This window comes from Paenibacillus sp. 22594, from assembly GCF_052044425.1.
Lineage (GTDB): Bacteria > Bacillota > Bacilli > Paenibacillales > Paenibacillaceae > Paenibacillus_AQ.
In genome coordinates this window covers 288,358-346,028 of record NZ_JBQENA010000001.1, presented here as the reverse complement: position 1 = coordinate 346,028, position 57,671 = coordinate 288,358, and the positions used below count along the sequence as shown (strand labels likewise).

Below are 57,671 nucleotides of genomic sequence, written 5' to 3'. Positions count from 1 at the left end.
GGGAATCGTGGAGGACGTGGGTCCGGAGGTCACCAAGGTGAAAAAGGGCGACCGTGTCATTGTTCCTTTTAACGTAGCCTGTGGTCATTGCTACTTCTGTCGTCATGAAATGGAGAGCCAATGTGATCATGCTAACGATGCCAAGGATACAGGGGGTTATCTGGGCTACTCAGATACGTATGGCGGGTTTGCCGGCGGTCAGGCTGAGCTGCTCCGTGTACCCTATGGCAATTTTGGCCCGTTTGTCGTACCTGAGGATGCAGAGATGGAAGATGAGAAGCTGATGTTTCTCTCAGATATCGTGCCGACAGCCTGGTGGGGTGTTGAGAACGCCGGCGTCAAACCAGGAGATACAGTCATTGTTCTGGGCTGCGGGCCGGTTGGGCTGCTGACTCAAAAGTTTGCATGGATCAAAGGGGCTTCCCGGGTGATTGCCGTGGATCATGTTCCGTATCGTCTCCACCATGCCAAGAAGACCAATAATGTGGAGATTTTCAATTTTGAGAAAGTGAAGGACATTGAGTCCCATTTAAAAGAAATTACGCGCGGTGGAGCAGATGTAGTCATTGATTGCGTCGGTCTCGATGCCAAAAAAACAGTGGTGGAAAAGGTGGAAACCACACTGATGCTGCAAGGGGGTTCGCTTGGAGCTTTCAGGATTGCAGCAGAGGTCGTGCGTAAGTTCGGAACGATCCAGTTGATCGGTGTGTATGGGCTTAACTATAATATGTTCCCGCTGGGACATCTGTTTGAGCGCAATATTACACTTAAGATGGGACAGGCTCCGGTTATTCACTACATGCCGGCTTTATATACAATGATTAAAGAAAATGTATTTGATCCAACGGATATAATTACGCACAGGCTGCCGATCAGCAGAGCAGAACATGCGTACAAGGTCTTCAATGAGAAGGAAGAGGATTGTATCAAGGTTGTGCTTAAACCTTAGGTATGGAGCATAAGCGTCACGATAAGGATCTTCTTAAATACAGGCATGGACTTCTTCCGGGTAGCGGAGTTCATGCTTTTTTATTTGCTTATTTATTGTGAAAAAGGCTGCAATTTTCTTCATTCTGCGATAAATTAACATAGTGAGTTTTATCTAACGTGAAAGGAAGCTATCCGTGAATTCAAAAAAGCCGCCCGTTCCTATCCCGCTTCTGATGCTGATTGGAATTGTGGCCATCTCGTTTTCTTCAATTTTCATCAAATGGTCGGATGCTCCAGCTTCAGTTCAAGGTATGTACCGGCTGTTTTTCACCTCGCTTTTGATGTTGCCTTTTGCCAGGCCATACAGCGGGGCGGCATTTGCGCTGCGCCGTAAGGACTGGCTCATGTTGGGAATCTCTGGCGTTATGCTGGCTTTGCATTTTTTACTCTGGATGGGTTCACTGAAGTATACCTCTGTGGCCAGTTCAACTATGATTATGGCGCTGGAGCCTGTATTTATTATGCTGGGAGCCTACATACTGTATAAGGAAAGAAGTACCTCTGCCGCTATATTGGGTCTGAGCATCGCCATAATCGGTGTGGTCTTTATCGGCTGGGGAGATATTGGTCTCTCTGCGGATAACCTCAAAGGTGACCTGCTATCCATCGGCGGTACTGTTGCGGTTGCCGGCCATTTACTGATTGGACAGAAGCTTGTGGCCCGTATGCCATCCTATCTTTACAGCCTGATCGTATTTATTTCAGCGGCAGCCGTATTTTGCGTATATAATTTGCTCTCTGGCATTCCATTCTTTGATTATCCCCCGCGGGAGTGGGGCATCTTTGTTCTGCTAGCTGTGATTCCCACCGTATTCGGGCATATTCTGTTCAACTGGCTGTTGCAGTATGCTTCAGCAACTACAGTATCGATGAATATTCTGGGTGAACCCGTGGGGGCGAGCATTCTGGCATTCTTACTCCTGGGTGAACAGTTGACAGGGCTGCAATGGACCGGTGGAGTATTGGTAATGAGTGGACTCGCTGTATACTTATATGCAGGACGCAAAAAAGCGGTGAGGGTAGAGGAATCCCTTCCCAGCGCATCCTAATAGATTATTAATAGAGATAAAGGGGTTTCTATCCATGAATGAACATGAACAATTTCCAAAACCAAAACCTAACGATCCGGAAGATAGACAAGGAGTAGTTCCTTCCAGTGAAGAGCTGTGGAACGAGGATACCTACTCCGCCTGGACCGCCCGTTTCGGCACTCCTGCTGAAGCTGCGGCGAAGCTCATGAAAGATCCTGCTGCCAAGCTCTACCCTCTTCTGGGCTACCTCGGCGAAATTCAGGATAAGAAAGTAATGAATCTCATGGGTTCTAACGGTATGAAGGCCGTAGCATTGGGACTACTGGGAGCAAACGTGAGCGTGGCCGATTTCTCGGAAGCTAACGCCCGTTATGCAAGCGAACTCGCTGAAGCAGCTGGAGTTCAACTTAAATACATCGTGTCGGATGTGCTGAAGCTGCCGGAAGAACTGCTGGATAGTTCGCATGATATTGTCTTTGCTGAAATGGGAATTGTACATTACTTTACGGATCTGGCCCCATTTATGGATACTGTGTGCAGACTGTTGTCACCCGGTGGCCGGTTCGTGCTGCGTGATTTCCATCCCATTACGACGAAACTGATTTCCTCCAAGGGATCGACAGCCAAGATCCGTAAGCACAAGGTGAGCGGCGATTATTTTGACACTACGTTGGAGGAAAAGAAGGTATCCTACTCCAAGTATCTGCCTTCATCCGGAGTATCTTCGGGAGAAGACAAACACAGTGTTGTATACTGGCGGCGCTGGACATTGGGTGAGATCGTGACAGCAGCGGCCAGAAGCGGACTGATCATCCGGGAATTAGCCGAAGAGCCCAATTTATCTTCTGAAGTTTTTGATGCAGGAATTCCCAAGACATTTGCCCTTGTGGCGGAGAAAATACAGTAGTCTCCATTAACCAACAGGTATAGCCCTAGACGCTGTAACAGTGTCTCAAGGGGCTGTACTTTTTTTTGAATTATTCTTCTTCTGGAAGTCCGGCGGCCAGCTCTGCAAACGCAAGTTGTAAAGGGGTAAGGGTATAATCTTTCCGCCATGCCAACGCGAATTCACCATGCTCGGGCTGTACACCTGGCAGCGGTATGAAGCATAATAACCCGGCAGCGAGTTCAGCCTCAATCCCGGTCCTAGAGCATAGCCCCACTCCTCCTCCGTTACGAATCATTCCTTTCAGCGCCTCGGGCGAATTCACTACAGCATGACCCCATACCTTCACACCGTTCCGCTCAGCCCATTCATCCGTAATTCCTTGTAGAAAAGAACCCGTCTCATGCTGAATCCATGGCTCCAGGACAAGCTGATCAGGCGAAATATTCTGGATGTCCGCAAAAGGATGTCCTGCTGAAAAAACAATAACAGCCTCATTGCGGGCAATCGTACGGGTTGTAAAGGAACTGTCCTGCCCGTCATAGGTATGCAGAACAGCAAGCTGGATTTCTCTGCCCCGCAATCGCTCACGAATAACAGTATCCGGCTGCACGGACAGCGTAATATCCAAGCCGGAGTACTGGCGGATGAATTGCGAGGCCAAATTAGGCAGAAGATAAGTACCTGGCACATAACTTGCTTCGAGTTCGAGATGACCGGAAGAGAGTGAGGAGTATTGTTTGATGCTTCGTTCAGCTTCAGCCGTAAGTGCGACAATCCGTGATGCGTATTGATACAGCGTGCGTCCCGCATCGGTAAGCAGCACCCGTCCGCTGCGGTATTGAAAAAGAGGGGTACCCAGCTCGCTTTCCAGGCTTTTCATATGAAAGGAAACGGTTGGCTGTTTTAAGCCCATTTCGGCTGCCACATCGGTTACTTTTTTATATTTCTCAATCAGGACTACGATTTGAAGCTTAACAATGTTCATCATGTACCTCCACAAAAATAGGGATTCATTAAAGGATTTTATTCTTAATATAGATTATATCTATAGCGTTATACAATTTCTATTACGTTTTTTATCCTCCGCTTTACATACTTAATACTTTTCTCTGACGAACGGGCTCTAGAATAGGAAGAGTCAGATGTGACACGGACACAGTCTGATGCTTCCAAAGGTGAGTTTTGTATGAAGCAGATAACCAGTAGCAGATACTCACAAAGCATAGCGGATGCTGATCCGGTGGACATGTCTATTGTACATTCACGGCAGCAGAGGCTATACAAAACACTCAGGAGGAGACAAAAAAATGCAATTTAGAAAAACGTGGGTCATGGCTTTGGCATTAACAAGTGTAGTAGCACTTTCGGCATGCGGCAACAACAACGGAGGAAACAATGCAGCAACCAATAATGGTGGAAAAAATGCAGCTGCTACGAATGCACCTACAGAAACGAGCAGCGGCGCAGACTTGAGCGGTTCTATTCTGGCTTCTGGCTCTACAGCATTGCAGCCGCTGGTTGAACAGGTAGCTGAGAAGTTCATGGAAACCAATAAAGGCGTTGATATTCAGGTACAAGGCGGAGGAAGCGGAACAGGTCTTACTCAAGTAGCTGAGAAGCAAGTGGATATCGGTAACTCCGATGTATTTGCAGAAGAAAAACTGAAGGATGCCGATGCTGAAAAAGCAAAAGCGCTTGTGGACCATCAGGTAGCGGTTGTAGCCATCGCAGCAGTTACTCATAAGGATGCAGGTGTAGATACGTTAACCAAGCAGCAGCTTGTAGATATTTTCACAGGTAAAGTAACGAACTGGAAAGAAGTTGGCGGTGCAGACCAAAAGATTCAGATCATCAACCGTCCAAGCAGTTCCGGAACACGGGCTACCTTCGAAAACTTTGCACTTGGAACCAAAACAGAAGATCTTCAAGGATCTATTCAGGAAGACTCCTCCGGTACGGTTAAGAAAATAATCGGAGAAACTCCGGGAGCGATTGGTTACCTGGCTCTGTCTTATCTTGATGATTCCGTGAAGACATTAAAATATGATGGTGTTGAGCCGTCTGTTGACAATGTAATCTCTGGTAAATATCCGGTATGGGCTTATGAGCACATGTACACTAACGGCGAACCAACTGAGGTAGTAAAAGCATTCCTCGATTACATGGTGTCTGACGAAGTGCAGAACGATAACGGTGATGTAGTGGAACTGGGTTATATTCCGGCTGTGAAAATGCAGGTTTCCCGTGATGTAGCAGGTAAAGTAACTACTAAGTAATTCATAACAAAACATTCAAGTGTATCATCCATTAGAACTTCAAGTGATTAGAGGCGGATTTCTTCTGCCTCTCTTTTCACTTTAGAAAGAGGGAGCATCTTGAGGGCAAAACCAAAGAAAACAAAGATTGAAAAACATCATATAGAAGATTTTATTGGACGGGCGTATATGTCCTTCTGTGTACTGCTATTGATTGTCATCATTATATCGATGGTATATTTTGTAGCATCCAAAGGAATATCCACATTCACCAGTGGAGATGTAAAAGTATCTGAATTTCTGTTTGGCACCAAATGGTCCCCTGAAGCGGACACGCCTTCGTATGGAGCTTTTCCTTTTATCGCCGGCTCCTTTCTGGTTACGCTGATTGCTGCACTGATTGCAAGTCCGCTAAGTATCTGCGCTGCACTGTTCATGACAGAAATTGTCCCTGGCTGGGGCAAAAAGCTGCTGCAGCCGGTAATCGAGCTGTTGTCCGGTATTCCATCTGTCGTGTACGGCTTCGTCGGTCTTAGTGTCATTGTTCCTTTTCTGCGTAATACGTTCCCTGGTCAGGGCATCGGGGTTGCTGCAGGCGCGCTTGTCCTGTCGGTCATGATCCTGCCGACCATTACAAGCGTGGCTGCAGACGCGCTGGCTTCATTGCCGCAAAATCTGAAAGAATCCTCTTTTGCGCTCGGTGCCACCCGGTGGCAGACCATAGCCCGTGTGATTCTCCCGACTACGTTCCCTGCGATTATGACAGGTGTGGTGCTGGGGATGGCTCGTGCATTCGGAGAAGCCCTGGCTGTGCAAATGGTTATCGGGAATGCGCCTTTCGTGCCGCGGTCGCTCTTTGAATCCGCATCGACTCTGACCAGTGTGATTACACTGAGTATGGGCAACACGACGATGGGCTCACCGCAAAATAACGCGCTGTGGAGTATGGCGCTGGTTCTTATGCTGATGACTTTTGTCTTTGTCCTCCTCGTAAGAATGCTCGAAAGGAGAAATAAAATTTGAAGCCGAGAACTGCAGACAAAATTGCCACAGCGCTTATCGTATTTTTCGCATTACTTATTGTAGCCATCCTGGTAGGACTATTGGGATACATTCTGATCCGGGGCCTTAACCATATCAGCTGGGATTTCCTGACCTCTGCACCGCAAAAGATCCGCGCAGGCGGAGGCGTCGGGCCACAGCTGTTCAATTCCATCTACCTGCTGGTCTTGACCCTAATCATTACTGTGCCGCTAGGCCTGGGAGCTGGGATCTTCATGGCGGAATATGCCCGCCCAGGCAAGCTGACCAACTTCATCCGTCTGATCGTAGAGGTATTGTCTTCGTTTCCTTCGATCGTTGTCGGGTTGTTCGGTCTCCTGCTAATCGTTAACACCTTTAACCTCGGGTTCTCCCTGGTCTCAGGTGCTTTGGCTCTTACCTTCTTCAACCTGCCGCTGATGGTGCGGATTACGGAACAGGCCTTCCGCACAGTGCCGAAGCAACAGAAGGAGGCAGGCTTTGCCCTTGGGTTGTCCAAGTGGAAGATTGTAACTACTGTACTGCTTCCAGTCGCGTTGCCAACCATTATCACCGGAACCATTCTGTCCGCGGGACGTGTCTTTGGGGAAGCGGCTGCGCTGATGTTCACAGCAGGCATGAGCAGCCCACGTCTGGATTTCACCAACTGGAATCCGGCTAGCGCGACTTCACCGCTGAATCCTTTCCGTCCGGCAGAAACGCTGGCAGTGCACATCTGGAAAGTTAACAGTGAAGGATTGGCCCCGGATGCCATACAGATCGCAGCGGGAGCTTCGGCAGTGCTTGTGATTACGGTACTTATTTTCAATCTAGCTGCCCGTTACTTCGGCCGTTTGATTTACCGCAAGCTTACTGCTTCTAAAAGAATGAGCTAATAGCAAGTATACGATGGATCAATAGGAGGAATATGAGATGGGTATAGCGGAACCAGTGGTGCGCGAATCATTCCAAACCGAGGATTTAAGCATATTTTACGGCACTTATGAGGCAGTAAAAGGGATTAGTCTTCCTTTTGCACAGAATACAGTTACAGCGTTGATCGGCCCTTCGGGCTGCGGCAAATCGACCTTTCTCCGTTCGCTTAACCGTATGAATGATGAAATCTCCGGTTCCACAACGAAGGGAAGCATCTGGATCGATGGTGTGGACATCAATGCTCCAGGTACAGATGTAATCAAGCTTCGCCAAAAAATCGGTATGGTCTGGCAAAAGCCTAACCCCTTCTACAAGTCGATTTACGAGAACATTGCATTTGGTCCAAAATATCACGGGATCAAGGGCAAAGCGGCTCTGGATGAAATTGTGGAGAGCAGCCTGCGCCGCGCGGCTCTTTGGGACGAAGTCAAGGACCGTCTGAAGGATTCAGCACTCGCATTATCCGGCGGACAACAGCAGCGTCTATGCATTGCCAGAGCATTATCGGTAAATCCGCAGATTCTCCTGCTGGATGAGCCTGCATCTGCCCTTGACCCGGTATCTACCGGTAAAGTCGAAGAGCTGATCAAGGAACTGAAAGAGGAGCTGCGGATTGTTATTGTTACACACAATATGCAGCAAGCTGCACGGATCTCAGATTATACAGCATATTTCTACCTTGGTTCACTGGTGGAGTACGACAAGACAGAGAAGGTTTTCAGCAACCCTGAGAATCAAATGACTCAAGAGTATATCATGGGCCGCTTCGGCTGATTCGCCAGGAATTCAGAAACAGGTATAACCCCTTCTGCAGAAGGAGTTGTATCTGTTTTTTTTATTGTTTATGATATTTTTTGGGAGGAAGAGGCTTGCTGATAAACCCCTGGACTGAATCCAATGCATAGTGCTAACTTGAAACGTATGAATCAGATGGAAGGATGTATGAATATGGATAAAAGAGCCAAGAAAGTTCTACAGACAACCTTTTGGTCTTCGGCTGGATGGAAGAATGTACCTGCTATATATGCTGGTGAAGATTTTGAATATGCCAAAAGCCATGGACTGATGTTTGATCCGGTTACGATTACACATGACGAATGTGTGCGGCGGATTCGAGAGCTTCATGATAGCGCCGTCACCAAAGAACGGGTAGCGACAGCTTTTGTACATAGCCTGTCTACGCGGAAAGTTCATTTACGGAGTGCTTTGTCCAGCTGGGCACTGACTTCCGGCTTGGAACTTCATACCTATGAACAGCACCCGTTGGAGAGAGCCAGTTATAGTTGCTGTGGAGATTGTAACGCGGTTAAAATCATGTCCGACAAGAACTATATAAATGCAGACGTGAATGTGCTTAACTTTGAAAGGGTTAAATGGGGCGGAGTCCGGCTTAACCAGCTTTTATATTGCTGGCTGGACCTTGAACTGTTAAATCGAGAAGAAGAACTCAGCATTAGCAGAGCAGATTTGGAAATCCTCAGACGCCTGATAGAAGCAGTGGAAGAGTGTGATCCTGGCGATACGGCACGTAAACTGGAGAAGCGCTGGAAAGACCTGTTCCCGTCAAGTAAGCAGGAACGCGATGTGCTTATGGAGATTTGGGGTTTTGCGGGAATATTGGTGCCGCAGGAAGAGCCCCGGCCGGGGCGCGGCGGAGATAGTGATTTTATCTCTGTTGCCAACTGGCGGGGAGAGGACAGAATCTCGCGGGAGAAGCTGGAATTTTATTTTGGCACAATGCTATAAATTCAAAGAGAGCAAGCTGCGTATCGTCTCGATGACTAGCTCCGGCTGATCATGAATAATCATATGGCCGCTTTGTTTAGCAATAGTGAGTTCACTGTCTGTGGAGAGGTTCAGCATGCTGCGCTGTCCGGCTTGCCAGATCGCTTCAAGCTGCTTGCCGCCTGCTTCGGAAAATCCGAATGAAGCATAGTCCTGCGGAAGCCCCCGGGTAATGATACGCACCGGAAGAGCGCCGAAGGTTTGCCCGCGGATAGCATCCTCGGTTGAACTTGCCATGGCGCCTTCTTGCTCTTTGGCGGCAAAATAGCTTGGTGTAGATATGACGTTAATGAACTCGCCCCGGTCTTCCTTCGCAACCATACCTGCCAACAGGCTGTTCTGGAACAACCGCATAACTCCAGAACGCTTCAATACGGTGAGCATGGCAGCTGATGGATTCCCGGCGAAGTTCTCTGATTTCAGAATAGATGCTGTCTTCCGTTCATCATTCTCCGGTCTCGCATCCACCAGTACGAGACCCAGGACGTCATCCCTGTAGGTCTCAGTGAAGAGACGAGCGTACATTCCGCCAAGGGAATGGCCAACCACCAGATAAGGGCCGGGTAAACCTTCGTTCATAAGCGCGTCATGCAGCTCTCGGACGATATTTGCGCCGGTTCGCTCATTGGGGGATGACTCGCTCCAAGCATAACCAGCCCGGTCATAACTGACCACTGTTGCAATCTTAGCCAGCTCTTCAGGGATATTCCTCCACGATAAGCTGGTCTCGCCGCTTCCTGCTTCGAGAATAATAGTAGGACCCCCGGAACCTTGTTTGTTTAGGTGCAGTTTGAAGCCACCTGCATCTACCAGTTTTCCTGGTGGCGGATATTGCTTTTTAGCAATATTAGAAGCTATAGCTTCGTACAAGAATCCTGAACCTATTAGGAGGATTATTGCAGATAAAACAAACAGCAGTAGCCTTTTCCCTGAGCTTTTTACTTTGTTTTTCCCAGATTTGAATCGGTTCATAATGGCTGCAAGCCTCCTTTTTTAATACGCTTGTATTATATAAAACGAATGATACCACATAAGGTTTTGAAAAAGTAGACTTTAAATAACAAATATGAAATAAAAAGTTATTCTCTATATTTGAGCATAAACACTTGAAAAACTAATTACATTAGTTTATATTATGACTAATAATATTAGTTTTGGAGGGGTTCGTATGAGATTAACTCAAGAAGGCCATTTGCTGCAGCTGACCTGGATGCCCAGATTCTTTCCTGTGAATTGTTACCTGGTAGAGGAAGAGGATGGATTGACGTTAATTGATGCTGCGATGCCGTTCAGTGTTCAGGGCATCATGGACACAGCTGTTAAGCTGAATAAACTGGTTAAGCGCATCATACTGACACATGCCCATGGTGATCATGTTGGAGCGTTGGATGAACTGAAGAAGCGGCTTCCGGCAGCGCTTGTGTATATTTCTGAAAGAGATTCCGCCTTGCTTAGGGGCGACCGATCTTTGAGGGCTGACGAACTGCAGACGCCAATTAAAGGCAGTGTTCCAGCTAAAATCACCACCGTGCCGGATATCCTGCTGCGGGAGGGCGATGCTATAGGGTCGTTAACAGCCATTGCGACACCGGGCCATACACCGGGTTCGATGTCTTTTCTGGATCAGCGTACCGGCGCTCTTGTGGTTGGAGATGCTTTTCAGACCTTTCGCAGAACAGCTGTATCGGGAACGGTTGTACCGTTGTTTCCTTTCCCTGCGATGGCTACCTGGAATAAAGCCAAAGCATTGGAAAGTGCGATGAAGCTCCTTAAGCTATCACCGAAGCTGCTAGCAGTAGGACACGGGAATCTGCTGAAGGCACCGGGCGAACAAATGAAGTTCGCGATTCACCAAGCCAGCATGCAGAAGAAAGGAGGGAACTAAATGTCACCCAGAGCTGGATTGGACACACATGCATTAGTACTGGCAGCTGCGGAAATTGCCGATGAGCAAGGAATAGAAGAAGTGACCTTGGCTGCGCTCGCAGCCAAGCTGGGCGTACGTTCACCGTCGTTGTATAATCACATTAACGGACTTCAGGGTCTGCGTTCATTGCTTGCTGTACACGGCCTTGAATTGCTCTGTGCGGCATTGTCTGCTGCCTCGGATGGACTGAAGGGGGATGCAGCTGTACACGCTATGGGACAGGCTTATATTGGCTTTGCCAGGCAGCACCCCGGACTGTATGAGACCACGCTGCGGGCGCCAGAGGAAGGAAATCCAGAGTTGAAGAAGGCGAGCGAACAGGTACTGTCATTAATTATTGAAGTGCTGTCCGGCTATGAGCTTGGCGCAGAGGGAGAATTACATGCGGTCCGGGGCTGGCGGAGCTTGCTGCACGGATTCGCTGCCTTGGAGAACAAGGGAGGATTTGGCATGCCTCTGGATACAAACGTGAGCTTAAACCGGCTGATTAGCACATTCATTGCTGGTATCCGCTGCATGAGCTTAAGCGAGTAGATCAGGAATCAAAGGGTAACAAGTTGAATCTAAGGAGGTAATATTCGTGGGCAGAGTGGAAGAGCAAGGAATAGTCACGACTTATGAGGAAATGAAAGAGGTTATTGGCAAGCTGGGCATCCTGCCGCTGGCCTCACTCATCCCGGAGCATCCCTCCGTGACCGGATTGACCTTGGCTGAGAATTGGCATACGGATACTGAGCTGGATCCATGGTCCTGGCGTGCCCGTTTCCCTGGCGAAGGTGTGGCTGCATACGGAAAGTTCATTCGGAAAAAGGCAATTCTGGTCTCCAGTGAATGGTTCCCGGCTTACGCGGCGGCTGCGGGCAGCCAGCATTCCTTAGAGGAACGTTATGATAGCGGACTGTGCAGCAGGGAAGCGTTGACCTTACTACAGATCATCCGCGACAATCAGGGGATTGAGACACGTGAACTCCGTACGCTGGCGGATATGAAGGCAAAGGAGAAAAAGACTGCATTTGACAATGCCGTTACGGAGCTGCAAGGCACACTGGACATTGTCATTTCAGGAGTTAAGGAGCGTCATAATGCGGCTGGAGAGAAAAATGGCTGGAACAGCACTTCGTTTGAAACGGTAAGCCACTGGATGGCTGATTATAAGATACCGGCATTTAAAGGCACGAGAGAAGAAGCGGTGACATGGCTGCGATCGCGTATGGAACAGGACTGGCATCCTGGTGCAGTGAAGTGGTTAGGAAAAGTATTGTCCTGGTAAATAGAAATAGAAACGGCTGAATCTTTCCCCTAAAGGAAGATATCAGCCGTAAGCGCTTTCCATGGAGCATATATAATTAATCAGCTTCTTACAGCATGGGGGCCAGGTAAGCAATCAGAAAATACAGGAATCCAAAAAACAGCATGACATAAGCCGTGTATTTGATGGCATTGGAAGCAACGATGCTTGAGTCGGTAGGAGCTTTGACTTCCGAGCGATCCGGTTTGACCGTTTCCATGTCGTGGGATAACGATTCTTTCATCGGGACAACCTCCTTGGAAATAGAATCCTTAACTGTATTGTGACATAATTGTGAATAAAATTCAACAATATTGTGAAAATATTTTGAACAATACTTCAAAAATGGACTATTTATATCATTAAATCTAGCTAGTTAAGCAAAAAAACACCCTGGAGCCCTCTTTTATAAGAGAAACTCCAGGGTGTTACGTGTTAGAAATGGAAATGTCAAGCTATCGATAAACTTGGATTAAGCCCAATTTCCGTTGCGGAAGATAGGTTCAGCAATACCTTCATCCGTGATTCCATCGATATTCATTTCTGCCGATCCCATCATGAAATCTACATGTGTCAGGCTCTGGTTCATCCCGTGCTCTGCCAGCTCTTCTTTGCTCATTGTAATACCTTGCTCCAGGGTGAAGGCATAAGCTGCACCTATAGCCAGGTGACAGGAAGCATTTTCATCATAGAGTGTAGTGTAATACAGAATTCCGCTTTCCGAGATAGGAGAGTGGTAGGGCACCAGGGCAACTTCGCCAAAATAAGCGGAGCCTTCATCCATCGCCAGCAGCGACGCCAGAGCTTCCTGGCCTTGCTCGGCTGTAAAGTCTGTAACTTTCCCGTTTTCAAGTGTGAGGGTGAACCGGTCGATGATCTTACCGCTGTAGCTCAGCGGTTTGGTGCTGCTGACTTTGCCGTTCGCCCCTGTCTTAAGCGGAGCCGTAAATACCTCTTCTGTTGGAATGTTAGCGAGAAAAGGAACTCCGCGACCGTTCACAGCCCCGGCTTGGCACCAGATATGGCCTTCAGGCAATTCAAGCGTCAGATCCGTACCCGGGGCGGTGTAGTGCAGCTTGCGGTATCTCTTCGCATTTAGAACATCACAGCGCTGTTTCAGACCTCCCAGATGGAGCTTCCAGGCTTCAACCGGATTCTCCTGGTCTGCTCTGACCGCTTTGAAGATGGCATCCCACAGCAGATCTACCTGCTGCTCAGGTGAAGCGTCCGGAAATACCTTGGCTGCCCAGACAGGGGAAGGGTAAGCCACAATGCTCCAGCTGACATGGTTGCCCATCAGCAGTTCCCTGTAAGGCATCATAGCCTGACCTGCGGTACGCTGATTGTCTGCAATACGGACGGGATCTATGCCGTTCAGCAAATCTGGATTTGTCGAAACGATCGACAGGAAGGCCGCTCCGCCGCGTGCCAGATCCTCCAGCTCATCTGCCTGCCATTTTGGCGGTTCGAGGAAACTTTCGGAAGGGGCTAGCTCATAACGAGTCCGGGTGACAAGTTCATCCGTATAATTCACTTTGACTAGCTTTGCCCCGGCTTCATAGGCTTGACGTACAACCAGGCGTACCAGTTCAGCAGAGGCAATGTCAGCGTTGACCACAAGTGTCTGCCCCGGCTGAATGTTAATTCCGATTTTTACAGTCAATAGTGCGTAATTCTCCAGCTTTTGCTTGAAACTCAGCATAGTTAAAGCTCCTCTCGATCTCTCTGTTCAGCTTCAGTTAAAACGCCCAGTTTCCCTTCAGGAATACAGGTTCCTTGGTGCCATCTGCGGTAATTCCATAAATGTCCATCTCAGGTGAACCGATCATAAAGTCGACATGGGTAACACTTGTATTCAAACCGCGTTCAATCAATTGTTCCTGATTCATGTCCTTGCCACCTTCAAGACAGAAAGCGTAAGCTGTACCGATGGCCAGATGGTTAGAGGCATTCTCATCGAACAAAGTATTGAAATACAGGATGTTGGATTCGGATATTGGAGATTTATGAGGGACCAGGGCAACTTCGCCTAGATATTTTGCTCCTTCATCCAGTCCGATGAGATATTCCAGTGCTTCCTGGCCTTTTTCAGCTTTTACAGAAACGATCCGGCCCTGCTCAAAAGTAATAGAGAAGCCATCGATGATGTTCCCACCGTAGCTAAGCGGTTTCGTGCTTCTTACAGTTCCGTTCACACCGGTTTTGAGTGGGGCTGTGAATACTTCTTCAGTTGGCATATTGGCGACAAAAGAATGACCTTTGGCATTGATGCTGTCTCCTTGAGCCCACAGATGGCCTTCAGGCAGCTCGATGCTAAGGTCTGTGCCGGGTGCTATGTAATGAAGACTTTTGTATTTTTTCGCGTTCAGGACATTGGCTTTTTGTTCAAGTGTATCCAAATGCTCCTGCCAGGCAGCAACCGGATCCTCACGGTCCAGGCGCACAGTGTGGAAAATCGCATCCCAAAGCTTGCTGATACGTTCTTCTGCCGGAACTTCAGGGAATACTTTATCTGCCCATGGCTGTGATGGGATGGCAACAATGCTCCAGCTGACTTTGTCGGACATTTGCATTTCACGGTATTTGGTCAGTGCCGCTCCGCGGGTTTTCTGGAAGTTCGCAATCCGCTCCGGATCAATGCCTTTGAGAGCGTCGGGGTCCTCTGCGATGACATGAAGAAAAGCTGCTCCATTCTCAGCGAACTCGGTCATTTCTCCGGCGAACCATGTAGGTGCCTTCGTGAACACTTCCGGTGCGGCATGCTCGAATTGCTGACGGGTGATGAACTCGTCACTCCAGTTGACTTTTACCTGGCTTGCGCCGATGGCATATGCTTTGGATGTAATCATACGAACGAATTCTGCAGCCGAGATTGGCGCGCTCACGACGAGAATTTGTCCGGGTTGAACATTAACACCAATTTGAACCGCCAAATCCGCATATTTACTGAGCTGAGTTTGCAGTGGGGTCATTGCGATTTCCTCCATTTTCGATTGATTTAGTCTTTAGTATTAAATTATTAACCGCCGGATGAAAAAAGTCAATTGGCTTACATTAGGTAGGGAAATGCTCTCATCTCATGATATACTAAGGGGAAGTTAGGATATGATGAAGGGAAGATAAGATATGAACGTGGATATCATAAAAGCAGAAATGAAACGCGAAGAGGATCGAAGCTTCGTAGGTAGAACAGTCTTTACACTTGAAAATCACAGTTCCCCTTATGAGATCACATTTTTCAGCAAACGCGGCACGGAATGGGATTACAGTCTGAGCTTTGCGGGTGAGCCGGGTAGTGAGGAACAGTTCCTGGAAACCGATGCGCTGCTTGAAAATGATGACGATGTCTACAATCTGCTGCTGGATGCGGCACTGGACACCCAGGAGATTCCGGAAGAGGTTGAGGAAGAGTAAATGATAAATGCGACCCTTAATGGCATGAGTGATGCCGGAAAGGGTCGCATTTTTGTTGGTGCGCCCGGCATGGGCGATAACTTGGGGGTGAAAGTCCGCTACAGGCTTGGCAGTAGGAACTGTTAGCTGAAGGCAAGGGTGTCCAGCGTGAGGCGGAATCTGAAGGAAGCCGGAAGCAAACCCTCGGTCTGACGAACAGAAATCACATAGAAGGCATCATGGGACGGATGAGCTTGCCAACCAAAGCAAAGTCCAATACTGCCCGAATCCCATGATGTAAATGTGGCAGATGGATGAGGGGAAGGTTATCGCTCTTAACCGGGGAGATCTCACAGACGACAAGTATCACACAGGTTGCTGAAATTTGACAAGATTATACCATATATTCATATCCGTCCTCTAAAGGGGGAGGGAATTGACATATTTTATCGAAATGGTTAAGAGGTCCAATTATATTAGAAGTTATATAGAGGAGGCATACTGGCTGTGACAAGTCCGATTCTGAATCAGATTGGTGCTGTTTTCATTCCGGTAAGTGATATTGAACGGTCGAAAAACTGGTATTGCAGTTTACTGGGGCTTCCCCTTGACGGCGAAGTGCTGTTCGATCATTTGTACGTGGTTCCAATGCAAGGGCCCGGTATTGTTCTGGACAGCAGGATTTTCACAACCGAAGCCGTACTGAAGGTTCCTTCCTTCCACCTGAACACTGAGGATATTGATGCGGCCTATGATTTTGTCAAGGAGTCCGGGGCAGAGCTGCTGACTGACATTGAGCATGATCACTGGTTCAATTTCAAGGACCCGGATGGGAACATACTGATGATATGCCGATGTTAAGAGAAACGAGAGTATAATTAATAGCATTAAATAATACATGTGATTAACGACATTAAATATATAATGAAGAAATGATACCTCTGATCCATTGGCTGTTCTCCACACGAAAAGGGCGCTCCAAACCGGAGCGCCTTTTGCTATAGTTAATGTGTTTAATTATTCCGGTTACACATACTGATTATCCGATCCAGGCTGTCCGATTTCAATCTCAACTTTACGAATCCGGTGCCGGTTCATTTCGAGGACGGTAAGCTTGACATGTTCATGGGTCACGCTTTTACCAACTGCAGGTTCCTCCAGATGACTGTAGAGCCATCCTCCAATCGTGGTTACCTCATCGTCATGAAGATCAAGACCTGTCAGGTCCTTAATTTCCAGGACAGAGACATTGCCGTCGAATAAATAATGGAAATCACTCAGCTTCTCGATATTGCGGCGTTCGTCTCCGTCGAATTCATCGCGGATCTCACCGACAATCTCTTCGAGGATATCTTCGATGGTAATCAGACCGGAGGTACCGCCGTATTCATCAAGTAACAGGGCGATATGCACACGCTCTTTTTGCATGCGGGTCAGCAGTGTTTTCACTGGAGTAACTTCAGACACGGTTAGAAGCGGTAAAATAAGGCTTTTGAAATCGAAGTCCGGATTGTTGTCGTATTGCAAATAAAGTTGTTTGGTATTAATCATTCCGATGATGTTGTCTTTACTGCCGTCAGCTACCGGAAAACGGGTGTATTGCTCCTTACGGATGATTTCTAAATTCTCTTTCAGGGAATGGTCGGTGAACAGGCAAACCATGTCTGTCCGAGGCACCATGATCTCTTTGGCCAGCATTTCATCGAAGGTGAAGATACGGTTCACATAGCCATATTCGGCTTTGTTGATTTTACCGCTCTCATAGCTCTCGGAGAGAATCAGACGAATCTCATCTTCGCTATGTGCATCTCCATGCTCGCTTGCCGGCTTCATCCCGAACATGCGGACAAGCAGGTTGGCAGAACCGTTCATCAGCCAAATCAGCGGGTATAATATTTTGTAGAACCAAATAATCAGCGGTGAGGTAATTTGACCGATTTTCTCCGGAATATTGATTGCGGCAGTCTTCGGAGCAAGCTCACCGACTACGACATGCAGGAATGTGGCAATAATGAATGCCAGTGCAAAAGCAATGGGCTCACTCACACTGTGACTGATATTGCCAAGATCGAACAGTGGAATCAGAAGCTGCTCAAATGCAGGTTCCGCCAAAGCCCCGATTCCCAGTGCCGTAATCGTGATCCCCAGCTGGCAAGCCGATAAATAGCCGTCCAGATTAGCTGCAACCCGTTGTACCGCCAGGGCATTCTTCTTGCCCTCCAGCACCATCTGGCTAATCTGGCTGCCTCTCAGCCGTACCAATGCAAATTCCGTCGCTACAAAAAATGCGGTTAAAATAATCAAAATTGCCACAAGCGTCAAACTAAGTCCTATACCCATAAAATCTTTACCATCCCTCTCGTCGTTAAAATAGGTTATACTCAAATTATGAGTTCATATGAACTCATTGTACGAACTTTTCAATGGAAAATCAAATGGCGAAGGGGTGCCATATATGGAAGCTTTTACGCTCACACGGATCGAGATGTCGGAATTGCTGCTGTCTCTGAACGGAGCAGTGGAACGGAAGCCATTGCATATTTTGCAGGCTGCCTGGTCAAAATTTCATCATGAAGAGGTGGAAAAGGGGGCTTCGCTCCCGGCTTTTCTGTCGACGGAGATTCCTCCCATTCTACAAAAGCTGATTAAAGGCGGAAATGTAAAGGGGCTGTCCCTTGGAGAAATCGCCACACTGGGCCACCTGATTGAGTATTCTACACTTTCTGCTACTTCTATGCAGAACTGGGTGAAACGCGATTTCAAAGAATATCTGGGCTCGCCCAGGGAGGGTAAAAAATATTCCATTAATCAGGCAGCGCTTCTATTAATGATCGATGACCTGAAAGCAGCGCTTGATTTCGAGAGTATCCGCCAGCTGTTCCGGATGCTCTTTCTGGCCCCGGAGCGGGACGATGATGATCTGGTCGAACCCGCACAGCTATATCACGCCTATGCGGAGTTGTTTGAGGATATTAAGAGCAGTCCTGTGATGCCCATCCAGGGGATCGCTGACCGCAACGCGCAACAGGAGTACTCATCTAAGGCGGACAGGGTGCTTAAGGTATCGCTCGATCATATGATGCAGCGTTTGAACCATTTAACAAGGTCCCAGCGGCATGCCGTACGGAATATGCTAATGATTGCGGCCATCTCCGTACAGACCTGCTATTTCCAGGCATTGGCCCGGCAATACTGCAACGCAGCTTTATTCCTTGATTTTTGAATCCGCCAATCTTAGAATGTGTAAGTGAAACAAGTAATAAATACCAGGGGATTAGTCGGACTTAGGAAAGAGGTGCATAATGCTAAATAATATGTCGCTGCTGCAAAATCCGAAGCAAAGAAAACTGCTGTTCAGTGCGGGTCTTAGCTGGATGTTTGATGCGATGGATGTGGGGATGATTTCTTTTGTGGTTGCGGCACTTGCCAAGGAATGGGGCCTCGGACCGGAAAAAATCGGATATTTGACGAGCATCAATTCTATAGGTATGGCAGTAGGCGCGGCGGCTGCAGGTATTCTGGCTGACCGTTTCGGACGTAAGTCGGTTCTGCTCTGGACACTCCTTATTTTCTCACTGGCCAGCGGATTATCGGCTTTTGCCGCCGGGTATGCCATGCTGTGTGTGCTGCGCTTTATCGCCGGATTTGGACTTGGCGGAGAGCTGCCTGTAGCCTCAACTCTGGTCTCGGAAAGTATGCCTGCGAAGGAAAGAGGCCGGGCGGTGGTCCTGCTGGAGAGCTTCTGGGCGGTCGGATGGATCGTTTCGGCGTTAATCGCTTATTTCGTGATTCCGGATTACGGTTGGAGAGTGGCTTTTGCCATTGGTGCCGTACCTGCCCTTTATGCATTGTACTTGCGTCGGGCGATTGATGACTCTCCACGATTTGCGGAGATCCAAAAGAAAGCTCCTGTACCCTTGCGGAGCCGCATTGCCACCGTCTGGTCTGGGGAATACCGGCGTTCGACGATCATGCTCTGGATTTTGTGGTTCACGGTTGTTTTTTCCTATTACGGCATGTTTCTATGGTTGCCTACAGTCATGGTAATCAAAGGCTTCAGTCTGGTCAGAAGCTTTGAGTATGTACTGATTATGACGCTGGCACAGCTGCCGGGATATTTCACAGCAGCTTATTTCATCGAGAAATTCGGCCGCAAGTTTGTGCTTGTGATTTATCTTCTGCTCACTGCGGTCAGTGCTGCATGGTTCGGAAATTCAAATACTGAGGGCATGCTGATGGCTGCCGGGATCTGCCTGTCGTTCTTCAATTTGGGCGCATGGGGCGGGATGTACGCGTACACACCGGAGCTGTACCCGACAGCCATCCGCTCAACAGGGGCAGGACTTGCGACTTCCTTTGGCCGGATCGGCGGGATCATCGCACCAACGCTGGTGGGAGTAATGGTTGGCAATGAAGTAGGAATCGGATCGATATTCATGATCTTTTTCGGGACCATTATCATCGGTGCGCTAGCGGTACTGTTCCTCGGCAAAGAGACCAAAGGGATGGAGCTCAGTTAGTCCCAAATCTTCAGTGGCAGGCTTGATGTTCATCCGTCAAGAATGCTAATATTAATAGTAAGATGCAGACAGCGTTACTTCATACCAGAAGAACACAAACGGTTCCTTCACTTCTGTGAACAGGACCGTTTTTTCGTAAGACCGGATTGGGGGTGGGAGATTTGAGAAGAGACGGGAAAGAGCCGCATTTTACGGAGCTAGTGTGGGAGAGCACAGAACAGAATGTTCCGATTCCTCCACGTGCTTCATCAAAGGCCGGGGTTCCCAAGGCACCAGTAGTCATACCCAAGAAAAAGACTCCGAAGGAGTCAACAGTACAGCTTCAGCTATGGGATATGGAAGAAACTCAGGAACCGGTAACTACAACAGAGAGCCAGTTTGTCGTCCGGGCCAGGGAACTGGCGGATCACAAGGAAGCAGCAGCGCTATTTGTTCCTTTCAAAAGCTACTGGCCGACCTATGGGCACATGACCGGAGCGCAGAGCAGATGGTATTTCTTTTGGCGGGATGAGATCAGAAAGGGCAGGTATCCAAAGACGGATCTGTCCTATATCTTTCTCCATGTCTATGAGCTGATCAATGGTGTGGGCTGGGACGAGCCTCAGGAAGGATACCGGCAGCTCAATCTGTTATGGGAAGCTTACCGGGATCAATATAAAAGACTGGATCAATACCTGGGTGGATGGATTGCAGATTTCTCATTCGTTCATCATCTGGAGGTGCCCCTGACTGGCATAGTTGCCCGTTCGCGTGGCCTTGCCGGTGATCTGGCGGAGCTTGAGCTAATGCGCTGTTTGACCTCTGCACCGGAGCAGCTGTCTTTTGAAGTATTGACTGTCATGTCGGATTACGATATCAGCAAATCCAAATTTTATGCAGGTGAAGGGAAAGCGGCGGCAGAACGCTATATCCCGCTGGTGGTTGCGCTGATTGATGCATACGTAGCCCGCAAGCATGGCTCCAATCTGATCGGAATGTTCCCTCCGGGTCCGGCAGTCGTGCGGGAGCGTTATCTGTTCCGTAGTGCGGTGTACGACATTTCGTTATACGGCTATTCTGTACTTGTGCCAGTGGTGCGGATCAGTAAATCTCCTCCACTACGCAGTCTGATCACCAGGCTGTTCCGGCTGACGGAGAATAAGCTGCGCGCGCTGATGGGCTACCGGGGCAGGTTAAAAGATGTAAAGGTTGATGCTGATATGGAAGATTTGGTCACCCGGTTTCTGCAGCGTGAATTCCGGAAGGCAGAGCAGAAGGAAAAGGGCCCAGCGGTTATCATTGACCCCCGGAAGCTGGAGCAGCTTCAAAGCGATTCCGACATCGTGCGGACACTGCTTACGGTAGATGAAAACGAGCTGATGTTGGATCGGCGTCCAGAGGTTGACGAGGAGATGCCGGGACTCGCAGAATTGCAAGTGTCTGAGGAGGAGAACCGCTCTGCGGATTCCGAAGCTTCTTTTGTTATAGAAGAAAGCGGCTATATGGCTGAGGCTCTGCCAGATGCGGATAATGGTACTCATGCAATCTTACAGCAGTTCGCTGCTGCGCTGACTCCGCTTGAATGGGCTGTCGTTCGTGCTCTGGCAGAAGGTAAAGGAATGACTGTGGTGAATAATCTGGCTACGGCCGGTGGAACGATGACTGAACTGCTGTTCGACGGAATCAATGAGACTGCGATGGATCTTCTGGGCGATCTGCTGATCGATGAAGAAGAGCTGAATGAGGAATTTATGCCGTTGCTGCAATACTTGGGTGGGGTGAATGATTGATGAGTGTACTGAAGATACCAAAACGGATGACCACTGCGCTGATGAACTCACTGACAGCGGGAGTTGTTCCGCGTATTGGTCTGGAGCATATCGCGGTTGGCCGCCGGCCCGAGGTCGAGGCCATACTTCGTGATATGGAAAATATCGCCGAAGGCGGCGCAGCCTTTAAGTTGATTACCGGTAAATTCGGCAGCGGCAAAAGCTTCCTGCTGCAGATCATCCGCAACTACGCCATGGACCGGGACTTTGTAGTGGCGGATGCCGACCTTTCCCCGGAAAGGCGTCTGGTAGGAACCAAAGGGCAGGGCCTAGCTACATACAAAGAGCTGATGAGCCATCTGTCCACGCGTACACGCCCGGACGGCGGAGCGCTGGAGATGATCCTCCAGAAGTGGATCGTTACCCTGCAGCAAGCCGTGATGCAGGAGAAGGGCTATGGCCCGGACGCCCCGCAGCTCGGTGAAGAGGTGGAACAGAGAATATACACTGTGGCTTCGGAAATGCGCGGGCTTGTACACGGTTTTGATTTTGCCAAGGTATTAGCCGCTTACTGGAACGGACATAAGCTTGCCGATGATGAACTTAAGCAAGATTCCCTGCGCTGGCTGCGGGGCGAGTTCGCCACCCGTACCGAAGCGCGCAAGGCGCTTGGCGTAGGTGTCATTATCGACGATGACAACTGGTATGATTATATGAAGCTATGGGCGGAATTTACGGGTGCCATCGGATATCAAGGATTGCTGCTGTTCATTGACGAAGGGGTAAACTTATACAAAATTACCAACAGTATTTCGCGCCAGAGCAATTACGAGAAGTTGTTGACCATGTTCAACGATACCATGCAGGGCAAGGCGGAGCGGCTGGGGATCTTTATTGGGGGGACACCGCAATTCGTCGAAGACGGACGCCGCGGGTTATTCAGTTATGAAGCGCTGCGGTCAAGGCTTGTAGCCGGACGTTATGGCGGGACGGGTCTTAATAATTTTACCGGACCGATTATTTCACTGGATATGCTTTCTCACGAGGAAATTCTGGTGCTGCTGCAAAAGCTGAGGGATATTCATGCCCTTCACTATGGTTATGAGGCCAAGCTTACGCAGGAGCAGCTCGTACATTTCATGGAAGAGGCCGTAGGCCGTCTGGGTGCGGAAGAGTTGCTCACCGCACGTGAGGTGGTGCGCGATTTCATGGACCTGCTGCATACGTTGCATCAGCATCCGGAAATGTCGTTCGAGAAGCTTGTTGGCGAGCGGACTGTAAAGCCTGCTGAAACAGAGAAGAACGAGCTGGACGGATTTCTGGCGGAGTTTGACCTATGAGCAGCAATCCGTTTTACAGGCTGGCTCCGTTTATTAAGGAATTTATCTATAAAAACCGCTGGGAGACACTGCGTGAGGCCCAGGTGGATGCCTGTCGCGTGCTGTTCGATACACCGCATCATCTATTGATAGCCTCCGGCACAGCTTCCGGCAAGACGGAAGCGGCGTTCTTTCCGGCGCTTACCCAGCTGTATGAAGATCCTTCAGCTTCGGTAGGTATTCTCTACATAGCGCCGCTTAAGGCACTGATCAATGATCAGTTCACCCGGCTGAATGATTTGCTGCGCGAAGGGAATATTCCCGTCTGGCATTGGCATGGGGATGTACCCCAGGCAGACAAGACGAAGCTGATGCAGAACCCCTCCGGTGTCCTGCAGATTACACCGGAGTCCCTGGAGGGGCTGCTGATGAACCGTCCCAACGCCATTCCCGCGCTGTTCCATGATCTACGCTTCATTATAGTCGATGAAGTGCATGCCTTCATGGGAGCGGACCGTGGTATCCAGGTGCTCAGCCAGCTTGCGCGGATCAACCGGATGGCGGGCTGCCACCCGCGGCGGATCGGTCTATCTGCCACACTTAGCGACTACGCATCCGTAACGGAATGGCTGGCCGCAGGTACCCACGAAAGTGTGGAGGTCTCCGCACCGCAGGGCGGGCGCAAGCTGCGCCTTAGTGTAGAGCATTTTTCCTTCCCGGATGCGCGGGACGAGGTGCAGGCCGAACATCTGGAACGGGCACGCCAGGCGTATTATGGTTTCATCTATGACCATACACATTCGAAGAAGGCGCTCATCTTCACGAACAGCCGATCCGATGCCGAGGAGGCGATCCTGGAGATGCGGCGGCTTGCGGCGAAGCGGGGGGAGCGCGATGTGTTCCATGTGCATCATGGAAGCATCTCCGCGATGCTGCGTGAAGAGACGGAGGCTGCGCTCCGTCAGGGAAGTGGTCCGGCGGTGGCGGCAGCTACGCTGACGCTGGAGCTAGGCATTGACCTTGGGGAGCTGGAGCGCGTACTGCAGCTTGGTGCCCCCTACAGCTGCGCCAGCTTCGTGCAGCGGCTGGGCCGCTCCGGGCGCAGGGGAGATGCCGCCTCGGAGATGATCTTCGTCACGCCGGAGGAAGAGGACGAGGAGGCGCAGCTTCCTGCGCGGATGCCGTGGACGCTGCTGCGGGCGATCGCGGTCATCGAACTCTATGTCCGCGAGAAGTGGGTCGAGCCGCTGGTCGTGCGGCAGCTTCCTGTCGGGCTGCTCTACCATCAGACGATGAGCATCCTGAAAAGTATGGGCGAAGCGGAGCCGGAGGATCTAAAGGCATCGGTGCTTAGCCTGCCTTCGTTCAGCAGTATTGAGCCTGCCGATTATGATGCGTTCATGGAATATATGATCGGCATGGGCCATATTCAGTCCATGGATGAGGGCAGTCTGCTGATCGGGCTGGCGGGGGAGAAGATCGTCAATAACTTCCGGTTCTATGCCGTATTCAAAGACGACGAGGAGCATGTGGTCTATAACGGCACTGAGGAGATCGGTTCGATCACCACAGTGCCGCCGCCAGGATACTGCTTCACACTTGCGGGCAAGCTCTGGAAGGTTGAAGAGGTAGACAACCGCCATAAGGCCGTGTATGTCAAAGGCTCGCGCGGTAAGGTCGATACCTTATGGCTAGGCGCGGGTGGGGATGTGCATACCCGCATTATGACAAAGATTCGTGAAGTATTGGGAGCTACGGTGCTGTACCCCTATCTGGCACCCAGTGCAGCCGCGAGACTGGAACGGGCCCGCCGCCTGGCCAAGGAGAGCGGGCTGCTCAAGCATTCTGTGCTTCCTGCAGGCGGAGATTCAATGTTCATTCTCCCTTGGGCCGGAAGCCGGCAGTTCCGCACCCTGGAACGGCTGCTGAAGAATAATCTCAAAGGCCCGCTGGGATTACGTTCGGTAACCCCCATGGAGCCATATTATATGGTTGTTGCCGGAAAAACAGATGCTGAGACTCTGGAGCAGGAGATTATCGCGGAGGCCACCGCTGCATCGAATCCGATCGCTCTACTGGGGCCGGATGAAGCACCGTACCTTGGCAAATACGATGAATTCATTCCGCATGAACTGCTGCGAAAAGCTTTTTCGCTCGATGGGCTGGATGTTCCGGGGCTGGTAGAGGTGCTGAAACAGTGGGGGAGAACGGAATAAAGAAAACGTGCTGAATCAGCAAGAAGTCCTGTCCATGCTATATATAGCAAGACCTGTTAATGAATATATTTGAAATCCCAACAACTCCTGCTGCTGAGCGCAGGAGTATTTTTTTGGTATACCTAGAAAAAACAAACCTTATTTCTGCAGTTCCCACCTTGTTGGAAGCGCTTAATCAGAAGATAATAAACCTATCACGAACACAGGGGGCATTGATTCATGGTCAACAGACAAATGAAGACAACATTTACCGTCGCACTAACTGCAGCAATGGCTTTAAGCGTTGCGGCATGCGGCAACTCGAACGACAACAGCAAGAATAACGCAGCGGCAAGTAAAGCACCTGACAGCACCAACAGCGGTACAGCAACGAACACGACGAAGAGTGACAAGAAGGTAACCATCACCTTCCAGAACATTTATCCCGATCCAACCACACCGTCCTACAAAATGGTGCATGAGCTGAGTGCTCAGTATGAAAAAGAACATCCAAATGTCAAGATTGAACTGGACACGCTGAACACGGACCAGCAAAAAGTGAAGCTCAAAACCCAAGCGGCTTCCAAAGAAGTACCTGATATCACAATCGTTAACCCAGCCGCACAAATGAAACCGTTTGTAGATGCCGGACTGTTCGCTCCGCTGAACGATATGCTGGACCAGAACGGACTTAAAGACACATATCAATCGGGGCTGCTGGACTACTACAGTTTTAATGGCAATGTATACGCGCTGCCGGATGGTAATAACATCGAAGTGGTTTATTACAACAAAGATTTATTCGCAAAGGCTGGTATCGCTAACACACCAACTACCTTTGAAGAAATGCTTAAAGATGTAAAAATCCTCAAAGATAAGGGCATTACCCCACTGGCAATCGGTGAAAAAGATTCCTGGACAGGCTCCTTCTTGTTCATGAATATCCTGCTTCGTACCAACGGCGGCCCCGGCTTCCTGCAGGACGTAATGGATGGCAAGAAAACCTTTGAAGATCCTGCTTTCGTAGAAGCAGTAGATGCTTTCCAACAGTTGGTTCAAGCGGGCGCGTTCCCTGACGGCGCAACTTCCATCGACGCCAATGCCGGCGGTAACATCTTCAAATCCGGTAAAGCGGCTATGTGGGTTATCGGATCTTGGGAAACAGGCGCAGTTGATGCTTCGTCCGTAGCTGGTAAAGTAGGAGCATTCCAATTCCCTACAGTTAACGGCAAAGGCGACCCTAACCAATTCATGCTTGCACCAGGAAGTGCATTCGCAATATCTGCTAACAGCGAGCACCTGCAGGAAACCAAAGATTTCCTCAACTTCTTCGCCAGCAATCTGCCTAAGAAACAATTTGAATTGAAAAATGCTGTAGGTTTGGGTCAAAAGGTTGACGGCGATTTGAAAGCAGCCGGTTACTCCGATCTGGCGATTACCATTGCGGGTCTGTTCAACCAAGTTAAGGGCGGCGACCTTTCGTTCGACAACACGATGAATCCGGCCACCTCGCAGGTGCACCTGAGCAGTATCCAGAACCTGTTCGTGCAGAAAATGGATTCCGCTGCGGTAGCCAAAGAACATCAAACCGCATTCGAAGCTAATAAATAAGCAGTCACAATCATCGTTCACTCTCGGTGCGAAGCAAGCTGAACCTGGCTTCTTCGCACCGAAATTTATCAATGAAACATAACATCTACTATAGACAAAGAATCTGCTTGTTTAGGAGGCGGGAAAGATGAAAGTACTGAAGGTGCCAGCACGCACAATAGCCGTCTTCGTGTTGCCGTGTCTGTTCTTGTACGTGTGCCTTGTGTTTATACCCATACTGGTTTCACTGTATACAGGTTTATTGAAATGGGACGGACTTACGTCTGCCACATTTGTCGGATTCGGCAATTTCAAAGATATGTTCTTCAATGACCCGGTGTTTTGGCCATCTGTAAGAAGAACCTTGCTATATGCCGTAGCTTCCATGCTGGAAATTCCACTTTGCCTGGGAATGGCTATTTTGCTTAACCGTTATGTCAAAAAAGGAAACACACTGGTTTCGATCTACTTCACACCGGTTATTCTTTCTGTCGTAATCATTGGACAATTGTGGAAAACAATCTACAACCCGGCATCCATGGGCGGTATGCTCAACGGTGTTCTGATTTCTCTGGGACTGGACAGCTGGACACACAACTGGCTGACCGAGCCCAAAATTGCGATGTTCGCTCTTTATCTCGTATCCCTATGGCAGTTCTTCGGCTATCATCTGCTGATTCAGTACACAGGGGTGCAGAATATTCCGGATGAGCTTTATGAAGCGGCCAAAATTGACGGGGCGGACGGATTCAAAGCGGATCGCTATATCACACTTCCGCTGATCGTCCCGATCTTTAAAATATCGATTGTACTGGCGTTTATCGGTTCCCTGCAGGCCTTCGATCTGGTTATGGTTATGACCGCCGGTGGTCCGGCTCATGCAACCGATGTTATCTCCACACATATGTACAACAGCTCATTTATGTCATTGAAGTATGGATACGGCAGTGCGATTGCCAGCTTCCTGGTTGTAGTCTGTCTGGTCTTTACCGGATTTATCAATACCATATTCAATAGAATTGAACGTAAATTCAATTAGAAAAGGAGTGCGCGATCATGCGAAAATTCAAAAAAGGAATCGTGTATCTTCTTTTCGCAATTCCTGTGGTGACCCAGTTGTATCCTTTACTCTGGTTATTACTCTATTCACTGAAGACCAATGAAGAAATTATGGATGGCAGCTTTTTCTCCTTCCCCAAAACCTTTCAATGGCATAACTACAGTGAAGCCTATACTTCAGGCAGCTATCTGAAATACTTGTCCAACAGTGTGTTCGTTACCGGCATTACAATGATCTGTGTTATCGTGCTGGCTTCCATGGTGGCTTATGCCATCTCGCGTTTCCGCTGGAAATACGGCAATATCGTTATGACGATCTTCCTGATGGGCATGATGATTCCGATGCAGGCGACACTGCTGCCGCTGATGATTATTTTTAAGAACATTCACGTTCTGAACACTCATTTGTCGCTGATCCTGCCTTACGTTGCATTCTCCACACCGATAGCAGTCTTCATTCTTTCCGGGTTTATGAGAGATATCCCCCACGAGATAGAGGAATCAGCATTTATTGATGGAGCAAGCGTATACCGGATCTTCCGCAGCATTATTCTTCCGGTGTCTATTCCGCCGGTAATGACCGTATGTATCCTGACCTTTATCAACATCTGGAATGAATACATCCTGGCGGCAACCTTTATTTCCTCCGAGAAGCTAAAAACATTGCCATTCGGGGTATACACGTTTGTTAGCCAGTATTCCGTAAATTACGGCAACATCGGGGCATTCCTGGTCATGGGTGCGCTGCCGGTTATCCTGATCTACTTCTTCCTGTCTAACAAAATTACCAAAGGTATGGTTGCAGGAGCGGTTAAAGGCTAATCATCGTTGCCAATTAAAATGGGATAGATCTATAATAGGAAACGGCAGGACAGGGTGTTGAAAGGAGAGAGTCCTATGAAAAGCGGCTTTCATTCCATCCATCATCGGTTGTTCTTGCTGTTTCTTTTTTGCATGTCCAGTATTCTGCTTATTGTCAGCCTGCTGTACTATAACCGGACTACCGTGCAATTGCATGAGAAGATCAGTGATTTGTCGCAAAAGAACGTCTCCCAGACGGCCGGGCTGTTCAGCCTGCTCTACAAAGGGTACGATTCTCTGTCCAAATCACTCAGCAACAACTTCGAGATGATTCGATTGATTAATGAAACAACGGATGAACCGGCGGTAGCCTACATTAATGAGCAGACCATCACCAATATTATCGGTTCCATATTTTATTCGCGGGATGATCTGGTGGGCATTCACGTCATTACAGACAAGGGCAAGATTTATAATTACGGGAACTATATGAATGTTGTCGATCCGAAATACCACAGTCAGGATTGGTACAAACAGCTTCAAGCCTCATCCGGTAAAATGGTCTGGCTCGGCGTATATCAGCATTCGTTAATCGACCAGGTGGAGGATAGCCCGGTGTTTGCTTTTGGCCGGCAAATCTATGATCTGAATGAGCATAAGCCGATCGGTATTGTTCTCTATGAGACGAATCCCCAGCCGGTTCTTGACGCTCTGGAGAACCTCAAGCTGGGCGCGCACAGCCAGGTGTACTTGATGTCAGAGGATGGGCGGTTTGTGACCTCAGCAACAGACCCGGCTCCAGTGATGGAGACGTTGCCTTCCTTGCAGAGTTTCCAGAATCAAAATGTCCAGCAGGAAGCGGGACGACTTGTGGTGGCCTCCAAGCTGTCTTTTTCCGGGTGGTGGGTAATGAGTATTACACCGGATAAGGATCTCAATGTGGAATTGAAAGAGATGAAACGCTATTTGCTGATTGTCATCTCGATTCTGATTATCGTTTCGACGTTAATTGCGTCTCTTGTGTCTCAGACGATCTCCTCACCGCTAAAAAAGCTGATCCGCGAAATGAGGCAGGTGGAGGTCGGGAACTTTCGGGGAATGGTCAATGTGTCCTCCTATCAGGAGATTAATATCCTAGTAGCTTCCTTTAACCGGATGGTCCGGCGGATTGAAGAACTGATTGAACGCGTGAAACTGTCTTCTGTCAGTGAAAAAAATGCAGAGCTGCATGCCCTGCAGTCCCAGGTCAATCCGCATTTCCTCTACAACACACTGGATATGATCTACTGGATGCTGGATGAAGAGGGAAATGAGCAGCTGGGCGAGCTGGTACTCTCCCTGTCATCGATGTTCCGGTACAGCAGTCAGTGGGAGGATGCCGCAGAGGTTACTCTGCGTGAAGAGCTGGAGCAGATTGGACATTATCTGAAGATCATTTCCATTCGCTTGGAAGGAAGGCTGCAGATTGTCATGGATATCGACGAGCGCTGGCTGAACATCCGTGTTCCGAAGATGACAGTGCAGCCCGTTATTGAGAACGCCGTTAAGCATGGATTGGAATCTCTGAGCCGCCAAGGTATTCTGAAGGTGTACACACGCGAAGAGGATTCCATTCTGCAATTGATTGTGGAAGACAACGGCGATGGAATGACTGCCGGGCAACTGGAGCGCCTGCTTCAATCTCTGAACGGGGATAGTCCCAAAGAAGGCGGCAAAGGCGGGATTGGACTGCAGAATCTGCACCGCCGCCTGCAGCATATGTTCGGAGAGGAATATGGCCTGCATATTCAGAGCTTTCCCGGAGAAGGGACACAGGTTGCCATTGTACTGCCGATTAGGTTGGAAGGAGACAACATCACGTGAATATTCTTGTAGCCGATGATGAAAGAGTAATACGCGAAGGCATCATTCGAACCATCGGACAAATCAGTCCGGATCATCAGGTATTTGTGGCGGCTAAGGCGGAAGAAGCCGTCAAGATTATGGAAGAGCAGCGGATTCACATCGTTCTGACGGATATTTTGATGCCAGGGATGAGCGGACTTGAATTCATGAAGATTTCCAAACGCCGATACCCTTACGTGAAATGGGTCGTGATCTCGGCGCACAGTGAATTCTCCTATGCCCAGGAGGCGGTACGTCTCGGGGCGAGGGATTATCTGCTTAAGCCCATCGGCAAAAGCAAGCTGCTTGAAATCATTACTAATCTCACCGTTGAAATTGAGCAGGACAACGATATCTCACGGCAGGGAGAGAGGCTGAAAGCGAGCCTGCGGTTTCTGAGGGAAGGCGTCTTTCAGCGCCTGGCCTCAGGACTCGATATCGGAAATCTGGACATTGAGCCCTTTATCGAAGATTATAAGCATTTCTATATGGTGATGGTGCAGCTGGATTCGGAGGACAAAAGCATACGGCTGGAGCATTTCATTGTCGAGAATGTGCTGTCTGAGCTTATTGAACAGCACGGGCGAGGATTTGTTGTCAGCTATGACCGCCAGAGTCTGCTTGGACTCATTACCCTGCGGGAGGATGCCACGATTCAGCAGTTTCAGGATGAGGTCAAGGACCATCTCACACACTATTTAAAGATCCCTTTTCAAATGATACACTCCGGCCTCAGCTATGATTTCAATACAGTTCCTCAGGTCGTCAAACGGATGAGAGAAGCCTCGGCTTCACAAGCTCTAGAGCTCGAACCGATGAAGGGGAGTGGGGAGAAGGCGATAGATGTGGCACTTCATTATATCAAGGAGCATTTCTATGAAGACCTGTCCCTGGAAAAAATGGCTTCGGTAGTTTTCCTGAATCCGGCCTATTTCAGTCAGCTGTTCAAGCAAAAAACCGGGCAGGGCTACAAAGAGTATGTTACTTCGCTACGGCTGGAGCAGGCCAAGCTGCTATTGCTTAATCCGAAATTAAAACTGGCTGAGATCGCCGAACGTGTGGGGTATCAGGACGTGAAGCATTTCACCCAGATGTTCCGCAAACGGTACCAGTCAACCCCTACTGAGTATCGCCAGCAGCAGAATATCAATATTCTGATGAGCAAAGGAACGCCGCCGCAATAATCACCCCGCCTATGCTACAAAATAAAAAGGAAGCGGATGCCGGTTTCGAAACCGGTGTCAGCTTCCTTTTTATATCATGCAGTTGCGTAGGGCAGGTTAGATGTTGTTGAAGCTGTTGAACGCATTAACGCCGCCATCGTAGTCATTCAAGAAAATAACTGCAACAACGACGATAGCAATAATAACGGCATAAATAATAGTGCCTACAATTCCGCAGACCAGCCCGGCAATAGCCATCCCTCTGCCTTGTTCATTACGGGTGCGGATCTCTTTGAGCGAAATCGCGGAGAGAATAATGGCAATAATCCCGAAGATCAGGCCAATATAAGGGGATACGATCGATAAAATTCCGAGCACCAGGGCGGCAACGGATTTTCCGTTTGTTTTGGCAGGCGCGGGTGGCTGTGTGTAATATTCCTGATTTCCAAATGGCGGGGGTTGATAACTCATGTGATAGCTCCTTTTATGTGTTTTGTGAACCATTGCTCCAGTGTATTATATAATATTTTCCAACCGGAGATGTGCTCTTTGTTCTATTTATTTATATCGGCTGCTCTATGTAGTTAATCCAGTGTGTAAGCTTCACCCCAAGCGGGAGACCTAAAGACTCCGCCAGACGAATGGAAGCGACATTATTGTCCTGAACCTGGTATCTGGGAATATAACCCCTTTGCAGGGTATGGAATAATGCTGTGCGGACCACACGCTTCGCCAATCCCTTTTTCCTTCCTTCTTCAACGGTATGTACCCCCCCGATTTCCCAGATCTGTTCTTCATTACGGAAAACAAAGCAGGTACTCAGCGGAATTTTGCCTTCAAAAAGAGATACGGAAAAAGCACCTTCCGCAAAATAATGCCCGATTTCGTCACTGGAGTAGCCATTTGCCGCCCACAACGGATAAAGTCTTTCATCCGGCTGTTCACTGAGCACCGTATCCCTGTCCTCGGCAAAGGAATGAGCGGCTGCTGTACTGTAGGAGTAGAAACAGCGGGTTTTATAGAGCGGATAGTGTTCAGAAAGTGCAAGTACGCTATATTCATCCTGAAGCTTGAAGACAAGCCGGGCATCCTTGGGCAACTGGTCAATTAATGCCGGGAGCAGTTCCGGGCTGCTGTAATCCAAGAGCACGATAGTGTTGGCATTGGGATAAGCTCTGAGATCATATGCGAAAGCGTTAGCCGGCAGCAGCAGCAGAATACCCCAATTGTCCACCTGTTCGATAAGATAGCTGTCCATCACTTGACGGTGTGCTGTGAGCATTTTTAGCAGGGTGACATTTTTCAGCGGATTCATGCGCAGCTTCTCCATAATCCTGTCGTACTGGATCATTTGTGTTCACCTCCTGTCCGGTTTGAGTATCCAAAATCGGGCATTTCTTCAATATTACTATAAAACCCTCCATTTGACCTCAACAATATTCCCTAATGTGATTAATCCCCGTGCAGTTAAAGCTCCAAATAGGAGTAACAGCATCCCATATTCCTCCTTAGCCTACGACTTTCGAACATAGACTATTACTCCTGTCCCAGGCAGTCAATTCCACATGGTTACATGAAAAGACTGCACTTTCGTCCAAGAGCAACGAGGTGCAGCCTTTCCGTCAACTAAGTTTCATTTTTGGTAACACCATTTAAGCTTGGCACGTAATCTGCAGCTTTATTGTTGCTAACCATTTGTGGTTCTTCGGTGAGATGATCGTGATTCTGCTGATTGTTTTTCTTATCCGCACGGTTATTGGCGCGGTCGTGTTTGGGATCGGCGCTGTTTTTGGGCATGACGTTCACCTCCATCTCTCCAAGCTTAGTATGAGACGGTGTTTTGTATTTTATCCCAGTATCTTATCTATCTTAGGGCAAAAAAGTGCATTGAGATCTTAATTGACAGATCCTGCTATAATAGTTGTGCAATACAATGCTGGTCTATTAAGAAACGTAAAGAGGGTGATGAGCATCGCTAAAAAAACAAAGGTTGTTGAAGTGGTTCCATATGATCCTGCATGGAAGAGTGAGTTCTGCAGATTGCGCGAATGGCTGCTTGAAATAACCGGTGATCTTATCCTGGCTGTTGAACATGTCGGCAGCACTTCTGTTGAGGGATTGTCGGCAAAACCCATCATCGATATAGATTTGGTGATGGAGAGCTATGAGGTTTTCCCGGAGATCGTTCAGCGGTTAAGTCAATATGGATATGTTCATCAAGGCAATCTCGGTGTCGAAGGCAGGGAGGCATTCAAGCGGGAGCAGGAAGACGGCTTCATGAAATATCATCTGTACGTGTGTCCAAAGGACGGTAACGGTTATCTGGAACATATTATTTTGCGCGACTATTTACGGGCCAACCCATCGGCTGCCGAGGAATATGAACAAGTGAAGCTGGGTCTGGCCGAACAGTTCCGATATAATATCGATGCTTACTGCGAGGGGAAGACGGCCGTGGTCCATTCTATTTTGCAAAGGGCCAGTTATGAGGCAGCTACACAAGAACATCACACCCAAATGACTCTGTAGCTATTATGTAGAGATCCTAATAAACGAACAGGACTTCTGATGAAAGCTTTTCCATGGAATAGATAGGAATTACTTGTATTTATGTAATTTTGATGGTAAATTATAGATATAAGTTTGGGATTCAATCTGGGCCCAGCGATCACAGCAACCAACTTGAAGATGTAAGACAAAAAGGAGCATTTCCCCCAATGCTCCTTTTTGTTATGCGTAAATCTGACTATATGCATAGATAATTTTTACGAGTCCACAACTGATAAAGCGCCACTTAATTCATAAATTAATGATTCTTTAAGAAAGGAGAGGTACACTTAGTTGTATCTGTATAGAAGGGAATGAATGAATTGCTTCACCTGGAGAGGAACGCATATGAACAGAATACTATTAATTGAAGATGAAAAGAATCTGGCCCGCTTCATTGAACTGGAGCTGCAGCATGTTTCTTATTCGGTTACCCGGGCGCAGGATGGGATTAACGGTCTGAAGCTGGCAGAGGAAGAAAACTGGGATTTAATATTGCTGGACCTGATGTTGCCGGGCCTTAACGGAATTGAGGTCTGCCGGCGCATCCGTAAGGTGAAGCAGACTCCGGTCATTATCATTACAGCCCGGGACGGATTGTCCGATAAAATCAACGGGCTGGACAGCGGTGCCGATGATTACATCGCCAAACCTTTTGCGATTGAGGAGCTGCTCGCGCGCATGAGATCGATACTGCGAAGAGCTGGCTCTCTATTGGAGGGGCATCTGCTGGTATGCCAGGATCTTCAGCTCGACCCGCTGGGCCGGACCCTTACCAAAGCCGGGGAAGCCCTTGAGCTCACGAAGCGCGAATTCGATATCCTGCTGGTATTGATGCAGAACATGGGCCGGGTCATGACCCGGGAGAAGTTGATGGAGGCAGTATGGGGCTATGAAACGGATGTAGAAATGAAGGTGGTAGATGTGTACATCAGCTATTTGAGAGGGAAAATCGACTCACCCGGACAACCCAGTGTTGTGCAGACTCTGCGCGGCCTGGGATATGTGATCCGTAAATGAGAAGAGTCACCTCACTGCTGTCGCGGCTGTCCATCCGCTGGAAGCTGGCAATTTGGTCCTCTATTTTGCTGTGTGTGCTGTTTCTGGGTTACAACGGGGTGCAATATTTTGTGATTAACCGCTGGATGTTGCATCAGGAGCAGATTGCCCTCCATAAGAATATGGAGGAGATTCAAGGGTACTTCCGGGCAGAGAACGAAACGGCTGAGGGGATCGCCGGCAGCCGTTCTTTTATTGAGAGCATCAACGGGAGCCATCAGATGATCCGTATTCTGAATGCTTATGGAAATCCGGTATTAACCGTATCTGCTCAACTGCCGGAGGAGTGGGTGAAACCGCAAGTTTCAACGAAGACAACCACAGACAGTATTTGGCATGAAGAAGAACATCTTCTGATCGTCAGAAGTCCGCTGCGAACCTCCAGGTTCAGCGGAACTATAGAAATCGTGAACAACCTGGAAAGCTCTGATCAGCTAAGTGATATGCTGCTGGGTGTTATGATCGCCGGCTGGCTGGGTGCTATCGTCATCAGCGGGATAGGGGGAGTTTTTTTGTCCCGGCAGCTCCTGCGGCCCATTCAATCGTTAAGAGACACGATGACCAGCATTAAGCAAAAAGGGCTGCAGGAGAGGGTTCGCATCTCGGGCAGCAATGATGAGCTGGCTCAGCTTGCCAGGGTTTTTAATGATCTGATGGATCAGCTCGAAGCTTCTTTTTATAGCCAAAAGCAGTTTGTTGAAGATGCTTCCCATGAATTAAGGACACCGATTTCTATCATTGAAGGGCATATTTCACTGCTTAGCCGTTGGGGCAAACATGATCCGGTGATTCTTGAAGAGTCGCTGAATGTATCGGTGCAGGAGCTGAGCCGCCTGAAAGGGATTGTCAATGAATTACTGGAGCTTACACGTGCAGAAGAGAAGAGCAGGGAGCAATACGACTTTCCTTGCATAGCCAGAGATACCCTTCAATACACCCTGCGGAGCTTTGCTTTGCTGCATCCCGATTTCAGTTTCAATCAGAATCTGGATGAGATAGACGGTGTGGTCATCCATATTGTGCCGAATCATCTGGAGCAGATTTTGCTTATTCTATTGGATAATGCTGTTAAATATTCGGGAGCTACACGGACCATTACGATAAATGGAGCTGTGCAGGAGTCCCGGCTTCACATCCGTGTAGAAGACTGTGGTATTGGAGTGCCGGAGGAGGACTTGCCCCTATTGTTTCAGCGGTTCTATCGCGTGGACAAGTCAAGAAGCCGGGAACAAGGCGGAAGCGGCCTGGGGCTCGCCATTGCAGAGCGCCTGGTCGCGAGATACAGCGGCAGCATAACGCTCTCCAGCATACCCGGGCAGGGAACGGCAGTCACGCTGTCTTTTCCCGTTGTAGAGAAGCTTCATGACCATTAAAGGTTCTGAAGTGTGATAAGAGCAATAAGGTAGGATTAGGAGGGATAGCATGCACCAATTACTGAACGCTATAACGGATGCCGCTTTGAATCTTGTTAATACGCTGGGAATTTGGGGAATCTGGATCGGGATGGTGCTGGAGAGCGCCTGTATTCCCATTCCCAGCGAGGTCATTATGCTTAGCGGCGGACTACTGATTGCCAGAGGCGCATTGTCATTTCCGGAGGTAGTGGCCGCGGGAGTGCTCGGCAATCTCGTTGGGTCTATTGCGGCATTTTATGTGGGGGCACATGGAGGCAGAAGGTTACTGGAAAAGTACGGCAAGTATATTCTCTTTAATTCCCGCCACCTGGAGCAGTCTCAGCGCTGGTTCGACCGTTACGGTGAGGGTACGGTGTTCTTCACACGGATGATGCCGTTTATTCGAACCTTCATTTCTTTGCCCGCCGGAATTGCCGGGATGAAACCCGGGAAATTTGTTTTTTTTACTGCTCTGGGTTCCTTGCCCTGGAATATCGCTCTGGTGTATCTGGGATATCGCCTCGGAGACCATTGGACAATCGTTGAGGAGTACATGCGCCCTGTGAGTTATATCATTTGCGGTGTTGTCGTTATTCTTATCATTCTCTGGCTGGTGCGCCGGAGAAAAGAACGCACGGCTTAACAGGTACGTACAGTCTAGTCCTGCCGCAGCATGGAGCGGTATTCACTGGGTGACATGCCGCTGAATTTGCGGAACTGCCTGGAGAAATACAGTGCATCGTTGAAGCCGACAGACGAAGCTACCTGATCAATGGTGAGGGAGCCCGAGAGCAGACCTTTGGCTTTGTCCATCCTCATCTTCAGCAGATACTGCTTGGGGGAGAGGCCTGTTTTCTGTTTGAAAGCCTTGGACAGATGCGCACGATGGTAACCGAGCGTAGCGGCCATATGATCTATGCTGATCTGTTGATGGAACTGTAGGGAGATCCAGCGGATGGCCTGGTCAATCTGCCGGTCGATGATTTCCGGCATTTCCTTGGGTCTGGCAGGCAGGATAGCCAGGTTGTCTTGTCCGAAATGGTGAAGCAGGAGCCGCGTCCATCCAGAAGCCTCCAGACTCTCCAGCCGTGGATAAGCAGACTGCCGGAAGCACAGACGGATCCGTTCGTACAAGTTGCGTAGTTCCAGGGTATTCTCTGTTTGCAGCAGCGGCCGCTCCTTTGTAATGCCGATATCGGACAGCAGCCCGGATACACCGGTGCCTTGCAGTGCAACCCAGGCATAATGCCACGGGTTACGTTCATCCGCCTGATAGCTGAAAAGGGAGCCGGGAAAGATCACGAAGGTGTCCCCGCGCCTGCACTGCTGAGAAACAGTGCTGCTCTGAAAGCAGCCCTCACCCTCCAGCACCGTATGAATCAGATAATAATCATGAACGGATGGTCCGATTTTATGACCGGGATATGGCTGGCCTTCACCGCTGAACAGAACGGCAAGGTCCTGCTCTTCGGGGAGCAGATTAAAGCCGGCGGTAAAGGAATAATGCTCAGGAATCATGGCCGGTCCACCTTTATGTAATGAATGAGATGCACTATTGTCAGGCTACAACAGGTTTGCCCTATTTGCAACATTTGTCCATACAACAATAGGTGTTCTTCCACAAGCTGCCAATAGATAATAAAGTAACAGGTATATTCCCTCTATTTGATGCGGATTATGCCTGTTCAGCATGGAGTCGGAGGAGGTGCTTCCTGCAACCTCTCATAACGAAAATACACTGCCATAGTCTCCTTTAAAGACCGGTGCTCCAAAGGCCTTAACCCATTCCTGATAAAGCCGCGTGGAGCTGTCACTTTTGACGATCAAATAGTCGGGATGGTCGAACTTCACAATATCGGGAAGGTATTCCGAGAAACCGTACATGGAACGCTCAAAAGCGGTCCAGCCCATCGGTCCGGCAGAGGCTTCGGTGATAAAAGGGTCCTGCCTTCCGTCACAGAGCACGTCACCACCGCGGTACATGACATAACCAGAGGATCCATAGCTGGAGAGCACCCTAGGTCTGACACCCTGTGCCGCATGTTCCAGGACATAGTCCATTTCTTTCACAGGATAAGCTCTAGCATCGATTGCCGGCGGTACGATAAAAATACAGACGATATTAAGGGAAAGGCCTACTGCCAGCGAAAACACCAGAGCCCTCCGGTCAAGACGCAGGGACAGGCTGCGGAAATACGGTACCACTTCGAAGAAAACGCCTGCGAAATAAGGAATAAACAGCCACATAAACAGGTTTTGCTTGAAATTGGTTACCCCCAAATAGAGAATGCCAGCCATCAGGAAGAAGCGGAAGGGCTTTTTGTGGAGCGAAAAGGGAAGGGTTACCGCAAAAAACAACAACAGCAGCAGAATGGGCAGATTCTCAATTCGGTTGAACTGGATCGGCTGCCACTCATTGATGAGCATGTTGAAATGATTATGGGTTACGGTGAAGATATATAGCAAGCTATTTACGCCAGCCGGATTCAAAAGCCCGGAGAGCCAGACCAGTATGAATACTGCGGCACGGCGTGAATTTAGTTTTTTCTCCAGCAATGATTCCAGCACAGCCATGCCCGTGAACACTGCAATCACCAGCCATACTCCGGTGTGAATATTGGCTACTGCACAGGAGAGGAGTAACATCACAGTGGCATTTTTAAGACTTGTCTTCAGTTGGAATTCCCGCAAGTACACGAAGAACCACACAATCATCCCGGAAGAGATCATCTGCGGCCGCCCTTTGAAATAGTTGTAATAGATCCAGCCGGTAATCAGCAGTACAAAAGGCAGTAAGAGCGGATGTTCTTCAGGCAGGCCCAGTTCTTTGCGCGAAACCATCCCTAAACGGAGCAGTCCCATAATAAGCCAGAACAGACAAATGGCAGTCAACAGGTAGATTCCCGGCCACCCGAATACCTGGTACAAAGGAGCAATAAGAAGCTGAAATCCGAACTCATGGGGAATATAGGGCAGCTTGTCACTGTAAAAGGTATGGATAGCATGGTGCAGTACGGTGTGGTGGGCAATCATGTAACGGCCGAGTTCAATATGCCAGAATGTGTCAGGGTCATTATACGAATATTTGGGCATCAACAGCAGAATGAAGACAACAATCAGAGTCCCGTAGCCCAGCTTGAACCATTTTGTGCGCATTGGAAGGATTAACCCCTTTTAGATCTACTATAATTTCCAATCGTTAGTGAACAGTTAAAAGTCTGATAAAAGCTCATATTCATACCTTTTCCCATAAAGAGGTATCAGGATACCTCATGCTTTAACTGGAGAGAATCTTGACAAGCAAATAAATAGTGTATATATTACACATATACAATAATTACAGTAATTACAGAGGGTGCTGATGCCGCAACATGAACATATTGATATCGAGTACATCCGGCGAGCCGATTTATGCCCAGATAGCGGGTCAGGTCCGCCAGCTGATTCTTCAGGGTGAACTGGTTACCGGGATGCCGCTGCCATCCATCCGCCAGCTAGCCAAAGAGCTGCAGATCAGCGTGATCACCACAAAACGGGCTTATGAGGAGCTCGAGCGGGAGGGTCTGATTAATTCTATCGTCGGGAAGGGATCATTTGTATCCGGTGCAGATCAGGAGTTCATCCGGGAGCAGCGGCTGCGGATTATGGAAGGCAAGCTGAAAGAGATTATTGACGAGAGCAGGCTTTTGGGAATGGAATATAAGGAACTTACGGAAATGCTGAAACTGCTCTATGAGGAGGAGAAAGAATGAGTGAGGTCATTCAGCTGGAAGGCTTAAGTAAAAGCTATGACCGGTTTGAACTGCGTGATATTACGGTCGGCATTAAGGAAGGGTATATCACAGGGCTGATCGGCCCGAATGGGGCGGGCAAAACAAGCCTGATCCAAATGATCATGGGGATGGTCTATCCGGATCAGGGTGAAATTCAGCTATTCGGGCAGAACCATCTGCTTCATCAGGCGGCTATCAAGGACCGGATCGGCTATGTATCGGATGAAAATATATATTACGAGCGTCTAACTGTAAAACAAATGAAGGGAATTATAGCTCCGTTCTACAGCCGTTGGAATGAAGATGTATACCAGAAGTACCAGGAGAGATTCAAGCTGCCGCCGGATAAGAAGATCAAGGATCTGTCCAAAGGGATGAAAATTAAATTCTCACTTGCCATTGCCCTGTCCCACGATGCGGATCTGCTGATTATGGATGAGCCTACTTCGGGGCTCGACCCGATTTTCCGCAGAGAACTGCTGGAGCTGCTTAGTGAACACATCCAGGATGAGAAGAAGTCTATTCTTTTCTCCACACATAACACAATGGATCTGGACCGTATTGCCGATTATATTGTGTTCATCAATGACGGACGGCTGGTTTTTAACGAGATGAAGGAATCTCTTACGGAGAAATATCTGCTGGTCAAAGGCGGGAGGGAACTGCTTGACCGGGATGTCCGGCGCTGGTTCATTGGTATTCGTGAGACAGCCGTAGGCTTCGAAGGACTGATCGGTAACCGTGCGGAAGGCGAACGCTACTTCAAGGATACCGCCATCTGTGAGATCCCTACGCTGGAGGAAATCATGTATTTTACCGTAAAAGGAAGTGAAGCACATGCGTAACTCCATTTATTTGATCCGTAAGGACTTCTTCTTGGTCCGCAAGTTTTTGTTGCTGCTGATTCCATACTATATCATTATGGGTTTTACGAATGTTGATGCCTACGCGGTATTTGCCCTGCTTCCGGCAATGCTGATATTGTTGAATGCCTGCGCTATGGACGTGCAGGATAACAATCAGCGGTTTCAGATCAGTCTCCCGGTGCCCCGCCATCAGCTGGTGCTGGCCAAATATTTAAGTCTGTTCCCGTATGCTATCATCAGTCTGATCTGCACGCTGCTGCTTTATCTCGCCGGAGTTTTAACTGGGCAGATTAGTGAACCGGTTGCCTGGAGAGAGTTACTATTGACTATTGCAACCTTCCCGGTACTTGCAGCCTTTTATTTACCGCTGTACTACTGGCTGGGACAAAAAGGGATGCAGATCGTAAATTTTGCCTTTATCATGCTGATCATGTTGAATATCACCGCTACTTCTCATTTGGCAAAGCGTTTTCCGGTTCTGCTCGATTGGATTCACCCGCAAACCTCAAGCCATATCCTATTGTGGGCTATAGGCGGCGTGGCTTACATATTTCTGCTGTATTGTTCTTATCTGATTTCGTTGCGGATTTTCGTTAAGAAAGACATTTGACCCAGAAACCTTTGAGGGGCCTCTGAACTATTCAGAGGTCATTTTTTTGTCACAACTTCTCGCTGAAAGGTCATTTACAATATGCCCCCCGGGGGGATATATTTATGAGAACAGTTCTCATTATATATACTTTTAGGGAGTGAATGGAATGGGTGAGACCCTGTACGTGAACGAAAACAAGGACGCCTCTTGGAAGGCTGTATGGGAAAAGAATGGAGGTATACTCATCGCTGCCGCTTGTCTGGTGCTGATAGTATTGGCCTGGAGTCTGGAGCGGAACGGGCAAGGAGCTTGGTCGATTGTGTTTTTCGTCCTGGCTTACGCCGTCGGCGGTTACCGCAAGGCGTGGGAGGGACTGGAAACGCTGATTAAGGAGAAGGATCTCGACGTTGATCTCCTGATGGTAGTTGCGGCTGCAGGTGCGGCGAGCATTGGTTATTGGCTGGACGGGGCTATATTGATCTTTATTTTTTGCCTGAGCGGAGCACTGGAGGATTACTCTATGGAGAAGACCAACCAGGACATCGCCGCGATTCTGAAGTACCGGCCTGAAGAAGCTGTGCGGCTTCAAGACGGCGTGGAAGTGCGGATCAAAGCGTCTGAGCTGCAAAAGAAGGACCTCGTGCTGGTGCGTCCCGGTGAGCGGATTCCCTGTGACGGTACGATTGTCGAAGGTAGCTCCGCAGTAGATCAGGCCACCATTACCGGGGAGTCCATTCCCTTAGATAAAACGCTGAATGATACTGTATTCGCTGGCACGATGAACGGACAAGGTGCCTTGCGGGTGCGGGTGACTCAAGCGGCTGAGGATACACTCCTCTCACGGATTATACATATGGTTCAGGAAGCGAAGAACGAGCTGCCGCCGAGCCAGCTTTTTGTTGAACGGTTTGAAGGGATTTATGCTAAAAGTGTCGTGGTACTCGCTTTGCTGCTGATGGTGCTGCCGCCTTATCTGTTGAACTGGAGCTGGGAGGCTACGATCTACCGGGCGATGATTTTCCTAGTGGTGGCTTCCCCGTGTGCACTTGTTTCCTCTATTATGCCCGCGATTCTATCAGGGATTTCCAACGCTGCCCGTAAAGGCGTACTGTTCAAGGGTGGAGTTCACCTGGAGCAGATTGGGAATGTAAACACAGTGGTTTTTGACAAAACAGGTACTTTGACCGAAGGACGTCCAAAGGTAACGGATATTCGTCCGGCGCAAGGCCTCACAGAAGTCGAACTGCTGCGTCTAGCGGCTTCACTCGAGAATCTGTCCATGCACCCGATTGCCAGAGCAGTGGTAGACAAAGCGGCAGAACAGGGGATTGCACTGGAACCGGCGACTGCAATGCAGGCGGTAACCGGAATGGGGGTCAGCGGGTTGGTGAACGGTAAATCCTGCCGTCTAGGGAAAAGAAGCCTGCTTCTGGAAGCCGCAATGGATCAGGAACTGCTCTCTGAAGTAAAGGCGCTGGAGGCTGAGGGGAAAACGGTCGTATTCGTTGAATTGGAAGGACGATATGCGGGCATTCTGGCTGTTCAAGATACACTCCGTTCGAACGCGGCTGTGGCAGTGAAGCAGCTTCAAGCCATGAATAAACGAGTAGTAATGCTAACCGGAGATGCCACACCTACCGCTGAGGCTATTGGCAGACAAGCCGGAATTGAAGAGATTTACGCAGAAATGCTGCCAGACGGGAAGCTGGAAGTGATCCGCAAGCTGACAGAGAAGTACGGGAAAGTGGCGATGGTCGGAGACGGTGTGAACGATGCCCCTGCACTGGCGGCGTCTTCCGTGGGAATTGCGATGGGAGCAGCAGGAAGCGATGTTGCTCTGGAGACGGCTAACGTTGTGCTGATGACGGATGATATTGCCAAAATCCCGTATGCCATCTCCCTGGGAAGCCGCACCAGCCGGGTCATTAAGCAAAATATTACATTTGCCCTCGCTGTTATTCTGATTCTGGTGGTGTCCAACTTTGCAGGCGGCATTAATTTGCCTTCCGGTGTAGTCAGCCATGAAGGCAGTACTCTGGCTGTCATTCTAAGCGGATTGCGGCTGCTCAGATAGGTCTATTTGTCTCTATGAATCTATTCTTGCTATAATACCTCTAGCTGGCAAGCCGTTAGATTCTTAAGTTCACTCTATAACCGGGTGATAATCACAAAATAAGCTGGGGTGTAATTATGGTAGAGGAAACAGGCGGGCTTATTCATGACGAGGATTACGAGCATAAATACCGCAAGCAAATCGTCAACCGGCTGGCCCGGATTGAAGGCCATGTCCGCGCCGTCAAGGAAATGACTGCCGAAGACCGTGATTGCTCGGAGGTTCTGCTGCAGATCGCAGCGATTCAGAAAGCGCTGGATAAGGCGGCAAAGCTGCTGCTTAAGGACCATCTGGAGAATTGTGTGGTCAAAGCTGTACACCACGGCAATCAGGAGAAGGTGCTGGAGGATCTGAACAAGGCCCTCGATAACTATATACGTTAACACTGAACCGGCTGTACTGTCCCTTTAGGGATTAGCACAGCCGGTTCTTGTCTTCATTGGTTAAGTAATTATCTGCCTTGGTCCATATGGTCAACGTAATCCTTGGCATCCTTCAGCGATAAATTCCTCGCTTCCCGAAGCACCTTGATCGCCTGGATTTTCTTACCTTCAGCCAGCAGCAGATGCAGCTTTCTCTCCAGGTCCGGAGCAAATTCCATGTTCTGCACATACAGCGGTGTCGGTGGTTCCATATTTGGCTTGAACAAACCTCCTCCCATTCCTGAGCGGCTATCGATCCGATCCAGCTGTGATTGCAAATCTTTAACCCTCCTGCTAAGGGTCATTACTCTCAACATCAATAGTATCGAGAGAGTAAGTGCGGCGATCGGGATCCAATCTGTAGTTTGCAAGGATATAGCCTCCCTATGATCATTTGTATATTCTATATTACACAATACCCTACATGTACAGCGATGAACACCCGGCAGACCTCATGAAGAATGTCATATCACCTAAAGGATTAACGTGATATTTTGATCAAAAGTTTCTGAATGAAGTAGAGGAGGCTTGGATATGATTACTCCACAAACGCTTGATGAGTATTATGTTAGAATTGGCAGGCTGAAACAGAAATATTTGCAGGAACGTTTTGAGGCGGATCTACCCACATTTGCCTCCCACGAAGAGGCGGCAACCTGGTTTCGCAGTTTGTTCGCAGATGACTTCATCTTTGTAGAGGAAATGGATGCTGCCAACTCCAAGAAATACTATCTCTACGACATTATTCATGACAGGGACATATGGGAACGCCGGCAAAAGGACTTAAGAGATAAGGGCACAGCCAATGGGCTTGGCATGCTTCTCTGCACCCAAAGAGTAGATATTTATGAAGATGGATCCGTGAATTTGGCATTTTAAAACATAGTTTTTATTTTAGTCTGCAATTGATAATTGCAGGCTTTTTTATGCCGGAATTCAACATTATACAGCATAAACATTCATTGACATTTCAGAAGAGGGTAGATGATAATTTAGTAGATTCAAACGGGGTATTCTGGTAAAAAAATCGAAATGTACTTGAGAACAAGAATAGGGGCACAGATATGCTGTATGCAACTTTTGAAAAGCAATACAAGCTGTTTCTCACCAGGATTGTAAGGAAAGCTGAGCTTAAACTAGAAGGTCCGGAAGGAATGTATGGGTTGAATATTAGTGTGGTTTCCGTGCCTCCAGAGGATGGACCACTGGATTATCTGAGCAAGGCGGAAAAGGATCAATACATCAGCTTCCAATACCCCAGAAGACGTAACAGCTATCTCCTCAGTAAGCTGGCTTGTAAAATGGCAGTCGCTCGTGCCGATGATGATCTCAATGATATAGTAGTTGATCATGGAGTCATGGGTCAGCCATTTATACGTGGAAGTGACCGGAAGATCACCATTACCCATTGCGATACCATGGGTGCGGCAATTGATTATGACCCTCGCCTTTTATTAGGTGTTGATATGGAGCTCATAGATGAGAAGGCCATGGATTCCATAGCGAGAATTACATCCAAGGAGGAGCAATTACTGCTACATGAACTTGGAATACAGGCTCCCGCTTTCCTGACTTTGCTCTGGACAGTAAAGGAAGCGATGTCCAAAGTGATTCAGACCGGTTTTACAGTTCCAACCGAGCTGTTTGAAGTTAAGGGATGCGTATGGAAAGAACAAAATGTCATCACCCAATTCAAAAACTTCCCTTCATATAAAGCCATAACAGTACTTCGAAGTACATATGTCTTTACCATCGTGCTTCCTTCCATAGCGATGACAGAGATGGGAGAGACCCGGCTGTTGCAACAGTTAGAGGCGCTGATGCCCGGAGGTGACGGAATTGTTCAAGATCATGATCGTCGAGGATGACAGCAAAATCAGAACCCTGATCACCGATATTCTGCGCAAGTACAGCTATGAAGTAGTGGAGGTTGCAGATTTTTTGCAAGTCGAGCGGATCTTTGAGCAGGAATCGCCGCATCTCGTGCTGCTTGACCTGAATTTACCGTACTATGACGGATTCTACTATTGCCGGGTATTCAGAAGAATAACTACGGTGCCGATCATTGTGATCTCCGCCAGAGATGAAGAGTCCAGCCAGGTGCTGAGCATGGAGCTGGGTGCAGATGATTATATCGTCAAGCCGCTGAACATTCAGGTGCTGCTGGCCAAGATTATGGCGATTTTGCGCCGGAATTACGGGGAATATGCAGTCAAGCCTGAACCAGAGAAAGAACCGCTGCCAATACATTTGGATGACCGCAATTTTAGTATTTCCTGCAATGGTTTGGTTCAAGAGTTAAGCAAGAATGAGTACAAGCTGCTGAAGAAGCTGATGGAAAAGCAGGATACGATCGTCAGCAGGGAAGAGCTGTTGGAGGAGCTGTGGGACGATGTGCATTTCGTCGTGGATAATACGCTCACTGTGAATGTCACCCGGGTGAAGAGCAAGCTGGCCAATCTGGGCTTCCAGGATGTTATCAAGGTAAAAAGAGGCGTAGGCTATATCTTTGATTCGGCTATGGCAGGAGGGACACGCCAGTGAGTATCAAGCTGTTTCGGGATTTTATGCGTGATTATTTTTCGTTCACGCTTGTCTATTTTATCAGCCATCTTCTGGTGGTTGTATACTGCAATCATTATATTAGCGGCAATATCCAGCTTATGTACCTGCTCAGCATTAGTGTGTATGTCTATATCGTGTTCATGTGCTTCCGCTTCATCAAATATGTCTCTACCCGTCGGGAGATCCAGAGGTTATCAGAGAATATTGAGATTGAAGAAAAAGACTTTTCCTGTGAACAGCAGTCCATCATTTCGATGATTCACCGCATTCACCACACCTACCAGGACCAGATTTATGAGATCAAAGCCCAGGCTGACAGTACTCATAAATTCATTTCGCAGTGGATACATAATCTAAAAACCCCGCTGTCGGTCGTCGACCTCATCTTGCAGAATTACAACATGAACGCTACCAGCCATACCCTTGCCTTGCAGCATATCGGGGAAGAGAAGGATAAAATCCTGAGCATGCTGAACCAGATGTTGAAGTTCTTCCGGCTGGAGCATTTCACCCGTGATTATAACCCGGAGCCCATCCATCTGCTGGAATCGCTCAGAGCCCTGATCAACAGCAAGCGGAATCAATACATATATAACAATATCTATCCCGTAATCGAGTGCGAAGAGGAGAACGTAATCATCATGACGGACAGCAAATGGAATCACGCAATGCTGGAGCAAATCATCACCAATGCGATCAAATATTCGGATGCTGGAGAAGAGGCAAAATCCATCCACTTCCATATTAAGCAGAGTGGCGACCAGGTTGTGCTGTCCATCCGCGATGAAGGCATCGGCATCGAAAAAGTGGATTTGCAGCGGGTGTTCCAGCCCTTTTTTACCGGAAAAAACGGCCGTACCCACCATCAGGCGACAGGTATTGGCCTCTATGTCTGCTCGGAAATTGCCCGGAAGCTGGGTCATCGCCTCACCATTTCCTCAGAAGTAAATCAGGGCACAGAGGTGCAGATTGCTTACCTTTCAAAATTGAAAGAAAGCGTAACTTAAATGGATGGATACTGCTCACAAGTACTTCTACAATGAAGATATATCGTTCAATACACCCAGAATAAAAAGGGAGATGAACCGGTGAGCGTAGTATTGGAGGTCAAAGAGGTCAAGAAGATCTATGGTGTGCAGAACGGCGGTAACTCGACAGTAGCGCTCGATTCCATCAGCTTTTCGGTCGAAAAGGGAGATTTCATCGGCATTATGGGACCCTCCGGCAGCGGGAAAACCACTTTGCTGAACATCCTAAGCGGTATCGGCAAGCCGAGCTACGGTGAGGTTTTTATAGGCGGCAAGAATATCACCTCCCTGGACAAAAATGAAATGTCACTTTTCCGCAGACAGCATCTCGGCTTTGTATTCCAGGAATTTAATCTGATGGACAGTCTGACGCTGAAGGAAAATGTCATGCTGCCCATGATTCTTGACAAGAAAGACAAAGAGCAGATGGAAGCTAAAAGCGAGGAGATTATGAAGCTGTTCGGTATCAACGAAATAGCCGGCAAATATCCTTATAACGTTTCCGGGGGGCAGCAGCAGAGAGTCGCGGTCAGCCGGGCGCTGGTCAATGATCCGGATATTATTTTCGCAGATGAGCCTACAGGCAACCTGGATTCCAAATCTTCGAGTGCCGTGATGAAATGCATCGCCAAGATGAATCAGGAGCGTGAGAGCACCATTCTAATGGTAACCCATGATGCCTTCGCTGCTAGCTTCTGCAAAAAAATCATTTTCATCAAAGACGGGGCGATCTGCATGGAGATTGTCAGCAGCGGGGTCCGCAAGGCGTTCTTCGATCAGATCCTGGATTGTCTGGCGATCATCGGAGGAGAGCGCAATGACCTTTAGAGACGTCACGATTAAGAACTTCAAACGTAATGTACGGAATTTCTCCTCCTATTTCATGTGCAGTGCCTTTGCAATCACGATTTTTTTCCTCTATGCCGCCTTGCTGTTCAATAGTAGTATTCGAGAGGGCACGGCGGAGGATGTGATCCAAATTGTACTGATCTTGAGCCTGGTAGCTCTGACGCTATTTTCAGTATTTTTCATCAATTATGCACATTCCTCATTTATCAAAGCGAGAAGCAAAGAATTCGCCATCTTTATGTCACTAGGCATGCACAAAAATGATTTGCAGAAACTTATTCTGCTGGAGAATCTGATCATCAGTGTTTCCTCACTCGTCGTCGGGATCATCACAGGAGCGGTTTTTTCCCGGCTGTTTCAGAATGTGGCAATTGATTTGCTGGATCTGAAGGAGGTTTCGTATTCCCTTAGTGCGGCGAGTTTTGTAGTGACTGCGGTTGTTTTTACGGTGATTTTTGCCGCCTCACAGCTGATATCAAGCGTAAAAGTCGGCAAGCTGGATATCGCGGATCTGATGAAGGATTCCCGTATGCAGGATAATCATGCGAAGAAGAATGACACTATACTGGGGCTGGCAGGCGTGGGGCTGGTTGTGGCCTCGATCCTCTTCCTGGTGCTGATCTCCAATCACGAGAGCCTGAATACGAATCCGTTCATGATCATTTCTTATATTTTGATGAGCTTCACCAGTATCTACATGGTCATTGCCCATCTGGGGAACACGCTGATCCGCTTCCTGAAGAATAAGAAATTCTATTACCGTCACATTCTCTCCATCACCGAAATTAATCACAAATTCAATCAGAACAAGCGCGTGATGTTTATCCTAAGTATTCTCAGCGGGGTGACCATTTTTCTCGTAGCTTCACCTTTCTCATTGCTGCAGCTGTCGGAAAGTATTGCGGAGCGGAATAAATATGATATCGAGTATATCTCGGTAACAGGTGTACACACACTGAGGAGCGGACAGCTGGAACAGATGATGAAGCAGTCCGGCGAGCCATTCAAGTCGATCACAGAAACCAGCTTTCTGAATCTGAAAATGAATCTGGAAGGCGACAAATACGATGTTCTGAAGTCAAAGCCAATTATTTCACAGGATAGGTACAACTTACTAACAGGCGAGAAGGTAACCGTGGGGGCAGGAGAAGCTTTAAATATTATCACGGCATGGGAGCCGGGTTCTCATGGAATTGACCCGGGAGCAGCGATTGAGTTCACCGATGGTACCCAAACCTTTGATTTTAAGGTGAAGTCCTCCTACCATGGCAATTGGTTTGCAACAGCAAGCTCTTATCCCACAAGCTCAGGCATCGTAATCAGTAATGAGGATTACAAGGACATGGCGGCTAAGGTAGACGGCGGTGCAATAGGTACCCATTATGGGATCAACATTACAGACTGGAAGGGTACAGAAGGGATCGTCCAGAGGCTGAAGGAAACTTTGAAGGCAACAGACAAGGATGGAAGCGGCAAATGGTTTGCGGTCTCCTCCAAAATAGATGCCTATAAAGAGCTGAAAAAGAACTATTCGCTGTTTGTGTTCATAACCTCTCTTGTCGGCGTTTTGTTTTTTATGGCAGGTGGAATGGTGCTGTATTTCAAGCAATACACCGAAATAGGGAATGCCATTGTTTTTTTCCGCAAGCTGTACAAAATCGGGATCAGTGACAGGGAGATTCGGACGGTGGTATCAGCAGAGCTGCTCATAACCTTTTTTGTACCCCTGCTTCTGGGCAGCCTCTTGGGTTACTCCTTCATCTATCTAGTCACCCATGTCATGAGCGGCTCCGATATCCTCGGTGAATTCATGAAGAACACTACGATTGTGATCGCAATCTATTTCCTATTTCAGCTCAGCTTCTACATCATTACCAAACGCAAGTACGTCCAAGAGGTTGTGCGAAAGCTGACCAGTGCGTCATAGAACGAGTGATAAGTGATACGCGGGTTGGGCAAGTCACCTGGCATTGCAGGTCAGTGATCAGAAATGATCAATGGCCTGTTTTGTTTGACTGTTAGAAGGATGAAGTATATGCTGTTCATATAATTAGATATCTAACTATATATAGCTAAAGGAGTTTTCCCATGAGTGAACAACCTTCGAACACGCCATTTTCAGATTTGATCCGGGAAATTGGATTGAAAAAGAAAAGACAGGCAGATGAAAGATTAGCGGAGCTGGGCATGAATGCACAGCAGGGGCAAATGATCGGCTATATTGCGGAACATCAGGAGAACGGTCTGATCCAAAAGGATCTGGCGGAGCATTTCAACCGTAAGGAGGCCAGCATCACCAGCATGCTTCAAGGCCTGGAGAGAAAAGGATATATCCAACGCGTGATCCCCAAAGAAAATGAGCGGCAGAAAAAAATATATCTATTGGAGAAAGCGGCTGTTCTAGTCGAAGAGTTCAATGAGATTTTTGCCGAAGTGGAAAAAAGCATCACGGATAACCTTACTGCGGAAGAGGCGGAAACACTGATGAGATTATTGAGTAAGGTGAATTCGAGTCTGTAGGTTGCTTGACATGGAATGCATTTCACAATTTACAGTAAAGGAGACAACATAAACTTACATGAGGAGAATTTACAATGAACATCAAGTTAATTGCAGTAGATATGGATGGCACCTTTTTAGATGACAAAAAAAACTATAATCAGAAATGGTTCAAACAGCTGTACGCTGTTATGAAGACTAAAGGCGTTCATTTCGTGGTAGCCAGCGGGAACCAGTATTATAAGCTAAAATCTATCTTTGAAGACATCCAGGATGAGCTCGCTTATGTTGCAGAGAATGGTGCCTATGTCATCGATGGGACAGAAGTTTTGTTTACGGGTAAAATTCCACCGGATCAGGTAAGGCTGATCGTGAAGAAGCTGAGTCAATATGAGGAAATTTCGGCAGTCATGTGCGGAGTGGAGGGGGCTTATGTGCTCGAAAACGCCAGTGATGATTTCTATGAGCTCATGTGCCGCTATTATCCGAGATTGCAGAAGGTAAGCACATTTGAGCAGGTAAACGACCAGATTTTCAAATTTTCCTTACTCACTCCTGATTGGACAGCCGGTGGTGTTAAAAAATATCTGCCGCTGCTCATGGAAGAGCTCAAGGGGATGGTAGATCCTGTGACCAGTGGCCATCAGTGTATTGACCTGATCATTCCCGGTTGCCACAAGGCCTCAGGGCTTGAACGTCTGATGGAGCGCTATGGCGTCCGGCCTGAGGAATGCGCGGCATTTGGAGACAGCAGTAATGATATTGAAATGCTGAAGTTATGCAAATATAGTTATGCAATGGACAACGCTTCGCCGGAAGTTAAAGCTGTAGTCAATTATCACACGGTGAGCAATAATGAACAGGGTGTGCTGCATGAAATTTCATTGCTCCTGGAGGAGCCGTCCTTGCTGGAAATATAGATAAAAACGAATTCATTTCCTGCAATGGATAAATTAGATCTATTGTCAGCCGGGATCTGATTTTTTGTTTGACAGACGAGGATGATTCATCCATAATTCAATCCATACTAAACACATAAGATTTATCAGAAGGGGTGGGTCACTCGTGTCAAAGTTAAAGGCATCTTTTAAAAAGTCGGTTGGAATAGGGACGTTGGCAGTTCTGTTTCTGGTATTGTTAGCAGGATGCTCCGGCTCCAATAATAAAGCTGATTCAACAAATGCGGCTCAGGAGAGTGCCAGTCCGGCTCCAACTCAGAGTGCAGGCGCTGCTGAACCCGCTGTGGGCGGCACTTTTGTCTATGGACGGCCTGCTGCGGTGACTTCATTCGATCTGCATAATGAAATTACATCGAACAATGCGTTTGCGATTGATAAAGTGTTTGAATCCCTCGTTGCTTTTGACAGTAAGGGCGAAATAGTGGATTTTCTTGCCAAGTCTCACAGCATCAGTGAAGACGGCTTGACCTATACCTTTGTTCTCCGTGACGGCTTGAAGTTCTCGAACGGTACGGATGTAACTGCTGAAGATGCGGTTTTTTCGCTGCAGCGGCATTTGAAGGTTGAAGGCCCACTGGCGATTTCGGCAAAGGTGGCTACGATCAAAGCACAGGATAACCAAACGCTGGTTATTACGCTCAAAGAGCCTTATACACCTTTTATCTCCGAGCTGTCCAACTTCTCGAACGGGATTATCCCGAACCATTTCGGCGGAGTCACCGAAGAAGAGTTTTTCAAAAAACCGGTCGGTACGGGACCGTTCGTAGTTGAGAGCTGGGACCCTGCTGGTGATTTGACCTTCACCAAGAATCCGAACTATTGGCAGGAAGGCAAGCCCAATATTGATAAGCTTGTATATAAGCTGATTGAAGATGACAGCCAGGCGATTAACCAGCTGAAGGCGGGAGAAGTGGATGCGATTGAATCCTTGGCCCTGCAGAATGCCAATGAGATTAAGGACGGCTCTGACACAGCAGTAGTTACCAACGGGAGCTGGGTGACCGAGCAGCTATTCTTCAATACGCTCGACGAACACTTCAAGGATGTGCATGTCCGCCGTGCCCTGGCGCTCGCGCTGGACCGTGACGGCTTGACTAAGGCACTTACGTTTGGCTATGCACAGACTGCAAATTCCCTGTTGCCTCCAACGATACCTTATAACGCAAATGATACGATTAAAGCGCTGAACTTCAATGTGGATGAAGCCAAAGCAGAACTTGCCAAGTCTGCCTTCCCTGACGGGTTCAGTACAAAACTGCTTGTTGCTTCAGGCAACAGTACAAGAGCCCAGGAGGCGCAAATTATTCAGGCTGCAGGGCAAGCGATTGGCATCAAGATCGAGATTGAATCGATTGAACTCGCCACCTTCCGTGAACGGTTTTTCGCTTATGATTTCGCGGCTATGCTGAACAGCGGACAAGCGGACTCTCCGGAAGCTAACTCCATTCTTGCTTTCCAGACTGACCCGAAAGGCTTCAGTAAATCTTATTGGACACATTACACGAATGATGAAGTTACCAAGCTTTTATATGATGGACAGAAAACAGCGGATGGTGATGGCCGTGCGGACATTTACTCCAAGCTGCTTCAGACTCTGGCCGATGAAGTACCATACATTCCGCTGTATTATCCTGATATTCTGATCGGTGCCCGTTCTTCCGTCCAGGGTCTGGTTGTTTTACCTAACGGCAGTGTTCGGTTCGATGCGGTCAGCATCAGCAAATGATGAAATCTAATTCTTCGTTAACTGGGCGGACAGGAGGCAATGCATCTCACAAGTGGCTACTAATAGCACTTGTGAGAGCACTGGCCGTGATCCTTTGCGTGATGACGGCAGTTTTCTTCATCATCCGCATCGTGCCGGGAGACCCCGCAAAAATGATTCTGGGAGAATATAGCACACCTGAGGCGCTCGAGAGTATGCATCATACGCTCGGGCTTGACCTCTCTTTATGGGACCAGTTCCTACGGTTTGTGAAGACACTGTTTACCCAAGGTGATACCGGAAATTCAATTGTTACAGGGACCTCTGCCAGAGAGCTGATCGCTCAGCGGGCTCCTATTACTTTGCTGCTCATTCTGATGGCTTGTGTGCTGGCAATCATCGTAGCGCTTCTGCTTGCTACACTTGCAGCCACTCATAAGGATAAGCTGCTGGATCATCTGATCCGTATTTTTCCTGCAATCACTCTGGGTATGCCAATCTTCTGGGTTGGCATTCTTTTGATTCTGCTGTTTAGTGTAAGGCTCGGCTGGTTTCCTGTCGGCGGAGTGGGGGAAGGATGGCTTGGAGCCCTGCACAGCCTTGCGCTCCCGGCGATAACTGTTGCTTTTTCACAGATCCCTACGCTTGTCCGGTCGTTAAGGGCGCAGATGCTTGAAGTGCTGGAATCCGATTTTGTAGTTACGCTGAGGGCTGCCGGAATTCCGGGCAGGGTGATTCTGTTCAAGCATGTACTGCGCAATTCTGCTCTTCCTACGCTGATGCTGCTTGGGGTGAACATCTCCTATCTGATCGGCGGTACACTGGTCGTTGAACAGGTGTTTGGTATCAAGGGCATTGGCAGCCTGCTGTTTACCTCGATCTCGAAACGGGATTTCCCGGTCATTCAAGGCATAGCTCTATATTGTGCCCTATCTGTTGTGATCATCAGTCTTCTGATTGAAATCATTTCCTGGTGGCTTGATCCCAGAACGAAAGGAAAACAATGAACTATATAAGGTTAGACCCACCATTGCAAGAGGGCGGCAGAACAGCTAGCAGCTTCAGACGAATATGGAATACTCCCTCACTTCTTGTGGGAAGCATGATGTTTGCAGTGCTCATTATCCTGGCCGTGTTTATCCCTTACTTAAGTCCTTATGAGCCTTCGGGGCAGAATCTGAGCGCATTTTTACAACCTCCGTCCGCAGCGCATTGGCTCGGAACCGATCAGCTGGGACGTGATTTGTTCACGAGATTGATCTATGCTGCACGAACGGATTTGAAAATCATGGTGCTGGCCGAAATCATCCCATTCTGTACAGGTGTATTTCTGGGGATGCTGGCGGGTTATTACGGGAAATGGATCGATACCATCATTACGCTGCTCACGGATACCTTTATCGCCTTTCCTTTTTATCTGATCGTTATTATTGTGGCTTTTGCCAGCGGGGCAGGAGAACGGGGGATTTATATCACCTTTATGCTGGTTGGATGGATCGTGTTTGCCCGTGTCGTCAGAGGTCTGAGCGCGTCTTTCCGCGAGCAGGAATGGGTAGCATCCGCACAGACACTAGGGTTGCCCGGGGTAAGAATTATTCTGCGCCATCTGCTGCCCAATGTGCTGCCTCAAGCGGTTGTTGTCCTGATGACCGATATGATTGGTTTGCTTGTAGCCATTGTTACACTCGGTTATCTGGGTATCGGCATTGCACCGCCAACTCCGGACTGGGGGACCATGATCTCTGACGGACAACCCTTCATTACAACAGCTTGGTGGCTATCTGCAGTTCCGGGATTTGCTGTAGTGTACACAGGCATCGCTTTGTCTCTTGTAGGGGATGGATTGGCTGATATTTGGAGGAAAAAATGATGTCTACACATCCGATTTTGCAAATGGAGGGACTGTCGCTGGCGGCGAAATCCAAAGAAACATTAGTGAATAACGTCAGTTTCTCGCTCGGAAAAGGAGAAAGTCTGGGTTTGGTAGGTGAGTCGGGTTCCGGCAAATCGCTTACACTGCGGGCCATTCTGGGGCTGCTGCCGCGCGGTGTTACACAGAACGGAGGTGTGATTAAGAGCGAGGCGAGCAGCGCAATGGTTTTCCAAGACCCTAGAGGCGCGCTCGATCCGCTCTGTCCGGTGGTAAATCAGCTGGCAGAAGTCGTATATTACAGGCAGCAGGTCAACCGGAAGGCTTCGCGCATCATTGCGCTGGAGCTGCTCGAGAGACTCGGTCTGCCTGATTCTCTGAAGAAAAAAGACCGGTATCCCAGCCAGCTGTCTGGCGGTCAGTGCCAACGGGTGGTGATCGCCATGGCCCTGGCTTGCAAACCAGGCATTCTTCTCTGTGATGAGCCAACCACGGCACTGGATGTTACGGTTCAACGGCAAATTATTGATACCATTACCGACCTTCAGAATGAATTGGGGTTTGCTATGGTCTTTGTTACCCATAATCTGGCGATTGCAGCTAACCTGTGCTCCAAATTGTACGTGATGAAAGCAGGCCGGATTGTAGAGCACGGAGATACACTGGATCTTTTACAGAACCCAACGGACCCCTATACACAAATGCTGATCGATTCAGTGCTTCCAGTGCCGGAGCTTGAAGGGAGTGGGGCTTGATGGATATGGCCCTGCAAGTTCAAAACCTCACCGTCCGTTACGGCGGATTCACTGCTCTGGATAAACTCAGTCTAAACCTGGAACAGCATACCACGCTTGGGCTTGTCGGAGAATCCGGTTCAGGAAAATCCACCCTGGCAAGGGTGATTGCCGGACTAATTGCACCCGATGAAGGGAAGATCATGCTGGGGTCTCAAGAATTACGGAAGAAGAGAAGCCTATCTCAGCATAAACAGATTCAGATGATCTTCCAGAATCCGGATGCCTCGCTGAATCCCAAGCATTCAATCCGGCAGATTCTTTCCGAAGCGCTGCTGTTTCACAACATCGTGGGCCGGTCACAGGTTGAGAAGCGATGCCAAGAGCTTTTGGCCCGTGTTCAGTTGGAAGCCAGATCACTTGATAAATATCCACATGAATTCTCCGGCGGCCAGCGCCAGCGGATCGCAATCGCGCGTGCGTTAAGTGTGGAACCAAGCCTTCTGATTGCGGACGAGCCGACGAGCGCACTCGATGTGTCTGTTCAGCGGAGTGTGCTCGAACTGTTCAATACGCTCAAAGCTGAGCTTAATCTTTCGCTGCTGTTCATCTCCCATGATCTGGGGGTTATTCACGCCATTAGCGATACGGTTGCAGTCATGCGGCAAGGTAAGCTGGTGGAGAAAAGTCCCAAGGACCAATTCTTCATCCGCCCGGAACATGAATATAGTCGCGAGCTTTTGTCAGCTGTTCCGAAAATGCCAAAAACAAATAACACCAGGAGGTTATTATGAACCCGGAACATCAAGGATTTGTGCCGCTTTCATTGGCAGAGTTCAATACACTTACTGAATTGCTTTCCAAACTTTTATCAACCCAGCATCCTCCGGTTATTATTCCGGG

At 48.5% G+C, this 57,671-nt stretch carries 58 protein-coding genes (2 of these 58 only partly in view); 46 read left to right on the top strand and 12 right to left on the bottom strand.

Translation table 11 applies throughout. The features are described from left to right. From ACTJKB_RS01410 to ACTJKB_RS01400, 3 genes are all read left to right on the top strand, one after another. A protein-coding gene (locus tag ACTJKB_RS01410) for a zinc-dependent alcohol dehydrogenase (protein WP_440831480.1) crosses the window boundary here: on the top strand, window positions 1-949 show its 3' portion. Its footprint begins 188 nt before the window's first position; only the last 949 of its 1,137 coding nucleotides appear in the window; its start codon lies beyond the left edge, outside the window; the stop codon is at window positions 947-949. Window positions 950-1,124: 175 nt separating this feature from the next. Continuing rightward, complete coding sequence (locus tag ACTJKB_RS01405; RefSeq protein ID WP_440831479.1) at window positions 1,125-2,039, top strand: DMT family transporter; 915 nt, start codon at window positions 1,125-1,127, stop codon at window positions 2,037-2,039. Between the two features lie 34 nt (window positions 2,040-2,073). After that, window positions 2,074-2,928 (top strand): class I SAM-dependent methyltransferase, encoded by an 855-nt coding sequence (locus tag ACTJKB_RS01400; RefSeq protein WP_440831478.1) that lies wholly within the window; start codon window positions 2,074-2,076, stop codon window positions 2,926-2,928. A gap of 70 nt (window positions 2,929-2,998) precedes the next feature. Here the strand turns inward: ACTJKB_RS01400 and ACTJKB_RS01395 are convergent, their stop codons facing one another. After that, entirely contained in the window at window positions 2,999-3,895 is an 897-nt protein-coding gene (locus tag ACTJKB_RS01395) for a LysR family transcriptional regulator (protein WP_440831477.1), read from the bottom strand. 322 nt (window positions 3,896-4,217) lie between these two features. Here ACTJKB_RS01395 and ACTJKB_RS01390 point away from each other — a divergent pair, with 322 nt between their 5' ends. From ACTJKB_RS01390 to ACTJKB_RS01370, 5 genes are all read left to right on the top strand, one after another. Further along, a complete protein-coding gene (locus tag ACTJKB_RS01390) occupies window positions 4,218-5,186 on the top strand; it encodes a phosphate ABC transporter substrate-binding protein (RefSeq protein ID WP_440831476.1) in 969 nt (322 codons plus the stop codon). Between the two features lie 99 nt (window positions 5,187-5,285). Next, entirely contained in the window at window positions 5,286-6,188 is a 903-nt protein-coding gene (gene pstC, locus ACTJKB_RS01385; protein WP_143186154.1) for a phosphate ABC transporter permease subunit PstC, read from the top strand. Further along, window positions 6,185-7,081, top strand: a complete 897-nt coding sequence (pstA, locus tag ACTJKB_RS01380) for a phosphate ABC transporter permease PstA (RefSeq protein ID WP_074100573.1) — start codon at window positions 6,185-6,187, stop codon at window positions 7,079-7,081. Before pstC ends, pstA begins: the two co-directional genes overlap by 4 nt. Before the next feature lie 37 nt (window positions 7,082-7,118). Next, the gene (pstB, locus tag ACTJKB_RS01375) at window positions 7,119-7,895 is read left to right on the top strand and encodes a phosphate ABC transporter ATP-binding protein PstB (RefSeq protein ID WP_440831475.1); all 777 of its coding nucleotides are present in this window, start codon (window positions 7,119-7,121) and stop codon (window positions 7,893-7,895) included. Between the two features lie 174 nt (window positions 7,896-8,069). Beyond that, window positions 8,070-8,867, top strand: a complete 798-nt coding sequence (locus ACTJKB_RS01370; RefSeq protein ID WP_440831474.1) for a hypothetical protein — start codon at window positions 8,070-8,072, stop codon at window positions 8,865-8,867. On the opposite strand, the gene ACTJKB_RS01365 is transcribed toward ACTJKB_RS01370, so the two are convergent. Then, on the bottom strand, window positions 8,862-9,878 hold the full coding sequence (locus tag ACTJKB_RS01365; protein WP_440831473.1) for an alpha/beta fold hydrolase: 1,017 nt from the start codon (window positions 9,876-9,878) through the stop codon (window positions 8,862-8,864). The two genes, ACTJKB_RS01370 and ACTJKB_RS01365, sit on opposite strands and share 6 nt — an antisense overlap. A gap of 196 nt (window positions 9,879-10,074) precedes the next feature. Here ACTJKB_RS01365 and ACTJKB_RS01360 point away from each other — a divergent pair, with 196 nt between their 5' ends. From ACTJKB_RS01360 to ACTJKB_RS01350, 3 genes are read left to right on the top strand one after another with little or no spacing between them, the layout of a single operon-like run. Continuing rightward, window positions 10,075-10,791, top strand: a complete 717-nt coding sequence (locus tag ACTJKB_RS01360) for an MBL fold metallo-hydrolase (protein WP_440831472.1) — start codon at window positions 10,075-10,077, stop codon at window positions 10,789-10,791. After that, window positions 10,792-11,367: a TetR/AcrR family transcriptional regulator gene (locus ACTJKB_RS01355; RefSeq protein WP_440831471.1), complete on the top strand. Its 576-nt coding sequence runs from the start codon at window positions 10,792-10,794 to the stop codon at window positions 11,365-11,367. It begins immediately after the preceding gene. Window positions 11,368-11,413: 46 nt separating this feature from the next. Next, window positions 11,414-12,103, top strand: a complete 690-nt coding sequence (locus ACTJKB_RS01350) for an AlkZ-related protein (protein WP_440831470.1) — start codon at window positions 11,414-11,416, stop codon at window positions 12,101-12,103. Between the two features lie 88 nt (window positions 12,104-12,191). Here the strand turns inward: ACTJKB_RS01350 and ACTJKB_RS01345 are convergent, their stop codons facing one another. From ACTJKB_RS01345 to ACTJKB_RS01335, 3 genes are all read right to left on the bottom strand, one after another. Beyond that, the gene (locus ACTJKB_RS01345; RefSeq protein ID WP_440831469.1) at window positions 12,192-12,365 is read right to left on the bottom strand and encodes a hypothetical protein; all 174 of its coding nucleotides are present in this window, start codon (window positions 12,363-12,365) and stop codon (window positions 12,192-12,194) included. Between the two features lie 228 nt (window positions 12,366-12,593). Further along, the gene (locus ACTJKB_RS01340) at window positions 12,594-13,823 is read right to left on the bottom strand and encodes an aminopeptidase (RefSeq protein ID WP_440831468.1); all 1,230 of its coding nucleotides are present in this window, start codon (window positions 13,821-13,823) and stop codon (window positions 12,594-12,596) included. 37 nt (window positions 13,824-13,860) lie between these two features. Then, window positions 13,861-15,093, bottom strand: coding sequence for an aminopeptidase (locus ACTJKB_RS01335; RefSeq protein ID WP_440831467.1), 1,233 nt, complete (start codon window positions 15,091-15,093; stop codon window positions 13,861-13,863). A gap of 154 nt (window positions 15,094-15,247) precedes the next feature. Between ACTJKB_RS01335 and ACTJKB_RS01330 the strand changes: the two genes are divergently transcribed. Continuing rightward, window positions 15,248-15,535, top strand: coding sequence for a hypothetical protein (locus ACTJKB_RS01330; protein WP_440831466.1), 288 nt, complete (start codon window positions 15,248-15,250; stop codon window positions 15,533-15,535). Between the two features lie 486 nt (window positions 15,536-16,021). Then, entirely contained in the window at window positions 16,022-16,375 is a 354-nt protein-coding gene (locus ACTJKB_RS01325; RefSeq protein ID WP_440831465.1) for a VOC family protein, read from the top strand. 165 nt (window positions 16,376-16,540) lie between these two features. On the opposite strand, the gene ACTJKB_RS01320 is transcribed toward ACTJKB_RS01325, so the two are convergent. Next, on the bottom strand, window positions 16,541-17,854 hold the full coding sequence (locus tag ACTJKB_RS01320; RefSeq protein ID WP_440832677.1) for a hemolysin family protein: 1,314 nt from the start codon (window positions 17,852-17,854) through the stop codon (window positions 16,541-16,543). A 115-nt stretch (window positions 17,855-17,969) separates the two neighbouring features. Here ACTJKB_RS01320 and ACTJKB_RS01315 point away from each other — a divergent pair, with 115 nt between their 5' ends. From ACTJKB_RS01315 to ACTJKB_RS01270, 10 genes are all read left to right on the top strand, one after another. Continuing rightward, the gene (locus ACTJKB_RS01315) at window positions 17,970-18,737 is read left to right on the top strand and encodes a DUF1836 domain-containing protein (protein WP_440831464.1); all 768 of its coding nucleotides are present in this window, start codon (window positions 17,970-17,972) and stop codon (window positions 18,735-18,737) included. 79 nt (window positions 18,738-18,816) lie between these two features. Next, window positions 18,817-20,034 (top strand): MFS transporter, encoded by a 1,218-nt coding sequence (locus ACTJKB_RS01310; protein ID WP_074084448.1) that lies wholly within the window; start codon window positions 18,817-18,819, stop codon window positions 20,032-20,034. Window positions 20,035-20,195: 161 nt separating this feature from the next. Next, complete coding sequence (locus ACTJKB_RS01305) at window positions 20,196-21,803, top strand: TerB N-terminal domain-containing protein (RefSeq protein WP_440831463.1); 1,608 nt, start codon at window positions 20,196-20,198, stop codon at window positions 21,801-21,803. Beyond that, window positions 21,803-23,122, top strand: coding sequence for an ATP-binding protein (locus ACTJKB_RS01300; RefSeq protein ID WP_440831462.1), 1,320 nt, complete (start codon window positions 21,803-21,805; stop codon window positions 23,120-23,122). Before ACTJKB_RS01305 ends, ACTJKB_RS01300 begins: the two co-directional genes overlap by 1 nt. Then, window positions 23,119-25,317, top strand: a complete 2,199-nt coding sequence (locus ACTJKB_RS01295; protein WP_440831461.1) for a DEAD/DEAH box helicase — start codon at window positions 23,119-23,121, stop codon at window positions 25,315-25,317. The genes ACTJKB_RS01300 and ACTJKB_RS01295 overlap by 4 nt, the downstream gene beginning before the upstream one ends. A gap of 219 nt (window positions 25,318-25,536) precedes the next feature. Further along, on the top strand, window positions 25,537-26,907 hold the full coding sequence (locus ACTJKB_RS01290; RefSeq protein WP_440831460.1) for an extracellular solute-binding protein: 1,371 nt from the start codon (window positions 25,537-25,539) through the stop codon (window positions 26,905-26,907). 127 nt (window positions 26,908-27,034) lie between these two features. Then, on the top strand, window positions 27,035-27,925 hold the full coding sequence (locus tag ACTJKB_RS01285; RefSeq protein WP_440831459.1) for a carbohydrate ABC transporter permease: 891 nt from the start codon (window positions 27,035-27,037) through the stop codon (window positions 27,923-27,925). 17 nt (window positions 27,926-27,942) lie between these two features. After that, window positions 27,943-28,767, top strand: a complete 825-nt coding sequence (locus ACTJKB_RS01280) for a carbohydrate ABC transporter permease (RefSeq protein ID WP_074084443.1) — start codon at window positions 27,943-27,945, stop codon at window positions 28,765-28,767. Window positions 28,768-28,842: 75 nt separating this feature from the next. Continuing rightward, complete coding sequence (locus ACTJKB_RS01275) at window positions 28,843-30,609, top strand: cache domain-containing sensor histidine kinase (protein WP_440831458.1); 1,767 nt, start codon at window positions 28,843-28,845, stop codon at window positions 30,607-30,609. Further along, entirely contained in the window at window positions 30,606-31,814 is a 1,209-nt protein-coding gene (locus tag ACTJKB_RS01270; RefSeq protein ID WP_440831457.1) for a response regulator, read from the top strand. Before ACTJKB_RS01275 ends, ACTJKB_RS01270 begins: the two co-directional genes overlap by 4 nt. Before the next feature lie 96 nt (window positions 31,815-31,910). Here ACTJKB_RS01270 and ACTJKB_RS01265 read toward each other — a convergent pair whose 3' ends face one another. The 3 genes from ACTJKB_RS01265 to ACTJKB_RS01255 all read right to left on the bottom strand — a co-directional run bounded on the left by ACTJKB_RS01265 (window position 31,911) and on the right by ACTJKB_RS01255 (window position 33,590). After that, window positions 31,911-32,264, bottom strand: a complete 354-nt coding sequence (locus tag ACTJKB_RS01265; protein ID WP_440831456.1) for a DUF4190 domain-containing protein — start codon at window positions 32,262-32,264, stop codon at window positions 31,911-31,913. A 91-nt stretch (window positions 32,265-32,355) separates the two neighbouring features. After that, complete coding sequence (locus ACTJKB_RS01260; protein ID WP_440831455.1) at window positions 32,356-33,144, bottom strand: GNAT family N-acetyltransferase; 789 nt, start codon at window positions 33,142-33,144, stop codon at window positions 32,356-32,358. 275 nt (window positions 33,145-33,419) lie between these two features. Continuing rightward, the gene (locus tag ACTJKB_RS01255) at window positions 33,420-33,590 is read right to left on the bottom strand and encodes a hypothetical protein (RefSeq protein WP_167374780.1); all 171 of its coding nucleotides are present in this window, start codon (window positions 33,588-33,590) and stop codon (window positions 33,420-33,422) included. 168 nt (window positions 33,591-33,758) lie between these two features. Between ACTJKB_RS01255 and ACTJKB_RS01250 the strand changes: the two genes are divergently transcribed. The 4 genes from ACTJKB_RS01250 to ACTJKB_RS01235 all read left to right on the top strand — a co-directional run bounded on the left by ACTJKB_RS01250 (window position 33,759) and on the right by ACTJKB_RS01235 (window position 37,436). Continuing rightward, window positions 33,759-34,322, top strand: a complete 564-nt coding sequence (locus ACTJKB_RS01250; RefSeq protein WP_440831454.1) for a GrpB family protein — start codon at window positions 33,759-33,761, stop codon at window positions 34,320-34,322. Window positions 34,323-34,688: 366 nt separating this feature from the next. After that, on the top strand, window positions 34,689-35,360 hold the full coding sequence (locus ACTJKB_RS01245; protein WP_440831453.1) for a response regulator transcription factor: 672 nt from the start codon (window positions 34,689-34,691) through the stop codon (window positions 35,358-35,360). Then, window positions 35,357-36,772, top strand: coding sequence for a HAMP domain-containing sensor histidine kinase (locus tag ACTJKB_RS01240; RefSeq protein ID WP_440831452.1), 1,416 nt, complete (start codon window positions 35,357-35,359; stop codon window positions 36,770-36,772). The genes ACTJKB_RS01245 and ACTJKB_RS01240 overlap by 4 nt, the downstream gene beginning before the upstream one ends. Window positions 36,773-36,821: 49 nt before the next feature. Beyond that, the gene (locus ACTJKB_RS01235) at window positions 36,822-37,436 is read left to right on the top strand and encodes a DedA family protein (protein ID WP_440831451.1); all 615 of its coding nucleotides are present in this window, start codon (window positions 36,822-36,824) and stop codon (window positions 37,434-37,436) included. A gap of 14 nt (window positions 37,437-37,450) precedes the next feature. On the opposite strand, the gene ACTJKB_RS01230 is transcribed toward ACTJKB_RS01235, so the two are convergent. Together ACTJKB_RS01230 and ACTJKB_RS01225 are read right to left on the bottom strand one after the other, a co-directional pair. Beyond that, a complete protein-coding gene (locus tag ACTJKB_RS01230; protein ID WP_440831450.1) occupies window positions 37,451-38,311 on the bottom strand; it encodes a helix-turn-helix domain-containing protein in 861 nt (286 codons plus the stop codon). Window positions 38,312-38,515: 204 nt separating this feature from the next. Further along, the gene (locus tag ACTJKB_RS01225; RefSeq protein WP_440831449.1) at window positions 38,516-39,949 is read right to left on the bottom strand and encodes a hypothetical protein; all 1,434 of its coding nucleotides are present in this window, start codon (window positions 39,947-39,949) and stop codon (window positions 38,516-38,518) included. A gap of 215 nt (window positions 39,950-40,164) precedes the next feature. On the opposite strand from ACTJKB_RS01225, the gene ACTJKB_RS01220 reads away from it, so the two are divergent. From ACTJKB_RS01220 to ACTJKB_RS01200, 5 genes are all read left to right on the top strand, one after another. Next, window positions 40,165-40,545 carry a GntR family transcriptional regulator gene (locus ACTJKB_RS01220; RefSeq protein ID WP_440831448.1) on the top strand — a complete coding sequence of 127 codons (381 nt, stop codon included), beginning with the start codon at window positions 40,165-40,167 and terminating at the stop codon, window positions 40,543-40,545. Further along, entirely contained in the window at window positions 40,542-41,411 is an 870-nt protein-coding gene (locus ACTJKB_RS01215) for an ABC transporter ATP-binding protein (protein ID WP_440831447.1), read from the top strand. The genes ACTJKB_RS01220 and ACTJKB_RS01215 overlap by 4 nt, the downstream gene beginning before the upstream one ends. Beyond that, window positions 41,404-42,042, top strand: coding sequence for an ABC-2 transporter permease (locus tag ACTJKB_RS01210; RefSeq protein ID WP_440831446.1), 639 nt, complete (start codon window positions 41,404-41,406; stop codon window positions 42,040-42,042). The genes ACTJKB_RS01215 and ACTJKB_RS01210 overlap by 8 nt, the downstream gene beginning before the upstream one ends. 148 nt (window positions 42,043-42,190) lie before the next feature. Next, window positions 42,191-44,098 carry a heavy metal translocating P-type ATPase gene (locus tag ACTJKB_RS01205; RefSeq protein WP_440831445.1) on the top strand — a complete coding sequence of 636 codons (1,908 nt, stop codon included), beginning with the start codon at window positions 42,191-42,193 and terminating at the stop codon, window positions 44,096-44,098. A gap of 116 nt (window positions 44,099-44,214) precedes the next feature. Then, complete coding sequence (locus ACTJKB_RS01200) at window positions 44,215-44,520, top strand: metal-sensing transcriptional repressor (RefSeq protein WP_440831444.1); 306 nt, start codon at window positions 44,215-44,217, stop codon at window positions 44,518-44,520. Window positions 44,521-44,588: 68 nt separating this feature from the next. Here ACTJKB_RS01200 and ACTJKB_RS01195 read toward each other — a convergent pair whose 3' ends face one another. Beyond that, window positions 44,589-44,837 (bottom strand): ribosomal protein L7/L12, encoded by a 249-nt coding sequence (locus ACTJKB_RS01195; protein WP_440831443.1) that lies wholly within the window; start codon window positions 44,835-44,837, stop codon window positions 44,589-44,591. Window positions 44,838-45,093: 256 nt separating this feature from the next. Between ACTJKB_RS01195 and ACTJKB_RS01190 the strand changes: the two genes are divergently transcribed. The 14 genes from ACTJKB_RS01190 to ACTJKB_RS01125 form a co-directional block, all read left to right on the top strand. Next, window positions 45,094-45,438, top strand: a complete 345-nt coding sequence (locus ACTJKB_RS01190; RefSeq protein WP_440831442.1) for a hypothetical protein — start codon at window positions 45,094-45,096, stop codon at window positions 45,436-45,438. Between the two features lie 185 nt (window positions 45,439-45,623). After that, window positions 45,624-46,427, top strand: a complete 804-nt coding sequence (locus ACTJKB_RS01185) for a 4'-phosphopantetheinyl transferase family protein (protein ID WP_440831441.1) — start codon at window positions 45,624-45,626, stop codon at window positions 46,425-46,427. Next, window positions 46,399-47,103 (top strand): response regulator transcription factor, encoded by a 705-nt coding sequence (locus tag ACTJKB_RS01180; RefSeq protein ID WP_440831440.1) that lies wholly within the window; start codon window positions 46,399-46,401, stop codon window positions 47,101-47,103. The genes ACTJKB_RS01185 and ACTJKB_RS01180 overlap by 29 nt, the downstream gene beginning before the upstream one ends. After that, window positions 47,100-48,131, top strand: coding sequence for a sensor histidine kinase (locus ACTJKB_RS01175; protein ID WP_440831439.1), 1,032 nt, complete (start codon window positions 47,100-47,102; stop codon window positions 48,129-48,131). Before ACTJKB_RS01180 ends, ACTJKB_RS01175 begins: the two co-directional genes overlap by 4 nt. 81 nt (window positions 48,132-48,212) lie before the next feature. Next, window positions 48,213-48,980 carry an ABC transporter ATP-binding protein gene (locus tag ACTJKB_RS01170; protein ID WP_440831438.1) on the top strand — a complete coding sequence of 256 codons (768 nt, stop codon included), beginning with the start codon at window positions 48,213-48,215 and terminating at the stop codon, window positions 48,978-48,980. Next, complete coding sequence (locus ACTJKB_RS01165) at window positions 48,970-50,928, top strand: FtsX-like permease family protein (protein ID WP_440831437.1); 1,959 nt, start codon at window positions 48,970-48,972, stop codon at window positions 50,926-50,928. Before ACTJKB_RS01170 ends, ACTJKB_RS01165 begins: the two co-directional genes overlap by 11 nt. A gap of 161 nt (window positions 50,929-51,089) precedes the next feature. Next, window positions 51,090-51,521, top strand: coding sequence for a MarR family winged helix-turn-helix transcriptional regulator (locus ACTJKB_RS01160; protein WP_440831436.1), 432 nt, complete (start codon window positions 51,090-51,092; stop codon window positions 51,519-51,521). A gap of 74 nt (window positions 51,522-51,595) precedes the next feature. Next, the gene (locus ACTJKB_RS01155; RefSeq protein ID WP_440831435.1) at window positions 51,596-52,420 is read left to right on the top strand and encodes a Cof-type HAD-IIB family hydrolase; all 825 of its coding nucleotides are present in this window, start codon (window positions 51,596-51,598) and stop codon (window positions 52,418-52,420) included. A 145-nt stretch (window positions 52,421-52,565) separates the two neighbouring features. Further along, window positions 52,566-54,185, top strand: coding sequence for an ABC transporter substrate-binding protein (locus tag ACTJKB_RS01150; RefSeq protein ID WP_440831434.1), 1,620 nt, complete (start codon window positions 52,566-52,568; stop codon window positions 54,183-54,185). Further along, window positions 54,182-55,171: an ABC transporter permease gene (locus tag ACTJKB_RS01145; RefSeq protein WP_440831433.1), complete on the top strand. Its 990-nt coding sequence runs from the start codon at window positions 54,182-54,184 to the stop codon at window positions 55,169-55,171. The genes ACTJKB_RS01150 and ACTJKB_RS01145 overlap by 4 nt, the downstream gene beginning before the upstream one ends. Next, window positions 55,168-56,034, top strand: a complete 867-nt coding sequence (locus ACTJKB_RS01140) for an ABC transporter permease (RefSeq protein ID WP_440831432.1) — start codon at window positions 55,168-55,170, stop codon at window positions 56,032-56,034. The genes ACTJKB_RS01145 and ACTJKB_RS01140 overlap by 4 nt, the downstream gene beginning before the upstream one ends. Continuing rightward, window positions 56,034-56,789: an ABC transporter ATP-binding protein gene (locus ACTJKB_RS01135; protein WP_440831431.1), complete on the top strand. Its 756-nt coding sequence runs from the start codon at window positions 56,034-56,036 to the stop codon at window positions 56,787-56,789. The genes ACTJKB_RS01140 and ACTJKB_RS01135 overlap by 1 nt, the downstream gene beginning before the upstream one ends. Next, a complete protein-coding gene (locus tag ACTJKB_RS01130; protein WP_440831430.1) occupies window positions 56,789-57,562 on the top strand; it encodes an ABC transporter ATP-binding protein in 774 nt (257 codons plus the stop codon). The genes ACTJKB_RS01135 and ACTJKB_RS01130 overlap by 1 nt, the downstream gene beginning before the upstream one ends. Continuing rightward, window positions 57,559-57,671: the 5' end (the start) of an aminotransferase class V-fold PLP-dependent enzyme gene (locus tag ACTJKB_RS01125; protein ID WP_440831429.1), read on the top strand. 946 nt of this gene lie beyond the right edge of the window; only the first 113 of its 1,059 coding nucleotides appear in the window; its start codon is at window positions 57,559-57,561; the stop codon falls past the right edge of the window. The genes ACTJKB_RS01130 and ACTJKB_RS01125 overlap by 4 nt, the downstream gene beginning before the upstream one ends.

Bases quoted from the DNA above. Each gene is read 5' to 3' on its own strand.
- ACTJKB_RS01370 (WP_440831474.1), top strand. From the start codon at position 8,070: ATGGATAAAAGAGCCAAGAAAGTTCTACAGACAACCTTTTGGTCTTCG.
- ACTJKB_RS01185 (WP_440831441.1), top strand. From the start codon at position 45,624: ATGCTGTATGCAACTTTTGAAAAGCAATACAAGCTGTTTCTCACCAGG.
- ACTJKB_RS01355 (WP_440831471.1), top strand. From the start codon at position 10,792: ATGTCACCCAGAGCTGGATTGGACACACATGCATTAGTACTGGCAGCT.
- ACTJKB_RS01240 (WP_440831452.1), top strand. From the start codon at position 35,357: ATGAGAAGAGTCACCTCACTGCTGTCGCGGCTGTCCATCCGCTGGAAG.
- ACTJKB_RS01265 (WP_440831456.1), bottom strand. From the start codon at position 32,264: ATGAGTTATCAACCCCCGCCATTTGGAAATCAGGAATATTACACACAG.
- ACTJKB_RS01190 (WP_440831442.1), top strand. From the start codon at position 45,094: ATGATTACTCCACAAACGCTTGATGAGTATTATGTTAGAATTGGCAGG.
- ACTJKB_RS01285 (WP_440831459.1), top strand. From the start codon at position 27,035: ATGAAAGTACTGAAGGTGCCAGCACGCACAATAGCCGTCTTCGTGTTG.
- ACTJKB_RS01255 (WP_167374780.1), bottom strand. From the start codon at position 33,590: ATGCCCAAAAACAGCGCCGATCCCAAACACGACCGCGCCAATAACCGT.
- ACTJKB_RS01250 (WP_440831454.1), top strand. From the start codon at position 33,759: ATGAGCATCGCTAAAAAAACAAAGGTTGTTGAAGTGGTTCCATATGAT.
- ACTJKB_RS01130 (WP_440831430.1), top strand. From the start codon at position 56,789: ATGGATATGGCCCTGCAAGTTCAAAACCTCACCGTCCGTTACGGCGGA.
- ACTJKB_RS01145 (WP_440831433.1), top strand. From the start codon at position 54,182: ATGATGAAATCTAATTCTTCGTTAACTGGGCGGACAGGAGGCAATGCA.
- ACTJKB_RS01205 (WP_440831445.1), top strand. From the start codon at position 42,191: ATGGGTGAGACCCTGTACGTGAACGAAAACAAGGACGCCTCTTGGAAG.
- ACTJKB_RS01225 (WP_440831449.1), bottom strand. From the start codon at position 39,949: ATGCGCACAAAATGGTTCAAGCTGGGCTACGGGACTCTGATTGTTGTC.
- pstB (WP_440831475.1), top strand. From the start codon at position 7,119: ATGGGTATAGCGGAACCAGTGGTGCGCGAATCATTCCAAACCGAGGAT.
- ACTJKB_RS01135 (WP_440831431.1), top strand. From the start codon at position 56,034: ATGTCTACACATCCGATTTTGCAAATGGAGGGACTGTCGCTGGCGGCG.
- ACTJKB_RS01230 (WP_440831450.1), bottom strand. From the start codon at position 38,311: ATGATTCCTGAGCATTATTCCTTTACCGCCGGCTTTAATCTGCTCCCC.
- ACTJKB_RS01290 (WP_440831460.1), top strand. From the start codon at position 25,537: ATGGTCAACAGACAAATGAAGACAACATTTACCGTCGCACTAACTGCA.
- ACTJKB_RS01280 (WP_074084443.1), top strand. From the start codon at position 27,943: ATGCGAAAATTCAAAAAAGGAATCGTGTATCTTCTTTTCGCAATTCCT.
- ACTJKB_RS01245 (WP_440831453.1), top strand. From the start codon at position 34,689: ATGAACAGAATACTATTAATTGAAGATGAAAAGAATCTGGCCCGCTTC.
- ACTJKB_RS01220 (WP_440831448.1), top strand. From the start codon at position 40,165: ATGAACATATTGATATCGAGTACATCCGGCGAGCCGATTTATGCCCAG.
- ACTJKB_RS01395 (WP_440831477.1), bottom strand. From the start codon at position 3,895: ATGAACATTGTTAAGCTTCAAATCGTAGTCCTGATTGAGAAATATAAA.
- ACTJKB_RS01295 (WP_440831461.1), top strand. From the start codon at position 23,119: ATGAGCAGCAATCCGTTTTACAGGCTGGCTCCGTTTATTAAGGAATTT.
- ACTJKB_RS01275 (WP_440831458.1), top strand. From the start codon at position 28,843: ATGAAAAGCGGCTTTCATTCCATCCATCATCGGTTGTTCTTGCTGTTT.
- ACTJKB_RS01140 (WP_440831432.1), top strand. From the start codon at position 55,168: ATGAACTATATAAGGTTAGACCCACCATTGCAAGAGGGCGGCAGAACA.
- ACTJKB_RS01330 (WP_440831466.1), top strand. From the start codon at position 15,248: ATGAACGTGGATATCATAAAAGCAGAAATGAAACGCGAAGAGGATCGA.
- ACTJKB_RS01300 (WP_440831462.1), top strand. From the start codon at position 21,803: ATGAGTGTACTGAAGATACCAAAACGGATGACCACTGCGCTGATGAAC.
- ACTJKB_RS01260 (WP_440831455.1), bottom strand. From the start codon at position 33,144: ATGATCCAGTACGACAGGATTATGGAGAAGCTGCGCATGAATCCGCTG.
- ACTJKB_RS01160 (WP_440831436.1), top strand. From the start codon at position 51,090: ATGAGTGAACAACCTTCGAACACGCCATTTTCAGATTTGATCCGGGAA.
- ACTJKB_RS01215 (WP_440831447.1), top strand. From the start codon at position 40,542: ATGAGTGAGGTCATTCAGCTGGAAGGCTTAAGTAAAAGCTATGACCGG.
- ACTJKB_RS01310 (WP_074084448.1), top strand. From the start codon at position 18,817: ATGCTAAATAATATGTCGCTGCTGCAAAATCCGAAGCAAAGAAAACTG.
- ACTJKB_RS01345 (WP_440831469.1), bottom strand. From the start codon at position 12,365: ATGAAAGAATCGTTATCCCACGACATGGAAACGGTCAAACCGGATCGC.
- ACTJKB_RS01235 (WP_440831451.1), top strand. From the start codon at position 36,822: ATGCACCAATTACTGAACGCTATAACGGATGCCGCTTTGAATCTTGTT.
- ACTJKB_RS01155 (WP_440831435.1), top strand. From the start codon at position 51,596: ATGAACATCAAGTTAATTGCAGTAGATATGGATGGCACCTTTTTAGAT.
- ACTJKB_RS01400 (WP_440831478.1), top strand. From the start codon at position 2,074: ATGAATGAACATGAACAATTTCCAAAACCAAAACCTAACGATCCGGAA.
- ACTJKB_RS01340 (WP_440831468.1), bottom strand. From the start codon at position 13,823: ATGCTGAGTTTCAAGCAAAAGCTGGAGAATTACGCACTATTGACTGTA.
- ACTJKB_RS01365 (WP_440831473.1), bottom strand. From the start codon at position 9,878: ATGAACCGATTCAAATCTGGGAAAAACAAAGTAAAAAGCTCAGGGAAA.
- ACTJKB_RS01360 (WP_440831472.1), top strand. From the start codon at position 10,075: ATGAGATTAACTCAAGAAGGCCATTTGCTGCAGCTGACCTGGATGCCC.
- ACTJKB_RS01200 (WP_440831444.1), top strand. From the start codon at position 44,215: ATGGTAGAGGAAACAGGCGGGCTTATTCATGACGAGGATTACGAGCAT.
- ACTJKB_RS01210 (WP_440831446.1), top strand. From the start codon at position 41,404: ATGCGTAACTCCATTTATTTGATCCGTAAGGACTTCTTCTTGGTCCGC.
- ACTJKB_RS01320 (WP_440832677.1), bottom strand. From the start codon at position 17,854: ATGGGTATAGGACTTAGTTTGACGCTTGTGGCAATTTTGATTATTTTA.
- ACTJKB_RS01390 (WP_440831476.1), top strand. From the start codon at position 4,218: ATGCAATTTAGAAAAACGTGGGTCATGGCTTTGGCATTAACAAGTGTA.
- ACTJKB_RS01165 (WP_440831437.1), top strand. From the start codon at position 48,970: ATGACCTTTAGAGACGTCACGATTAAGAACTTCAAACGTAATGTACGG.
- ACTJKB_RS01315 (WP_440831464.1), top strand. From the start codon at position 17,970: ATGGAAGCTTTTACGCTCACACGGATCGAGATGTCGGAATTGCTGCTG.
- ACTJKB_RS01335 (WP_440831467.1), bottom strand. From the start codon at position 15,093: ATGACCCCACTGCAAACTCAGCTCAGTAAATATGCGGATTTGGCGGTT.